Here is a 57,483-nt window from a genome sequence, read left to right on the forward strand (position 1 = left end):
GAGCACGAGTTCGGCAGCCTCGCGTTTGAATTCAGCAGAAAAGGAACGGCGTTGTTTGGTCATCTGACACCTCGATCTGGCGAGCATTCTCGCCTAAATGGGTGTCCGGTTTCATTAGACCACTACAGATAGACTGAATGTGGAGTGCAATCAAACCACCATGGCAACACCTATCCGCACCCGTTCACCATGATCTGTACGAACGCAATTTGCTGGTCAGTGGCCATGCAGACAGGTAGGGCAAGTCGATGCAATTGTCCACTTAGCGTACGATTTTTTCCGTTTTCTCTATTCGCCCCGAATTTACCGCACACGAGTGGACGACCGCTTAACCACGTGAACTGCGCGAAATGAATGCAAAATAGTTAGAAACATTAAGCTATTGAATTATATGGGTAAAAATAAAGCTAACTGTTAGCTAGGGTCCAGAATTGTTCGAGGCAATCAGCAGCGGCGGCCAGACGAAGCGTTTGCGTTTCTGCAATTTGTCCGAGCCCCAGGACACCAAGAGCATGCCGATGACCGCGGCCAGGTAGGGCAGCGCCGAGAGCCAACCGGCTTCGATCATGTCCATCTGCGCACCGGCCTTGAGGATCGACGGCAGCCACAACACGAAACCGTAGACCCCAATGCTCCAGCAGAAAAACTGCAACGCGAGGATGATCACCTTCGGCGAGCGGAAGGCTTCGGCGTAGTTCTTCACCGCTTTTATGCCGACCTGTTCGGCGGCGAGGGCGCTTTCCAGATCCTGCTTCTCCTGGTCAGTCAGCCACTTGGCCTGAGCCGGACGGTCATCGGCCAGACGCCACCAGATAAACGCCCACAGCACCGCCGGCAAACCTTCGATGATGAACATCCAGCGCCAGCTGAAATGCTGCACCAGGTAACCCGACACCACCGACATCCAGAGCATGGTCACCGGGTTGCCGAGGATCAGAAAAGTGTTGGCCCGCGAGCGTTCGGCACGGGTGAACCAGTGGCACAGGTACACCAGCATCGCCGGCATCACCGCGGCTTCGACCACGCCGTGCATGAAGCGAATGACGATCAGCCAATAGGCGTTGGACACGATGCCGGTCAACGTGGCGAGCCCGCCCCAGAGGATCAGGCTGACGAAAATCAGCTTCTTCACGCTGTGCTTCTGCGCATAGATCGCACCCGGCACCTGGAAGAAGAAGTAACCGAGGAAGAACAGTGCGCCGAGCATCGACGACAGGCCCGGCGTGATCATCAGGTCGGCGGCCATGCCGGAGGCGGCAGCGAACCCGTAATTGGCGCGGTCCAGATACGCCAGGCTGTAGGTGATGAAGACGATGGCATGATGTACCACCAGCGGCGGGCGGCGAGTGATGCGGTTTTCATGATGGTGCTCCTGAGCTTGTTGTTTTTGTCGCAGCAGGTAACGGGTTACAAATCTTCAGTAACTGTGCGGGCCTCATCGCGAGCAGGCTCACTCCCACATTGGATCTAGGTCAAACACAAATCCCCTGTGGGAGTGACGGTGCGACGATTCGACCTGCTCGCGATGGCGGACTCAAACTCGACGGACATTTCAAGCCGGGTTGGCAACCCCTCCATATCCCCCCGACTCTGCACCGCCCGGCTGCCAATCCAGTTGGCCCGCTGCACGGCATCGGCAAAGCTGTGGTTTTCCAGCAACGCGCTGATCATGCCGACGGCAAAGCCATCGCCGGCTCCAACCGTGTCGACCACCGTTGCCACCGGCACGCCCGCGACGAACCCCTCATCCTGATGCGTGCGGTAATACGCGCCATGTGGCCCGAGTTTTATGGCCACCGCTTCGGCACCCTGATCGAGATAAAACGCCGCGATATCCGCCGGGTCTTCATACCCGGTCAGCAACCGACCTTCACTCAACCCCGGCAGTACCCAATGGGCGAGGGCGGCGAGGCGATTGATCTCGCTGATCATCAATTGCTCATCGGCCCACAGACTCGGGCGCAGGTTCGGGTCAAAGGACACGCTGCGCCCTGCATTGCGCATGCGAATCATCAGTTCAAACGACATTTCCCGGGCAGACGCCGACAGCACCGGAGGAATACCGGTGGCGTGTAAATGCCGAGCGTTGAGCAATGGCGGGGAGATCGACTGCACCGACAAATGACTGGCCGCCGAACCGCGACGGAAATACTCGACCGCCGGATCGCTGCCATCCTCGGTGCGGGACTTGAGCTGAAACCCGGTCGGGTGCGCCGGGTCGATGGCGACATGACTGCAGTCCAGGCCTTCTTTTTCCAAAGTGTCTACGACAAACCGCCCCAGCGAATCGGCACCCACCCGGCTCAACCACGCCACGTTGAAACCCAGCCGCGACAGGCCGATCGCGACGTTGCTGTCGGCCCCGGCAATGCGCTTGTGAAATTGGCTGACGGACGCCAGGTCACCGTTCTGTTCGGCGACAAACATCGCCATGGTTTCGCCGAACGAGAGGATATCGAACTCAGGCATGAGCATGCTCCAGGCGGGATTGGCCGAGGCGGGCGAGGGTGGCCACGTGGTCGGTGGTCAACTGCACCAAGTCATCGCCTTGCAGCGGATACTCCACCGCCCGCATAACGCCTTGGGCCATGTGCCGCAGCAGTTGTTCCAACAGATGTACGTCACTGGCAGCCGGCGGGACGGTGACCAGTTTGCCGTCGGCCCGGCGTGCAACGGCTTTGCAATGCACGTAGCCAACATGCCGGCCGAGCAACCGCGCAGCGCTGGCGGCGGACTGGTCCTGCCATTGCCAGTTGCCGATATCGAAGGTCATTTTGATCGGCAGGTTGTGCTGCTCGACTTCGCCAGAAGCGTTGAAACGGCTCGATACGGCCGCCGTGCAAGGTCTGGTCGTTTTCCACCAGCAGCTGCACCGGGCTTTGCGCGAGGATTCGGTTCAAGGCCTGGAGATCGTTGTTGTCGGTGAAGTAACCCAGGGAGACTTTCAGCCATTTGGCGCCGAAGGTTTCGGCGCGCCGGAGGGTGGTGAGCAGTTCAGGATTGGGTTTCGATTGACCGGCGAGCCACAATTCCATTGGCGACGAATAGATGCTTTCCAGACCTTGGGATTGAGTAGCGTCGGCCAGTTGCAGCGGGTCTTCATCGGTGAGCAGCTCTTCGCGCCATTCAATGTGCGTGGCGCTGGCTGCAGCCAACACGGCGATAAAACTGCCTTGGCCGCGTTGGCGTACCAGGTCGGCGCCGTAGCTCGACAGGCTGATGGAGACGGGTGGTTTATTCATTGTTTTGCACCTCTGAAACCGGTTTCATTCTTGTTCAAAAAAAATGACTGCTTAAATTATGTGGGGCTTTTAAGGGCCTCTTCGCGGGCAAGCCTCGCTCCTACAGGGGTATGCGGTGCTCTTGTAGGAGCGAGGCTTGCCCGCGAAGGCGTCCTCAAACTGCAACACGCAACGCGGTCGACCCACGCACCACCAACCGCGCCGCAAAATCCATCGTCCGCACCGCCCCGTCATCCCCGCGCAACCGCTTGAGCAAACACTCAAACGCACTCGCGCCAATCTCCGCCGTCGGCTGGGCAAGCGCCGTGATCCCGCTGCCCACCAGCGGATACCAATCCAGATCATCCAGCGCGATCACCCCGACATCCTCAAACAGATTGCACTGCAACTCACGCAAGGAATGGGTAGCGGCCAGCGCCGCAATGCCATTGGCACAGAACAGCGCTTTCGGCCCCGAGCCAGATGTGTCGAGGAAGGTTTTCAGCTGCGCAGTCAAATCACTACCGTTTTCCACCACTGCGCCGGTCAGCGCCGGACGCTGCCCGATCTGCGCCTTGAAACTGCTGACCCGCTCAATCCGCGAACTAGTGCCGTCAAACGGTTCAGTCACCATCAGCACGTCGCGATAACCGCGTTCCTGCAAATGGGCGATGGCCATTTCCACGGCTGCCGGGTTGTCCAGACCGACCAGATCACTCTCAAGCTGCTCGACCTTGCGATCCACCAGCACCATCGGCATTTCCCGATGCAGTTCACGCAACTCATCGCGGTGGTGGCCAAGGGTGTTCACGATCAAGCCTTCGACGTTATACGAGCGCAGCAACGCCAGATGCTGGCGTTCCTGCTCGTCATCGCGATCGGTGTTGCACACCACCAGGCTGTAACCGTGCTGACGGCAGGCGGTTTCCACCCCGTGCATCACGGCTATCGAATAAGGGTTACGGATATCGGCCACCAACATGCCGATCAGGCGAGTGCGCCCGCGCTTCAGGCCACGAGCCATCTGGTTGGGGCGATAGCCCAGTTCGGCAATGGCTTGCTCGATACGCAAGGCAATGGCATCGGAGAGCAGGGCGCGGTCATCGCCGATGAAGCGCGAGACGCTGGCCTTGGAGACGCCGGCGTGTTCGGCCACATCTAGCATGGTGACGCGGCTGCGTTGGGCGGCGGAGAAGTCGTTCACAGAGGCTGCACCTTATTATTGATATCAGTTGTGAAACCGTTTTCAGAAGGCATCATTCCCATTGTTGCGTCAAGCCTGAGCACCAGGTAGTCCAGTGACGAATCCGACAAACGGTCGCCTTACCTGTCAGATCTGACAGTAGTCAGCCTTTCAAACTCAGCGCCTAATTCGTGCAACGGTTGCTTTCGATACCAGAGCGTGTTTAACCCTCGCGAAAAGGATTGACGGCATGGCTGCTGACACCACACCTCTTACATTCGAAACGCCGAGAGTTATTGGAGTACTTGATGCAGAGGTCGATCCGGACGGCAATATTCCGCTTCCATTGCTGCTGAGTGGTATTGAAGTGGTTATTCCCTTATGGCCAGAACCAGCGAAGGATCCGGGTGAGATCGATACGCTGACGGTCCGCTTTGAACAGCCAGGGCAAGTTCCGGTAATAATCATTAATACCTATACATCCGTGGATTTGAGGCCGGAGTTCATTATTCGAATTGGCCCGGAACATCTGAGAAATAATGGTGCAGGTGAGTTGTGGTATGAACTTGAGAATAGCGCCGGAAATACCTCGAAATCCTTTAAGCGTCGACTGACTATTGACCACACACCCGTTCCTGAGAATCTGAAAGAAGCCGGGTTTACACATGCCAACCTCTGGGGGTATCTGAATTGCGCAACGATTCCTCCATTATGGGACGGGGTGAAAGTCGATATTCCGGCGCTCCCGGAATTTCGCGCCGGTGATAGATGCGAAGTACTTTGGCGCGGTTTTTCAACACTGAATGGAAGTGGTTCGGAAATCAGCGGCGCACGAAAGGTTGTTATCCGAGCCTCGTTAAGTGATCAAGACATACGGGAAGGGTATTCCTTGGTCATCGAACCCTACGATATTCATATAAAACCGATGGTGGACAATGATTCTGCCACTGTCATTTATCGCGTGTTTCGCGGGGCAAAGCTTGTAGGGACGTCGAAAGTTGCGCTGGTAAAAATCGACAGAATTATAAGTGGCAATGATCTTCCATGCGGGCCATGAGCTCGGCATGGATACTAAGGGTGACATTCAACGCGTGCGAAGAGGCTGATGTTTCTTGGAGTCGTATCGCAATTAATTGTGAACGCAATGGAGATGAAAAAAATGAATGCGAAAGTTGAACAAGCGAAAATGTCCAGAATGACAGTGCTTCAAGAGCGAAGCACTCGGCGCAACAGTATTCTTTCTGATGCTCCGCTTCCTACATTGTTGGCGCAAACCTTACCTGGTGGTGATTTGCGTATACCCATCGACAAATTGCAATCGCCCTTGCAATACACCGTACCCCAACCCACCGCTGAATACGATGACGATCTACTATTGCCACAGGCTCGAAAAAAAGGAGCTCCCGACTGGGATAATTTTCTGCCTGACCCACATTACATCGAGTTGGGTCCAGTTGCTGGAAGGGACTGGGCTGTGCCTTTCGAAATTCCGCTGAGTTACATGATTGAGGACACCACTCCAGAAGCGCCGACTGAATATGAGTTTCGGTACCTGTTGTATGCGAACGGAACCAACGAGTCAATTTCGCCCCCAGTTACATACGCCATTGACCGCACCTATCCATACAAAATAAAAAATCCGCCTGCAGACCGCACGCCGGGAGCCCCTTCGTGGCCGGCGGATTTGGGACCGAACGACCCGATCGATGAGGCTTACTTGGAAGGAAAGACGGGGATTCTTGTCAAGCCTGCCGTCTCCCCGACCTATCACCTAACTGACATCTACCAATTTTATTGGGGAGATGCACCTGATCCTGACCGCGACACCCCGGTGTTTGAAGGTAAATTGACGGAAGGTGGAGCGCTGATTCCGGCTGACGTGTTTAAGGCGAATGAGGGCACGAAACGGCTTATCTATCGCGCGCGAGACCTGCCTGGCAACCGGGGAAAACGATCAAATCCCAGCCAGCGAACCGTAGTTATCCTGCCGGATCCGAGCGTTATATTGCCACCAGTGATTCCGCTGGCAAACGGTCCGAGTGGCGATGGCCTGATCGACCTGGCTGATATTCAATTTGATAGCCGCGGCGTTGAAGTCAAGGTGACCGTACCAACGCCCAATGCAGAGTCCGACACAATAGTCGTTTATTGGGGGGGGACGCCGATTACTACGGAACAACGAGTAGGAACGAATACCGAACTTTCGTTCTCTGCCAGCTATGATCTTGTAAAACAGGTGTATGGCAATACCGATGGAAGTGTGGCGACAGTAATCAGTTATAAAATGTTTCGTTCACTCCGTGAGATAGCCACCCAAAATGCGACCATCGACGTGGATGTTTCATTTGTTGGTCCTGATCCAATTCTTATTGGTTTGGAGGCTCCGGAGTTGGAGACGACAGCCGGCAGCATCGACGAAATTCTCGAAACGGATTACGGCGATAATGGAATCAAAATCAAGATTGCTCTTTTTGCTGATCCTCCAACGGAAGAAGGCTGGTTGATTGATGTCTTTTACGATGACATCAAGATTGGCAATACCATTGCGTTGACGGCTGGCCAGGAAAATACAACTCTTACAATTCCTTTGCCTTGGGCGAGAGTGCTTGCACAGCAAAGCGGAACCAAGGTATTGCGCTACACCTTGTTTACGCTAACCGGGGTTAATCCAACGCAATCCAGACCAAAAGACATCTTAGTAGAAGAGTTCCCGATCGAAATGGTTGCACCGGAAGTTCTATATCTGGGTGGGCTGCTTAGAAGGATCAGCTGCCCGACACTAAACTTTCCTGCCGTCGGAAATCCTGGGGACGGGTCGCCACGGCGCAACCTGACGGTGCGAGTACCGAAAAATACGTACACCGTTGATGGAGAAACAATTACCGTGAAATGGGTGCCATATAGCACTGCAAACCCACCAGCCCCCATTCCGGGCGCAGACACTACACAGGCTTACCCTATTACCGGAACGTATCCTGATGCGGGAGCATTGATTCAAATCGGCGTGTATGACACTCACTTTAAACCCGCCCATCTCGGCTAAGGTAGAATCACTTATTCCATTTCGCGAGGGGGAGCAGGGAATAATCCAACGCCTGATTCATTGCCTGCTGAGCACGTGGTGTTTCTGACAGATAACCAAGGCAAATATTGCGAGGAAACGCTTCCTGGAGATTGATTGTAATACCACGGCGAGCGCAGTGCGCTCGCCATCTTTTTATTCCTTCAAGTGGGTGTTAGCGCGTAATTCTGATGGGCTTTCACCGGTAAAAGTCAGAAAAGTCCTACAGAAAGCCGCGATATGTCTAGCTATTCTAGCGCTGCTCAAATAGCTGGCGTGCTCTAAATGTCAGCGCCAGATTGTTATTTAAGGCAGGTGCCCGGTGAGAAAAATTGTTTTATCGAACGTCAGTAAAACATGTGGACTGACAGCAACGAGTCTATCGCTGCTGACACTCTTTGGCTCATACGCGAGCGCCGCACCCATAGTTGGTGGGAATGTCACCATTACTGGCGGTGTACCAGAAAGCTGGGGCTTGAGCCAGCAGGCAACACTGACAGTCAATGGCGCCCGGACACTGGCCATCAGCTCCAACAATTCGACACTCAATGTAAACACAGGCAGTACCACACAGCAGATTTCGGCCAGTAATGGGTCGATCGTCAATCTGAATGGCGCCACCGTCGCAGGTGCTGGCGGTCTTGCTGCTGTCCTGCTGACCAATAGCGATGCGACCATCGATAACAGCACTGTTACGGGTAATCGTCTAGGACTGCAGGCGGTTCGCAACACAGCGACTCAGACCGGTTCGAACGTCGTCGTGACGGGCAAAAGCACTATCACGGGTGTCTTGGGGGGGGCCTTGGTTAGCGCTCATAGCAGTCTCGACATCAGCGATTCAATCATTCAAGGCACCGGTGCCACGAGTTACGGTCTTCGACTGAGCAGTGGACAAGCTGTTGCCAGTAACAGCACTTTTGCAGGCGGAGAAGACGGTGTACGTATTGATGTTGATGTGAATGACGCACAACCTGCCGTATTGACACTTGAAAGCAGCACTGTCCAAGGTCACTCCGGTTCGGCGATCGTTGTCGATTTCAACAACGCTTCAACGCTGCCTGCAACCATCTCGCTGACCAACTCCAGGTTGCTGGCCGGTAACGAGACGTTGCTGGACGTGAGAGGCGGCGCCAACGTCTCCATGACCGTCAATGGCAGTACTCTGGACGGGAATTTTGTTTCCGAGCAAGGCAGTACCACTCAACTGGTCCTGCAAAACAATTCGGTTTTGACCGGACGCCTGGACAATATCGCCAGCACCACGATTAACGACACTTCCCGATGGGTAATGGTGGAAAACAGTGACGTTGACACGCTTGTTCTCAACCGCGGCGGATCGGTGGTGTTTGGAGGCACGAACGCTTTCTATCAACTGAACGTGACCAACCTCTCCGGCAACGGTCGATTCGTGATGGGAACGGATTTCAGTACGGGCCGAACTGACTTGCTGAATGTCAGCGGAAGCGCCACTGGCAGTCATGAACTGCTGATCACCAGCAGTGGCCTGGATCCAGCGGCGGGTCAACCTATCCGTGTCGTGCAGACTGCCGGGGGCGATGCGAATTTTTCTTTGGTCAACGGCGCGGTTAATCTGGGGACCTTTTCTTACGGTCTGGCCAAAAGCGGCAATGACTGGATACTCGATCCAAGCACCCGGACAGTGAGTCCTGGCGCACGATCTGTACTTGCACTGTTCAATACCGCATCGACCGTTTGGCTAGGTGAACTGACCTCATTGCGTACTCGGATGGGGGAACTGCGTTTCGATCGCCGCCAGGCAGGCGCGTGGGGACGTACATATGCCAACAAATACAACGTCGCCGATGGCTCGGGTGTCGGTTATCAACAAACCCAGCAAGGTTTTACCTTGGGTGCGGATGTTCTGCTGCCCTTCGGAGACGGTCAATCGTTAGTCGGGGTGATGGGTGGGCGTAGTCAATCCAATCTCAACCTGAATGCCGGCACCTCAGGCAGTGTGGAAAGTTACTACCTGGGTACGTACGTCACTTGGCTGGATGCCCGGACAGGCTACTACTTTGATGGTGTGCTGAAGGCAAACCGTTTCCGTAATGACGCAAAGGTGGGGTTGAGCGATGGTGCCCGGGCCAAGGGAGACTATGACAACTCGGGGCTGGGTGGATCTTTCGAGTTCGGCAAACACATCACCTTTGCCAATGGCAACTTCCTCGAACCCTTCACTCAATGGTCTGCCGTGGTCATTGAAGGCAAGGACTATTCCCTGAGCAACGATTTGCGAGCTGAAGGAGATCGTTCACGTTCGTTTATCGGAAAGTTGGGGGCGACCGCCGGTCGAAATATAGAACTGGGGCAGGGACGTGTGGTACAGCCGTACCTACGCGCTGCATGGGCTCATGAGTTCGCAAAAAACAATGAGGTGCAGGTCAACAACAACGTTTTCAATAACGATCTGTCAGGTTCCCGCGCGGAGTTGGGGGCGGGTATCGCTGTAGCGATGACAAAAAATCTTAATATGCATGCGGACTTTGAATACAGTAGCGGTCAATACATCGAACAACCTTATGGGGTCAATTTAGGCCTTCGTTATTTGTGGTAAGTCACTCTGTAATGATTAATTAAAAAGGAAGCAATGCTTCCTTTTCAATTTGTCAGATCATCAGTTATGCCGCCAACGTTCGGTAGCCGATGGCTCCCTTGGCAGAAAAGTCCACATCAAGAGTCAGCTGTTTGAGGTCATCATCGTCTCGATTCACGACGACTGCCTTTTTCAAAGTCCCCGAAAATATACCCGAAACGTCATCGTATTCGAGCTCGGCTGTTCCTGAAATCTGAGTGTAAACAACAGCTTTTTCTGGATTGCTGTTGTCAACAAAGGTCAGGCGAACCTGATGCGACTCTGGATTCAGATCGTAGGATGTATTTTCCAGTCCCTTCGACAATGAAAGGGTGAGTTCTTTCGTCGTGTACTCCGGATCGGGCTTGCGATGACGAGCAAACAACATGTGAGCCTCGCCATGAGGCGGTGGGAACGTGTGCTCTGAGAGTTCCACAAGGCTGGCGTCGAATACTTCGGTGTCGTTTATTGTTCCTTTACAATTTCCAGCGCCCACGGCGTTTCTTAGCTTCTGCGTGATCATGTTCATCAATACGGTCTCCCTAGTCATGACAAGATATCCCGCTATTAATAAAACGTTCGGGATGGGGTATAAAACCGCCATTGGATGCTGCTGTAAACTGTCAAGCCTGACAGTTTACAGCGCCTTCAAAGTGTGATTTTTTTCTGAGTGTTGGTGGTGGTAGAAGTTCTTTATTATCCGATCCAGACACTAAGCCACGTCGAACCAGCCAGCAATAAACCCATGGAGCGATTGAAGTTTTGCAAGGCCTTGGTTGAATGCAGCCATTGATTGACACTTGATCCAAGCAGCGCCCAGGTAGTCATACAGGGCAGCGCTATCGCGAAGAAAACAAAACTCAAATTCAGGACCTGATGCAAACGATCGGAACCGTTGCCGGCAAACACACTGATGACCGCAATCGTCATCATCCAGGTTTTTGGATTTATCCATTGCAGGGTTGCTGCCGTTACAGCACCTGGACGTCGACGATTATCGTGTGAGTCCGGATCGCGGATTTCTGGCGTCGAATGGAAAATCTGCCAGGCGAGGTAACTCAACCAGGTAACCCCAAGCCATTGCAGTGCGGTTTGAAGCAGGGGGATCCGCGGCAGGGACTCACCCATGCCACAACCCACCAGTAGAACGATGAGTGCAGCACTGGCGCAGGCGGCAAAGATGATGGGCAGTGTGGCTTTGAAGCCATACCGGGCGCTGTTGTTCAACACCAGAATATTGGTCGGCCCCGGCGTGATCGAGGCAACAAAAGCAAACAGCAAGAAAGGTAACAGCGTGGGGACAGTGGACGGCATGGAAGCGGCTCCGTAAATGATTCAGGAGTCGATCCTCACAATATCTGCCTCAAGCGTCTGGAACATTTGAGCAGCGCTTGCGGTACAGCGCTGGCGTCAACCCATAAGCCCGGACGAACCAGCGCCCCAAGTGACTTTGATCGGCAAAACCCAACTCCATCGCCACTGCCGCCGGTTGCGCGCCGCTGGCGAGCATTCGCCGAGCCTTGGACAGGCGCAGTTGCACCAGATAGGCGTGGGGCGCTAGCCCATAGGCCGCCTTGAACGCACGGGTCAGGCGGAAGCGGTCGACGCCTGTTGCAGCGGCGAGCTGGTCAAGGCCGATGTCGTATTGAGCGTTGGCGTGCAGGTACTCCCGAGCCCTCTGGGCCACCAGCGGCAGACGCGGGTCTTCGCCATAGCGGGTGCGCCAGTGCAGGTGACTGGTCAAACGCTCCAGCAAACCGTCGAGCGCCGTCTCGCGCACGATCTTCAGTTCGCCGCCATGCAAGGTTTCAAATGCCAGACAGGTAGTCCGGGCCAGTCCAGGGTCGCTGGTCAGGGTGTTGGCGAAACTCAACTGACCGTTGAGCGGTGCGTTTTCAAACAGACCGCTCAATTCGCGCTCCAGCCACAACGGGTCGATGTAAAGCATCCGATAGGTGAAGCCGCCTTCAGTGGGGGCTTCACCGTCATGGATGTCCCCCGGCTCGAGCAAAAACACTTTTCCCGGCGTGCTCTGGTGCCTGGCACGCCGACAATTGAACTGCTGGACACCTTGCTCGGTCACGCCCACCAGGTAGCTGTCATGCCAGTGCGGATCGTAAGCGTGACCCTCGAAATGCGCGCGCAGGGGCTCGATGCCGGTGTCGCCGTCCTGGACCAAATCGAGCCAATTGTGAGTGGTCATGCTGCACCTGCGAGACGGATTGCCGATTTATTTAACGCCCGCGCCGGGAATAATGACTAGAACGTTTGTGCAACGGTCAGCCAAACAACCCTGCAGCGATGTTGATCGAGAACCCCAGAATCGCCGTATTGAACAGAAAACCGATCAGTGATTGCGCCAGCACAATCTTGCGCATGCTCCGTGTCGCCACGCCCACATCCGAAGTTTGCACCGCCACGCCGATGGTGAAAGAGAAATACAGAAAGTCCCAGTAATTGGGGGTTTCCAGACCTTCAGCAAAGCGCAACGCCAGGTCTTCACCGTCCCAGGTGTAGAACAGACGGGCGTAATGCACGCTGAAAATCACCCCAATCAGCAACCATGACCCGATCACCGTCAGCGCAGTGGAGCCGTAGCGCAGCAATTTGCTCGCGGTTTCCAGCTCCTTGCTCCCGGCGAGTTCGAAGGTGATGGTGCCGAGGCTGGCCAGTGCTGCAATGCACACCACCAGCAACACCAACCCGGCGTTTTCGTCTTCGACCTCGGCAATGCGTTTCACGTCGGGCGCCTTGGCGCGTGCGGCAAGCCAGAACATCAGGATCAGGTAAGTCCAGACCCCGACATTCCAGCCAATGAGGATTTTACTGATGACCGAATCGGCCGGAGCCAGAATGCCTGCCGCGACACCCAGGGTGGCGGCGGCGGACAGGCGAGGGTGGGTGCGGGCGAGGAAGGGCATGAGTGCTCGATGGGCCGGGGTTATGCAAACACCTTAGCCCAGCGTCATGCGTTGTGGCCATAACGTTCAGGCCGACGATAGACACTGTAGGAGCGAGGCTTGCCCGCGAAGAGGGAATGTCAGTCGACCTCCAGGCTGAATGTAACGGCCTCTTCGCGGGCAAGCCTCGCTCCTACAAGGGATGTGTGTTGTTTAGGTGACTTTATGGCGTTTGCGGACCAGCTTCATCACCACCACAAAAAACACCGGCACAAACACCACCGCCAGCGTCGCCGTGATCATTCCGCCAATCACCCCCGTACCGATCGCTTGCTGGCTGGCCGAACTGGCGCCCGTGGCAATCGCCAACGGCACCACGCCTAGAATGAACGCCAGCGACGTCATCACAATCGGCCGCAGTCGCAGGCGCGCGGCTTGCAGTGTGGCGTCGATCAAGTCATGGCCTTCGTCGTACAGGCTCTTGGCAAATTCGATGATCAGGATCGCGTTCTTCGCCGACAGGCCAATGATGGTGATCAGCCCGACCTTGAAGAACACGTCGTTGGGCATTCCGCGAAGCGTTACCGCCAGCACGGCGCCGAGCACACCCAGCGGCACCACCAGCAACACCGAGGTCGGAATCGACCAGCTTTCATACAACGCCGCCAGACACAGGAACACGATCAACAGCGACAACCCGAGCAGAATCGGCGCCTGGGTGCCGGACAAACGTTCCTGCAAAGACAGCCCGGTCCATTCCTGACCCAACCCGGCAGGCCCCAGCGCAACCAGCCGCTCGATCTCCGCCATGGCTTCCCCGGTGCTGTGACCGGGCGACGGCTCGCCGGAAATGCTGATCGCCGGATAGCCGTTGTAACGCGTCAACTGCGCCGGGCCCTGGGTCCATTTCGCCTGGACAAACGCCGATAACGGCACCATTTTTCCGGCATCGTTACGCACGTGGATCTTTAGCAGATCGGCCACCTGACTGCGCTGATCGCCTTCGGCCTGAACCACCACCCGCTGCATCCGCCCCTGATTGGGGAAGTCGTTGATGTAGGCCGAACCGACCGCCGTGGACAGCACGTTGCCAATGTCGGCAAAGGACACGCCCAGCGCGTTGGCCTGTTTGCGGTCGACTTCCAGTTGCACTTGCGGCGCTTCGGCCAGCGCGCTTTCGCGCACGTTCATCAGGATCGGGCTTTTCTCGGCTGCGGCGAGTAAATCGCTGCGCGCTTTCATTAGCGTGGCATGACCGAGGCCGCCACGGTCCTGCAAGCGGAACTCGAAACCGCTGGAGGTGCCGAGACCGTCAACCGGCGGCGGCAGCACCGAGAAGGCCACGGCTTCCTTGATCTGGCTCAGCGCGATGTTGGCACGGTCGGCAATCGAGCTCGCCGAGTCGTCGCTGCCCCGATCCGACCAGTCCTTCAGCGTGGTAAATGCCAGCGCGGCGTTCTGTCCGCTGCCGGAAAAACTGAAACCGAGGATCACCGTGCTGTCGCCAACGCCCGGTTCAGTGGCGTTGTGGGCTTCAATTTGCTCCACGACCTGCACCGTGCGGTTTTTGCTCGCCCCCGGTGGTAGCTGAATGTCGGTGATGGTGTAGCCCTGATCCTCAACCGGCAGGAACGAGGACGGCAGGCGACTGAAGCACAGGCCCAGACCGATCAGCAGCACGCCGTAGATCAGCAGATAACGACCGGTGCGTTTCAGCGCATAGGCGACCCAGCCTTGATAACGCGCGGTCAATCGTTCGAAACCACGGTTGAACCAGCCGAAGAAACCGCATTTTTCGTGATGCTCGCCCTTGGCAATCGGCTTGAGCAGCGTTGCGCACAACGCCGGGGTCAAGGTCAGCGCCAGGAACGCCGAGAACAGGATCGAAGTGGCCATCGACAGCGAGAACTGGCGGTAAATCACCCCGACCGAACCCTGCATGAACGCCATTGGAATAAATACCGCCACCAGCACCAGAGTGATGCCGATGATCGCCCCGGTAATCTGCTTCATAGCCTTGCGCGTCGCCTCTTTGGGCGACAGGCCCTCGGTGGCCATGATCCGTTCGACGTTTTCCACCACCACGATGGCGTCGTCCACCAGAATGCCGATGGCCAGCACCATGCCGAACATGGTCAGCACGTTGATCGAGAAGCCCAGCGCGAGCATGGTCGCAAACGTGCCCATCAGCGCCACCGGCACCACCAGCGTCGGGATCAGCGTGTAGCGGATGTTCTGCAGGAACAGGAACATCACCGCAAACACCAGCAGCATCGCTTCACCGAGGGTGTAAACCACTTTTGTGATCGATACTTTGACGAAAGGCGAGGTGTCGTACGGGATCTTGTATTCCACGCCCGCCGGGAAATAGCGCGCCAGTTCATCCATCTTCGCTCGCACCAGGGTCGCGGTGCTCAGCGCATTGGCCCCCGGCGCCAACTGCACGCTGACGGCGGTGGAAGGCTTGCCGTTCAGGCGCGTGCCGAACTGGTATTGCTCGCTGCCGATCTCGACCCGCGCCACGTCCTTGATGCGCACACTGGAACCGTCGGGATTGGCCTTGAGGACAATGTCAGCGAACTCTTCCGGCGTCGACAATTGGCCTTTCACCAGAATCGTCGCGGTGATTTCCTGCGTGGTGCGCGTCGGCAAGTCGCCGATGCTGCCGGCCGAGACTTGAGCGTTCTGCGCGACGATGGCGGCGTTGACGTCGGCCGGCGTCAGGTTGAAACCGATCAGCTTCTGCGGGTCGATCCAAATGCGCATCGCCCGTTCGGCGCCGTATAACTGGGCCTTGCCGACACCGTCCAGACGCTTGATCTCGTTCATCACGTTGCGCGCCAGGTAATCACTGAGCGCCACATCGTCGAGCTTGCCGTCGCTGGAAGTCAGGGTGATCAACAACAGGAAACCGGCGGAGACTTTCTCCACCTGCAAGCCTTGCTGATTGACCGCTTGCGGCAGGCGCGACTCCACCACTTTCAGACGGTTTTGCACGTCGACCTGGGCCATCTCCGGGTTGGTACCCGGCTGAAAAGTGGCTTTGATGGTGGCGCTGCCGAGGCTGCTTTGCGATTCGAAATACAGCAGGTGATCGGCGCCGTTGAGCTCTTCCTCGATCAGGCTGACCACGCTTTCATCGATGGTTTGAGCCGAGGCCCCGGGGTACACGGCATAGATTTCGATCTGCGGCGGAGCGACGTCTGGGTATTGCGCCACCGGCAACTGTGGAATGGCCAGCGCACCGGCCAGCAGAATGAACAGGGCAACCACCCAGGCGAATACCGGGCGATCGATAAAGAACTGCGGCATAAAAAGCGTCCTGCTTACTGACCAGAAACCTGGGCAAGTGGAAGAGGGGTGTTGTCGATCTGGACTTTTTCACCGGGCTTGGCATGTTGCAGGCCTTCAGTGACGATGCGGTCGCCAGGTTTGAGGCCTGTGGTGACGATCCAGCGATCATTCTGCACGGCGCCCAGTTCTACCGGTTGCTGGCCGATGCGCTGCTCGGCGTCGAGCACCAACACCTGGGCAACACCGGCGCTGTCACGCTGAATGGCCCGTTGCGGCACGCTGATGCCTTGCTGATTGACCGCTTGCTCCAGGCGTACACGAACGAAGCTGCCCGGCAGCAAGTCGAGGTCCGGGTTGGGGAATTCGCTGCGCACGATGATCTGGCCGGTGCCCGGGTCGACAGTGATGTCGGTGAACAGCAACTTGCCCGGCAGCGGGTAGAGGCTGCCGTCATCCTGAATCAGCGTGGCTTTGGCCTGACCCTGACCCACTTCCTTTAACTGGCCCGAACGGAAGGCGCGGCGCAGGTCGTTGAGTTCGCGGGTCGATTGGGTCAGGTCGGCGTGAATCGGATTCAGCTGCTGAATCAGTGCCAGCGGCGTGGTTTCGTTCTGCCCGACCAGCGCCCCTTCGGTGACCAGCGCACGGCCGATGCGTCCGGAAATCGGCGCAGTGACGGTGGCGTAACCGAGGTTGAGTTTCGCCCGATCCACGGCGGCTTTGCTGGCAGCGACATCGGCGGCGGTTTGCCGGGCGCTGGCCCGGGCGTTGTCGTAATCCTGGCCGCTGATGGCGTTGCCTTCGATCAACTGGGCATAACGCTGTTCTTGCAGCTTTGCCTGAAACGCATTGGCTTCAGCCTTGCGCAGCGCGGCTTCGGCGCTGTCCAGGTCTGCCTTGAACGGTGCCGGGTCGATACGGAACAGCACATCGCCTTTTTTCACGTCGCTGCCTTCACGAAAGGCGCGTTGCAACACGACGCCGGCAACCCGGGCGCGGACTTCGGCAATCCGTGGCGCAGCAATACGCCCGCTTAACTCGCTGGTGATCGACAGGGGCCGGGCTTCGACGGTTTCGACGCGGACCGTGGCCAGAGGCGCCTGTTCTTCGGCGCTCGAGGACTTGTCACAAGCGCTCAGCGTCAACGCCAGAGCCACCAGGCTGAGCTTGGCAAGCAGGTTCTTTGACATGTAAATACCCCAATAATGACTGCCCGCATCCTACGGGGAGGCGAGGAGAGTAGCGGTGAAGCTTTGTTGGTGCTGTGTGAAATTGTGTAAGGGTTTTACTCATAGGCGTACAGGGGCGTATATCCTTGGCGACCGCTTCGCGGGCAAGCCTCGCTCCTACAGGTCATGCGCCAGTTTCGAAATAACGCATTTACTGTAGGAGCGAGGCTTGCCCGCGAAGAGGCCCTAAAGGTCGCCACTGCACTTTCTGGAAACACCCCATGCCCAACATCCTCCTGGTCGAAGACGACACCGCGCTCTCCGAACTGATTGCCAGCTACCTGGAACGCAATGGCTATTGCGTCAGTGTGATCAGCCGTGGCGACCACGTGCGCGAGCGGGCCCGGGTCAATCCGCCGGACCTGGTGATCCTCGATCTGATGCTGCCGGGGCTCGATGGCCTGCAAGTCTGCCGCTTGCTACGGGCGGATTCGGCCACGCTGCCGATCCTGATGCTGACCGCCCGGGACGACAGCCACGACCAGGTGCTGGGCCTGGAAATGGGCGCCGACGATTACGTCACCAAACCCTGCGAGCCCCGTGTGCTGCTGGCCCGCGTGCGCACGCTATTGCGCCGCAGCAGCCTCAGCGAACCGCAGACCGCCAACGACCGCATCCTCATGGGCAACCTGTGCATCGACCTGTCGGAGCGCACCGTGACCTGGCGCGAACAACTCGTCGAGCTGTCCAGCGGTGAATACAACCTGCTGGTGGTGCTGGCCCGGCATGCCGGCGAAGTGCTGAGCCGCGACCAGATCCTGCAACGCCTGCGCGGCATCGAATTCAACGGCACCGACCGCTCGGTGGACGTGGCGATTTCCAAGTTGCGGCGCAAGTTCGACGACCACGCGGGCGAGGCGCGCAAGATCAAAACCGTGTGGGGCAAGGGCTACTTGTTCAGCCGTTCCGAGTGGGAATGCTGAGAGATGTTCAGGATACTGTTTCGCCTGTACCTGGTGACCATTGTCTCGTTCAGCGCGGCGATTTACCTGGTGCCGGACCTGGTGATCAAGGTTTTTCATGAGCGGTTTGTCACCTACAACCTCGATTATTCGCGCGGGCTGCAAACCCTGATCGTCAAACAGTTCCGCGCCGTGCCCGAAGCGCAATGGCCGGCGCTGGCGAGCGAGATGGACAAGGAATTCTCCCCGCTGCACATCGTCCTGACCGGCAACGACGACCCTGATTTCACCCTCGATGAACAAGAACGTTTGCAGCGCGACGAGAAGGTCGTGCGCATCGGCGACTGGGGCTGGCGCACCCTGGCAGTGGCTCCGTTGAACAAGACGACGGTCGTGCAAATGGTCGTGCCGCCGGACCCGATGGACGTCAGCCTGTTGTACTGGAGCATCAACGTGCTGATCGGGGCGACCATGCTCGCCTGCCTGTTGCTGTGGCTACGCCCGCACTGGCGTGACCTGGAACGCCTCAAAGGCGCCGCCGAGCGTTTCGGCAAAGGCCACCTCGGCGAGCGCACACAGATTTCCCCGCATTCCAACATCGGCAGCCTGGCCAACGTCTTCGACACCATGGCCGGCGACATCGAAAACCTGCTCAACCAGCAGCGCGACCTGCTCAACGCCGTCTCCCACGAACTGCGCACACCGCTCACGCGCCTGGATTTCGGCCTGGCCCTGGCGCTGTCCGACGACTTACCGGCCGCCAGTCGCGAGCGGCTTTTAGGGCTGGTCGCGCACATCCGTGAACTGGATGAGTTGGTGCTGGAACTGCTGTCCTACAGCCGATTGCAGAACCCGGTGCGCTCGCCGGAACAGGTCGAAGTGTCGCTGGATGAGTTCATCGACAGCATTCTGGGCAGCGTCGATGAAGAGCTCGATTCTCCCGAAATCGTGATCGACGTGCTGCTGCATGGCCAACTTGAACGCTTTGTGCTGGACCCGCGACTGACGGCTCGCGCGATTCAGAACCTGTTGCGCAATGCCATGCGCTATTGCGAAAAGCGCATTCAGATTGGCGTTCAGGTGTGCGCGAAGGGGTGTGAGATCTGGGTCGATGACGACGGTATCGGCATTCCCGATGACGAGCGGGAGCGGATCTTTGAACCGTTTTATCGGTTGGACCGCAGCCGTGACCGGGCCACAGGAGGGTTTGGTCTGGGGCTGGCGATCAGTCGTCGAGCGCTGGAAGCGCAGGGCGGGACACTGACCGTGGAGCCTTCACCGTTGGGTGGCGCGCGCTTCCGGTTGTGGCTGCCCACCTCAACCTGACGCACTCTGTGTAGCAGCTGCCGAGCCTGCGAGGCTGCGTCCGGCTGCGAAGCAGTCGCAAAATCAGGCAACCGGTTCTATCAGGAAAACCGCGTGTACCGGATTGGCGAGTGCTCCGCACTCGAACGCAGCCTCGCAGGCTCGACAGCTGCTAAAACGTTAGTGGCAGCCTTACGCGCTAAGCCGGCTTCGCAATAACTTCGCCATGACCTCCAGTTCCGCCGCCGGGTTATGCCCGATCAGCATCCACGCATGTTCCATGTCTGCCCAATACACCACATTCATCTCGTGCCGAATCTCATGGGCGAAATGCCGGCTGCCACTGTTGGAACGTGTAGCGCACAAGGCAATCGGACCATGTGCCGGGTCCAGATATGTAATCTGCGCGATAGGTACGCCATCGTATTCAAGGATTTGAGCGCGCTTCAATTCGGCCCGTGGCAGGGCCAGTTGCGCAGGCGTCATGCTCAGGCCCAGTCGCGCGTCGATGGTGCGCAATTGCGCCCGCTGCGAAGTGTCATCGACGGGCAGGTGCTCCAGGGTTTGCGGCACGTACAGCGACATGTAGTCGGCGACCAGGCCCCGCCAGTTGCTCTTTTCCTGACTCGATTGCCAGCCCATAAACAATCGATCCGCCACCACGCCGCTCACCACCAGGCTTGCTGCAGCGGCGAGGAACCAGCGTCGATTCATGGCCGGGCGTTCAGGTGAAGGCAAGGTGTCGAGCATCGATTGCAAGCGGTCGACGGGCGCTTGTTGAGTCAGTTCGTCGTAGGCTTCCTTGAACGGCAGGCTGCTGCGGGCAAGCCATTGCAGGCGCAGGTTAAGTGTCGAGTCTTCGGCAATGGCCGTGTCGATGCGGGTGCGCTGGTCGACATCAAGTTGATCGTCGAGGTACGCCACCAGTTGCTCGTCCGAAGGTGTCGCGTGTTCGTTCATCGACGTTCTCCCGTAAAAGGGTTCGGTACTGTGTGCAATGGCGGGTATTCGGCCAGCTTCACCCGGGCGGCGGCGAGGCGGCTCATGACGGTGCCGATGGGCACTTGCAGCACCTCGGCGACCTCGCGATACGACAGGCCTTCGACGTAAGCCAGGTAAACCGTTTCGCGCTGCGCCTCGGGCAGGGCGTCGACGCGGCGGATGACCTGGGCGGCGAGTACATGGGTCTGCGCCACGGACTCTCCGTCAAACGACAACTGGCTCTCGGCATCGATCAGACCCTGACCCTGGCGCACCCGCCGGGCGCGCACTTCGTTGAGCCAGATCGAATGCAGAATGCTCAACAGCCAGCGGTCCATGCGGGTGCCGGGGACAAACTGCCCGGCACGCTCAAGCGCGCGAACGCAGGTGGCTTGCACCAGGTCTTCGGCCACATGCCGTTGCCGGGACAGCAGCAGGCCGTAACGCCATAAACGCGCCAAATGCTGGCCCAGCTCTGCCCGTATTGCCTCATCGCTGGCGATGGCGACCTCCGTCTGTTCGGGGTGTCAGGTTTTCGATGAATCGTTGATGGCTTCGGCCAGGTCCTGGTATTCCTCGCACGTGCTGCCACAGATCGATTTGATCTGCTGCAACTGCTCTTGCGCCAGGTCCAGTCGACCTTTGACCACGTAAGCTTCGCCGAGGTATTCACGCACTTGCGCATACTGCGGATGGAGTTTGACCGATTGCAGGTAATAACCGATGCCTTCGTCGGTGCGCCCCAGTTTACGCGTGGCGTAGCCGCGATAGTTCAGGGCCATGGCAGTATTCGGATTCTTGAGTGTGTCGAGCAGCGCCAAAGCTTCTTCGTAACGACCGTCCTTGGCCAGGCGATAAGCGTAGTCGGTGCGGTCGGCGTCCGGGACCAGGCTGCTGGTTTGCATGACGCACTTCTGCGACTGGGTGTCGAACACCTGCCCTTTGGGGCAGTCAGGCTTGGCCGGGGCATCATCGTCGCCATCGGCCAGGACCAGCGAACTGGACAGGGCAACGGCGAGCAGCAACGGGGCAGTGAAAACAGCAAAACGGAGAGTCATGAACGATGCTCCACGGGTTAATTCGTTCCAGTTTAAACCACGCCCCGGCAGCATCCGGCGCAAGCTGTTGTCGCGTGGGCCGTAATTACCGCATGCAGGCCGCCGAAGACCGAACCCTTGCTTTATCGAACGTCAGCAACGTTGGAACAGATTGCTCACGGACAATACTCATGGGGCGCTGAAAGGAGAACACCGCAGCGTGAACAATTATTCATTTCCTTCGGACGATAATTGCAGGGAAAGCTCAAATCGAAACGCATGCTCGACAGCATTCGACCAGTTGCGGGCGTTGATTGCCGGGGAGCCTGAATTGCGCGGGAAGGAGGTGGTGACGGTGCCTTATGAAACGGTGGCGTTTGTGGCGGTGAAGGGCCGTTGAATCGCCGGTGCGACAGGGGACTTTTGAACGCCACAGATCCAATGTAGGAGTGAGCCTGCTCGCGATGAGGCCGGCCCAGACAGTCGAGAATCCAACGCCAGTCCCGCTTTTGGCCGAACCGCTGCCTTACTCCCCCAGGCAATGCCTTGTTATAGTCCGGACCTCATTTTTTTGCCCGGTAAAAGGATCACAGCCATGTCTCAGTACACCGCGTTCACCGTCGAACTGGCTAATAAAATCGCCCATGTGCAGATCAACCGACCGGAAAAGATCAATTCGATGAACGCCGCGTTCTGGAGCGAGATCATCGAGATTTTCCAGTGGATCGACGACACCGATGAAGCGCGGGTGGTAGTCCTCAGCGGCGCCGGCAAGCACTTTTCCTCCGGCATCGACCTGATGATGCTGGCCGGGGTGGCCAATGAACTGGGCAAGGACGTCGGCCGCAATGCCCGCCTGCTGCGCCGCAAGATCCTCGCCCTGCAAGCCTCGTTCAACGCCGTCGATAATTGCCGCAAGCCCGTGCTGGCAGCGATTCAGGGTTATTGCCTGGGCGGCGCTATCGACCTGATTGCCGCGTGCGACATGCGTTACGCCGCCGAGGACGCACAATTCTCGATCAAGGAAATCGACATCGGCATGGCCGCCGACGTTGGCACGTTGCAACGCTTGCCGCGGATCATCGGTGACGGCATGCTGCGTGAACTGGCTTACACTGGCCGCACCTTCGGCGCCGAGGAAGCGCGCAGCATCGGCTTGGTCAATCGCGTTTACAGCGACAATGCCAGCCTGCTGGAAGGTGTGATGGGCATTGCCCGCGAAATCGCCAGCAAGTCGCCGATTGCGGTCACCGGCACCAAAGAGATGATCAGCTACATGCGCGACCACCGCATCGACGACGGCCTTGAATACGTCGCCACATGGAACGCCGCCATGCTGCAATCCACCGATTTGCGCGTAGCCATGGCCGCCCATATGAGCAAACAGAAACCCGAATTTCTGGATTGATTAAAAATGATTTCACGCTGGACCACCGCAGTACTGGATACCGATCAACCCGGCGGCTGGGCCGTGGCTCGCAGCCCCGAAGGCTTTCTGTTCGATGACAATGGCGCGCTGTTCCCTCGCGAATGGCTCAAGTGTCAGGACCTGTCGATCCTTGCCGAACATGGCATCGGTCACCTGGATGGCGAACCGGTCTACCTGCTGGAACTGCGCAGCCACAGCGAAGTACCGGGCTGCCACTGGAAAGGCTTGCGGGCATTCATGCTCGAAGGCGATCACACGGTCTACAAGGTTCTCGGCTACGCCGCGCAAATCGGGACGTGGTATCGCGAGCACCGTTTTTGCGGCAATTGCGGTCAGGCAACCCATCAGGTGCCGCGTGAGCGGGCGATGTACTGCGAGTCGTGTGATTTGCGTTATTACCCGCGCATCTCGCCGAGCATGATTGTGCTGATCACCCGTGGTGACGAGATTCTGCTGGGGCGTTCCCCACGCTTTGTACCAGGGGTGTACAGCACGTTGGCGGGGTTTGCCGAGCCGGGTGAGTCAGCCGAGGACTGCCTGATTCGCGAGGTGCGCGAGGAGGTGCAGATCGAGGTCAAAAACATCCAGTACCTGGGCAGTCAGTGCTGGCCGTTCCCGCATTCGATGATGCTCGGTTTTCACGCCGAGTACGCCGGGGGAGAGATTGTCTGCCAGGAAGACGAGATCGAAGACGCCCAGTGGTTCAGCGTTCAAGCGTTGCCGCCATTGCCGGCGTCACGCTCGATTGCCCGTTACCTCATCGACGTCTACGTGGCGCGGCGCTTAGGCCACGCTGAACCAGTGCTGCCAGGCTAACCGCACGGTCAAGCCCAGCACCACGGTGATGAACACCGGGCGAATGAACTTCGCGCCGCCGCTGATGGCGGTGCGAGCCCCAAAAAACGCGCCGACCATCACCGACAGGCCCATGCTCAGGCCGATGATCCAGTCCACTTGCCCGGAAAACACAAACACCGACAGCGCTGCAATGTTGCTGACGAAGTTCATGCTGCGCGCCACGCCGCTGGCCTTCACCAGGTCAATGGGATACATCAGCATACTGCTGACAGTCCAGAACGCGCCGGTGCCCGGGCCGGCCACACCGTCGTAGAAACCGAGGCTGAAGCCTTGGGTCGATTGCCACTTTTTCTTGATCGGTGCGTCGCTGTCCAGTGGCGCTTTCGGCGTGCCACCGAACAACAGGTACAGGCCGCAGGCAAAGACGATCACTGGCAGCATCTTGTTCAGCCATTCGGCTGGCAGGTAATGCGCGACGACAGCACCGGTCAGCGCACCGACCAAGGTGCCGACAATGGCGTGCACCCACTGGCGGGGATGGAACAGCTTGCGCCGGTAGAAGGTGAAACTGGCGGTGGCGGAGCCGAAGGTCGAACTCAGTTTGTTGGTGCCCAGCACCAGGTGCGGCGGCAGGCCGGCGGTTAACAGCGCCGGAGTGGTCAGCAGACCGCCGCCACCGGCAATGGCGTCGATGAAACCGGCAATGAAGGCGACGAAGGCCAGAATGGCGAGGGTGGTGAGGTCAACGCTGAGTTCGAAAGGCATGGAATCGGCTTATTCGGCGGGGTGCGGGTAAGGGCCGACATCTTACGCATATCCGCCCTTTGCGGCGATCCGACTTGCCCGCGAAGGCGTCATCCCTGACGACGAATCACTTGCCCTGCGGCCCATTCCCTATCTGCCACACAAACGGCGGCTCAGTCCCGTTGATCGTCCAGTCCCCGACAATCCGCGCTTTGTAGATCAGCGGATTGTGCGATGACACCGTCCGCGCATTGCGCCAATGCCGGTCCAGCGATTTACCCTCGCGTACATCCGAGGCCCCCAGCGCATTGAACAACTGCGTGGTCGCTCGCAGGATCAGCTCTGAAACCACGACCTGCGCCTTGGCCGATTCGATCTCCGCCGCGACATTCGCCGCCCGCTCAAGCACTTCATCACCCGAGAACCGCGCCAGATACGCACGTTGCACCGGTTGCGCAGCCGTCAAAGCACTCGCCTCGGCGGCGTACACCCACGCGGCGATGTCACCGACCACTTGCTGAACCTGCGCATCCTGGCTGACGTGCTGAGCATTGCCATGGCTGTAAATACGTTTGCGCTCGCGGACCTGATGAGCCACGTCGCGCAACGCCGCACGGCCGATCCCGGCCAGGGTCGCCAGCAACACCAACTGATAGAACGCGGTCTGGTATTTGAACCGGGTGGCGAAGTCGATGATGTTCTCGGCGTCGACTTCAGCGTTGATGAATCGCGAGGTGCCACTGCCGGTGGTGCGTTGGCCGAAACCGTCCCAGTCGTCGCTTTGCACGATCCCGGGCTGGCGGGTGCGGACCGCGGCAATCACATCGCCGCCGGGGTCGCTGCGCTGGGCATACACGTCGATCCAGTCGGAAAACAGGCTGCCAGTGCTGTAGAATTTCTCACCATTGAGCCGCCACTGATCGCCGTGGGGCGAGACTTTGGTGATGACGTCGCCGATCGTCACACTGCCGATTTCAGTCCAGGCATTGCCGACGATGTCACCGTCGACAAAGCGCTTGAACCACAGGTTCCGACCCGGCCCCGACGGTGAGTTCAAGCGGTCCTCGACAAAGGCGAAATGCCCGCGCAAAGCCTGGGGCACGTTGGAATCGGCTTCGGCCAGCTCGATCAGCAACTCGAACAACTGCGGCAGCGACGCGCCGCCACCGCCATATTCCACCGGAACCCGCACGGCGCCGAACCCGGCTTCCTTGAGCCATTGAATCGGCTCGAATGGCAGGCTACGGGTCTGCTCGCGCTCGACGGCACCGGCGGCGATGCGCTGGAATATCGGGCGGAATCTCGAGGCCAGGGCCTCATAGTCAGTGCCAATGGACAGAGGATTGATTACCTGGTGTTCGGTCATGGGATGGTTCCTTGGAACGGCAGTGGATGCCAAGGGGGATTGCACGGTCCATGCCGAACTCAAAGGCCTTTTATTACGGGCTTGTGCGGGTTTTGCCCCGACTGCAACTGTTGCCGAACCAGCAGTGCATCAGCAAATTGCCCCAGACACACCCGGATCCCCTGTAGGAGCGAGCCTGCTCGCGAAAGCGGTTTATCAGGCAATATCAACGTTGAATGTGAAGGCCATTTTTTCGCGAGCAGGCTCGCTCCTACAGGGATTTCACTTGGCTTGAGGCAGGCGTGTCACCAGCCGCGATTCAGCACTGGCACGGTTGCTGCTCTGACCCAAGGACTTCCCAACGTCCCGAGGACATGCCAATGAGTCAGCAAGCCGTCAAATTTGCCTACTGGGTGCCAAACGTCAGCGGCGGGCTGGTGGTCAGCAAAATCGAACAACGCACCCACTGGGGCATCGACTACAACCGCAAACTGGCGCAACTGGCCGAAGAGGCCGGGTTCGAATACGCCCTGACCCAGATTCGATTCACCGCCGGTTACGGTGCCGAGTTCCAGCACGAATCGGTCGCCTTCAGCCATGCGTTGCTGGCTGCTACGACCAAACTCAAAGTGATCGCGGCGATCCTGCCGGGGCCTTGGCAACCGGCGCTGGCGGCAAAGCAACTGGCGACCATCGATCAGCTGACTAATGGTCGGGTGGCGGTGAATATTGTCAGCGGCTGGTTCAAGGGCGAATTCCAGGCGATTGGTGAACACTGGCTGGAGCACGACGAACGCTATCGTCGTTCAGAGGAGTTCATCCGCTCGCTCAAAGGGATCTGGAGTCAGGACAACTTCACCTTTCGCGGCGACTTCTACCGCTTCGACAACTACAGCCTCAAGCCCAAGCCACTGGGCCAGCCGGAAATCTTCCAGGGTGGCAGTTCGCGCGCAGCCCGGGACATGGCGGCGCGGGTGTCGGACTGGTACTTCACCAATGGCAACACGCCTGAAGGCATCAAGGCTCAGGTCGACGACATTCGCGTTAAGGCGGCGGCCAACAATCACTCGGTGAAAGTCGGAGTGAATGCGTTTGTCATCGCACGGGATACGGAAGAAGAAGCGCGGGCAGTGTTGGCGCAAATCATCGATCAGGCCGATCCGGAAGCGGTGAATGCCTTTGGTGATGCGGCGAAGCAAGCGGGCAGGGCATCGCCAGAGGGCGAGGGCAACTGGGCCAAGTCGACGTTTGAGGATTTGGTGCAGTACAACGATGGTTTCAAGACGAACTTGATCGGCACGCCGCAACAGATTGCCGAGCGCATCGTGGCGTTGAAAGCGGTGGGCGTGGACCTGGTGCTGGCGGGGTTCCTGCACTTCCAGGAAGAGGTGGAGTATTTCGGCAAGCGGGTGCTGCCGTTAGTGCGCGAGCTTGAAGCAAAAGCAGCGGCTAAGCAGCAACCCGCAGTCGCCTGAACACCCAACCCCTGTAGGAGCGAGCGGTGCGGCGATCCGACTTGCCCGCGAAGGCTGATTCACAGTCAACAAATAAGTTGCCTGATACATCGCCTTCGCGGGCAAGTCGGATCGCCGCACCGCTCGCTCCTATAGGGGACTGTGTTTACAGACCCAAGTCGGACAAACTCGGATGATCATCCGGGCGACGACCCAGCGGCCAGTGGAACTTGCGGTCGCTTTCCTTGATCGGCATGTCGTTGATGCAGGCAAACCGGTTAGCCATCAAACCGTTCTCGGCGAACTCCCAGTTTTCGTTGCCGTAGGAACGGAACCAGTTGCCCGAATCGTCGTGCCATTCATAGGCGTAACGCACGGCGATGCGGTTGTCGGTGAAGGCCCAGAGTTCCTTGATCAGGCGGTAATCCAGTTCCTTGGCCCATTTGCGGGTCAGGAAACCTTTGGCCTCTTCGCGGTTGTAGGCGAACTCGGCGCGGTTACGCCACTGGGTGTCCAGGGTGTAGGCCAGCGACACGCGTTCCGGGTCGCGGGAGTTCCAGCCGTCTTCGGCCAGGCGAACTTTTTCGATGGCCGATTTACGGGTGAAGGGCGGCAATGGCGGACGAACGTCAGTGTTGGACATTTAAAGTCTCCCTCTCAAATTAAAGTTCAAGCAAGTTGTCGGGCTTGGTTAAAGTGTTACAGGTCCAATAACTTTCGCGCCATGCATTGCGCATTATCGGCGGCACTGTGATCACCCATGACAAGCGCCACGGTAATGGCTCCGTCGATCAGGATCAGCAGCTGTTTAGCCAGTTTCTCCGGGTCGGTAGCGCCATGTTCGGTGCAGAGCTCGCACACGTAGTCGAGCAGCTTTTGCTTATGGTCTTTGGCGACCAGGCGAACCGGGTCCTGCGGGTCGCCGGTTTCACCGCTGGTGTTAATGAACGCGCAACCCCGAAAGCCTTCGGAGGCGAACCAGGCCTTGAGCACGGTAAACAGGTTGAGCAGGCGGTCGGCCGGGGTTTCAGCCTGATCGACCGCGCTTTTGTACCAGTGCATCCAGCGCACATCGCGGCGTTGCAGGGCAGCGACGGTCAGCTCCTCCTTGTTGGCGAAGTAGCGGTAGATACTTTTTCTGGAGACGCCGGCGGTTTTCACCAGAAGGTCCATTCCGGTGGCAGCGATGCCACTTTTGTAGATCAACTTTTCGGTGACATCCAGAATGATGTCTCGTGTGTCGTTGCTAGTGATTTCGTTCATGTGGCGAACAGTAGAACGATCGTTCTCCTTGGTCAACAGGTTTTTAGAAAGATCGTTCCCACGCTCCGCGTGGGAATGAATCCCGTGACGCTCCGCGTCACTTTTCAAAGCGGACGCAGAGCGTCCATGGCGGCATTCCCACGCAGAGCATGGGAACGATCGGTGCCGTGGGAAGACCCAAGCTGATCCATGGTGTAAGCTCTCGGGCTATTCGGAATTGACCCTTTGCGAGCCCTATGCCGTCGCTTTTCAAACGCTCTCTGCTGCCTAAACTGCGCAGTTTTCCGCTGACCGCCGATGCCGTCACCATTCTTTCCGGCGCTGCCGAGTTCCGTCGTTGCCTGCTGGAAAAAATCGCCAGTGCCACCCAGCGCATCTATATCGTCGCGCTGTACCTGCAACAGGACGAGGCCGGTCAGGAAATCCTTGATGCGTTGCACGCCGCCAAACTGGCACGTCCGGATCTGGACGTGGTCGTGGTGGTGGACTGGCTGCGCGCCCAGCGCGGCCTGATCGGCGCCGGTAAACAACCGGGCAACTCGGCCTGGTATCAGGAAACGACGCGCACCCACGCAAGTGAAGTGCCGGTGTACGGCGTGCCGGTGCAGACACGTGAGCTGTTTGGCGTGCTGCATTTGAAAGGCTTTGTAATCGACGACTGCGTGATCTACAGCGGCGCGAGCCTGAACAACGTTTACCTGCACAAGTTCGACAAATACCGCTACGACCGTTATCACCTGCTGCAGAACCACGCGCTGGCCGATTCCATGCAGCACCTGATTCAGCATGGCCTGGTCGCTTCCAAAGCGGTGCATCGCCTCGACGTGCCGAACCTGCCGACCACCCGCAGCCTGCGCAACGATATTGGTGACTTGCGCAGCCGCCTCAAGCACGCGGCGTACGACACCACGGCCGGCAGCACGGTGAAGGGTGGTTTGTCGGTGAGCCCGTTGCTGGGTGTGGGCAAGAACAACCCGTTAAGCCGGGTGATCTGCGAATTGATCGCCAGCGCCCAGCATCAGTTGACCATCTGCACGCCGTACTTCAACCTGCCGCTGGCGGTGACCCGGGAAATCAACCGGGCTCTGGGCCGTGGTGTGAAGATCGATATCGTGGTCGGCGACAAGACCGCCAATGACTTCTTCATCCCGCCGAGCGAGCCGTTCAAGGTGATCGCGGCGCTGCCGTATCTCTACGAGATCAGCCTGCGGCGCTTCGCCAAACGCCATCAGCACAGCATCGACAGCGGCAAGCTGAACCTGCATTTGTGGAAGGACGGCGACAACACCTACCACCTCAAAGGCATGTGGATCGACCAGCGCTACACCTTGCTGACCGGTAATAACCTCAATCCACGGGCGTTCCGTCTCGATCTGGAAAACGCACTGTTGATCGACGACCCGAAAGGCGAACTGTTGGAACCGCGCAGTAAAGAACTGGGCGAGATTTTCCAGAACACCACGCGTATCCAGCGCTATCAGGACCTGGAAACCCTGCTGGAATACCCGGCGGCGGTGGCCAAGTTCCTCAAGCGCGTCAGTCGGGTACGCATCGAGCGATTGCTCTATCGCATTCTGTAAGGCTCAGTGCTGCCGGGGCTGTGGCCACACCGCTACCAGCAGCAACAGCGCAGCGGCCACCAGATAGGGCAGGCGCGGTTCGATGTCGTAGATCAGCGTCGCCGCCAACGGTCCGATGACCACGCCAAAGCCTTGCGCGGCACCAATCGAGCCAGCGGTGGCGCCTTGTTCCGAGGCGTCCACCGCGTTGGCGGCCAAGGCGGCGAACGACGGAAAGATCAGCCCCATCCCGCCCGCCGACACGAAAAAGCACAGCCACAAACCCCACGCGGTATCCGCCAGGATGCTGCCGGCAAAACCCACGGCCGCCACCAGTGCGCCCGCGCGGATCAGCCGCAGCGGCGGCCATTCGAGCCGGCGCACCACCAATTGCGAACAGATCAGTGCGAAACCGACCATGGTCAGCGCGATGCCAGCGGTTTGCGCGGCGTCGGCGGGACTCATGCCGAGCCGGTCGAGGGCGAAGAAGCCAACAGTAATCTGTGCAATCGACACACACAGCATTGCCACGAACGCCACCGCCATCGGCCGACGCAGCCGTGGATCGTTCAGATGAACCTTGCGCGGCGCTTGCCGCAGGTGCAGTTCCTGACCGTTGAGCTTGTAGCGCAGCACCACAAACGCCAGTAACGGCAAGATCGCCATGGCATAGAACGGCAAGCTCAGGCTGAAGCGCGACAACAACGCCGCGATCGCCGGGCCGATCACCAGGCCGCAGGCATTGGCCGCGCCCAGGGCGGCCATAGCTCTGGCGCGGTGTTGCGGCTCGATGTTGTCGGCGATGAGCGCGTTGCCTCCGACCGGAATCGCCGCATAGAACACGCCGATCAGGCCGCGCCCGATCATCAAACCGATAAACCCCAGCAGCGCTGACGGCAGAAACCGCAACGACGCGTCGATGAACAGGCACAAGGCCCAGTAGGCGAGGGTGAAACCGGCCGTGGCGATCAACAGAATCCGTCGCCGACCATAGCGGTCGCTGGCCTGACCCCAAGGGCGGGCGAGCAACATCCAGATCACCCCGGACACCGTCACCGCGGCCCCGGCCTGCCAAGTGGCCAGGCCCAACACTCGGGCGATCGGCCCGATCAGGGAAACGAACGCCATCATCGACATGGAACAGGCCATGTTGGCGACCATGAGTGGGCGCAGGTCGAAGGCAGGGGTGGTCATGGTGAGTCTTCCGTGAGCTTTTGTTATTGGCGAAGGATGTTAGCGCGAGTCGGGTGAGCCAGGAGGAATATTGGTAACTGTGATAATGCCTTCGCGGGCAAGCCTCGCTCCTACAGGTCGGAGAGATCCGTAGGAGCGAGGCTTGCCCGCGAAGAGGCCCGCACAGACGCTAAAAAAACGTCAATTCAAACCCAGCTTCCCACGCAACGTAGAAAGGTCTTCAGCCAACGTATTCACCGGCCCAACCAACGCTTTCCGGTCGTTCTCTTTCACCTTGTCATACGTCTCAAAACCACCCTCCCTGGTTTTGTACTTGGCCAGAATCTTGTTCACGCTGGCGAAGTTCTTGTCGACCTTGGCGATAAACGCCGCGTCCTGCTTCTCGATCTGCGGACGGAACAGGTCGACGATTTTCTTCGCGCCGTCGATGTTGCCCTGGAAGTCATACAGGTCGGTGTGGCTGTAGCGATCTTCTTCACCGGAAATCTTGGTGGCCGCCACTTCTTCAAGCCGTTTCCAGTCCTTCCCGAGCCACGGCGAAAAACACCATGGCGATGAGTGCGGTCACCTGATGCCTGGAGCCGGTCAGCGCGTGATCGAGGGAGACGTGCAGCGAGTGCTTGATCGAACGCGCCACTTTGCGCATCCAGAACACCATGGAGCTGAGAATGCCGACGGCCACCAGGCCGACCACGCCTTCAAACAGCTCCTGCTGTTTCTGCGGAAACTCGGCGCTGACCAACTCCAGACCACCGCCCACCAGCAGGGCCAGTGTCACGGCGAGGAAAACGCCGATCCACACGGCTGGCATCCACTGGCCACGGCCGGTCTGCTTGAGGTAGCTGGCGATGATGCCAACGATCAACGCGGCTTCAATGCCTTCGCGCAGCATGATCAGAAAAGGAACAAGCATTCAGCACCGTCTCGGGATTAGATAGGGTGCTGATTTGTAATATAATGACACTCATTCCCAAATGGCATTCATTGACACTTACCTGAACCTAACCTGAACCTAACCTGAACAACCCTGAATATCCCCCGATCCCTGTAGGAGTGAGCCTGTGGCGAGGGGATTTATCCCCGTTCGGCTGCGAAGCAGTCGTAAAATCATCGTCTGCGGTGTGCCTGACACACCGCGGTTTTCGATTCTGGGGCCGCTTCGCAGCCCAACGGGGATAAATCCCCTCGCCACAGGCTCACTCCTACAGGGATCTGCATCAAGCTGGCGGCTGCGCTAAGATGCCGACACTCAAACAAGAACAAGGCTCACCTCGGTCAATGTCGGAAAAAGACACCATCGCCATTCAACTGGTGCGCGAAGCACTGTTGCAAAGCTGCGCCCCCGGAGCCACCACCGACGAGGTGTTGAACAAGGTCGGCATCGATCCGGCGTTGCTGCAAACCAGCGATGCCCGGGTCCCGGCCACTGCCTATGCGCGTTTATGGCGCTTGCTCGCCCGGCGCGGGGATGATGAATTTTTTGGCATGGACCCGCGCAAGCTCAAATCCGGCAGTCTTGAGTTTCTCTGTCGCAGCTCGATGATCCAGCCGAGCCTGGCTGCCGGCCTGACGTCAGGCCTGAGTTTTCTGTCGTTGATGCTTGAGCGCATGCCGGCGCAGCTGGTTCGTCAGCAAAGCCTCGCGGAGATCGTGTTGCTGGAGGACGATCAGGACCCGCGCCGTGCGTTCACCTATTTCACCTACTGGATGATCGTCCACGGCGTTGCCTGTTGGCTGGCAGGGCGACGGATTCCGATTCTGGCCATTGAGTTGCGTTGTTCAGAGCCGGATTTTTGCGATGACTATCAAGTGATGTTCTCCGAGAACCTGCGTTTCGACCGGCCCCGCACGCGGATGATTTTCTCGGCGGATTGCCTGGACCTGCCGATCAAGCGCAGCCCTGAAGAGCTCAAGCGGTTCCTCGCCCATGCGCCGGCGAATATTCTGGTCAAGTACCGCGACCCGGAGAGCCTGGCGAGCCGGATCAAGCATGATTTGCGCCAGTTGCCCGCCGAACAGTGGCCGGAGACCGAGCCCTTGGCGCAACAGCTGTGCATGTCGGCCTCGACCTTGCGCCGGCGTTTGGCGGAAGAAGGGCAGACTTATCAGGGGCTCAAGGATAGCGTGCGCAAGGAGTTGGCGATTGTGTGGTTGGCCGAGGCGCACATCAGCTTTGCCGAAATCGCCACGCGGCTGGGGTTTGCTGATGCGAGTTCGTTCTACAAGGCGTTTCGCAAGTGGTCGGGGTCCAATCCTGGGCATTACCGGAGTTTGATCCTCAACGAAGCCCACTGATCCGGGGGTTGTGTCGACTTGGCGGGCCTCTTCGCGGGCAAGCCTCGCTCCTACAGGAGGGTGTGTGGTTTTTAGTGAACAACACAAAACCTGTAGGAGCGAGGCTTGCCCGCGAAGGCGTCAGTCCAGACGACACACTTCTAAAACCTTGGCCAAACCAGTCAGACAACTTGATAGCTTTGACCATTGCCCCGATCCCCGCGCGGAGCGAGTATTTCTGTGGTTTTTACGGTTCCCCCAACCTAATAAAAATACAGAGGGATTCTGGCAATGCGCGATTACTTGTCTGCCACGTCACAGTTCAATTATCAGCACACCGTCGACGCCGCACTCGCGGGTGATTTGACCGCCCTCAACGCCTGCGTCGAGTGTTGCGACCGGCACGCCTTGCCGGGGCGCATTGCGCTGTTCTGGGAAGGCCGCGATGGCGCCAGCGCGACGTACACCTTCAGCGAGCTGCAAGACAAAGCCGCGCGGTTTGCCAATTTCCTCCTGGCCCAAGGCGTGAAGAAAGGCGACAAGGTGGCCGGCCTGCTGCCACGTAACATCGAATTGCTGATCACCGTATTCGCCACCTGGCGCATCGGCGCTGTGTATCAGCCGCTGTTCACCGCCTTCGGCCCGAAAGCCATTGAGCACCGCCTCAGCTGCTCCGGCGCGAAAGTGGTGGTGACCGACGCGGTCAATCGCTCAAAACTCACTGAAGTCGCCGACTGCCCGACCCTCGTCACCGTCGCCGGTCCAAAGGGCCAAGGCATCGTCCGTGGCGATTACAGCTTCTGGGCCGAACTGGCCAATTATTCTGCTGACTGCGAACCGGTGTTGCTGACCGGCGAAGACCCGTTCCTGCTGATGTTCACCTCGGGCACCACCGGCCCGTCGAAAGCCTTGTCCGTTCCGCTGAAAGCCATCGTCGCGTTCCAGAGCTACACCCGTGACGCCGTGGACCTGCGTCCCGAAGATGCGTTCTGGAACGTGGCCGATCCGGGCTGGGCCTACGGCATCTATTTTGGTGTCACCGGGCCGATGTCGATGGGACACCCGATCACCTTTTACGACGGGCCGTTCACCCTCGAAAGCACTTGCCGGGTGATCAACAAATACGGGATCACCAACCTCACCGGTTCACCGACGGCCTATCGCCTGTTGATCGCCGGGGGTGACGAATTCGCCAAGTCGATCAAGGGCAAACTGCGGATTGTCAGCAGTGCCGGCGAGCCGCTGAACCCGGAAGTGATCCGCTGGTTCGCCGACAACCTCGGCGTGGTCATTCACGACCATTACGGCCAGACCGAACTGGGCATGGTCTTGTGCAATCACCACGGCATTGAACACCCGATCCACATGGGCGCCGCCGGTTTTGCTTCGCCGGGCCACCGCATCGTGGTGCTCGACGACGAATACAAAGAACTCGGCGTCGGCCAGCCAGGGATCCTGGCCATCGACCGCACCCAGTCGCCAATGTGCTGGTTCGCCGGTTATGAAGGCGCGCCAACCAAAGCCTTCGTCGGCAACTATTACCTGAGCGGCGACACCGTCGAGTGGAACCCGGACGGCAGCATCAGTTTCGTCGGCCGCAGCGATGACGTGATTACCACTTCCGGCTATCGAGTGGGCCCGTTCGACGTGGAAAGCGCGCTGATCGAACACCCGGCGGTGGTCGAGGCGGCGGTGGTCGGCAAGCCCGATCCGGAGCGCACCGAGCTGGTCAAGGCCTTCGTCGTGCTCAGCGCGCAATACCGCGCCGCGCCGGAACTCGCCGAAGAGCTGCGCCAACACGTGCGCAAGCGTCTGGCGGCGCATTCGTACCCGCGTGAAATCGAATTTGTCAGCGAGTTGCCGAAAACCCCAAGCGGTAAATTGCAGCGCTTTATCTTGCGCAACCAGGAAATCGCCAAGGCTCAAGAGGCCGCCGCGAAGAACGTTCAAGCTTGAATCAAGGACACAATGATGCAGATCGAAAACAAGGTTTTTCTCGTCACCGGCGGTGCGTCGGGCCTCGGTGCAGCCACCGCTGAAATGCTGGTCGCGGCCGGCGCCAAAGTGATGCTCGTGGACATGAACGCCGAAGCCGTTGCGGCCCAGGCTGAACGTCTCGGCGCGCAAAGCGTGGTGGCAGACATCAGCGACGAAGCCGCCGCCGAAGCCGCGGTGCAGACGACGGTGAAAGCCTTCGGCGGCCTCAATGGGCTGGTCAACTGCGCCGGCATCGTGCGTGGCGAGAAGATCCTCGGCAAGAACGGCCCGCACGCGCTGGCCAGTTTCAGCCAGGTGATCAACGTCAACCTGATCGGCAGCTTCAATATGCTGCGTCTGGCGTCGGCGTCCATCGCCGAAACCGAAGCAGATGCCGACGGCGAGCGCGGCGTGATCATCAACACCGCTTCGGCAGCGGCGTACGATGGTCAGATCGGCCAGGCGGCCTACGCCGCGTCGAAAGGCGCGATCGTCAGCCTGACCTTGCCCGCCGCCCGTGAACTGGCGCGTTTCGGTATCCGCGTGATGACCATCGCCCCAGGCATTTTCGAAACCCCGATGATGGCCGGCATGACCCCGGAAGTCCGCGCGTCCCTGGCGGCCGGCGTGCCATTTCCGCCGCGCCTGGGCAAACCGGACGAGTATGCCGCGCTGGTCAGGCATATCATTGAAAACAGCATGCTCAATGGCGAGGTGATCCGTCTCGACGGTGCCTTGCGCATGGCCGCCAAGTAAGGAGATTTGTCATGAATATTGCCAACGATCCCATCGTAATCGTCAGCGCCGTCCGCACCCCGATGGGCGCTTTCCAGGGCGAACTGAAAAGCCTGACGGCACCGCAACTGGGTGCTGCCGCGATCCGAGCCGCGGTCGAACGCGCCGGTATCGCCCCTGAATCGGTCGAAGAAGTGTTGTTTGGCTGCGTACTGCCCGCAGGCCTCGGCCAGGCCCCGGCGCGGCAAGCCGCGTTGGGTGCGGGGCTGGATAAATCGACCCGCTGCACCACCCTGAACAAGATGTGCGGCTCGGGCATGGAAGCGGCGATTCTGGCCCACGACATGCTCGTCGCCGGCAGCGCCGACGTGGTGGTGGCGGGCGGCATGGAAAGCATGTCCAACGCGCCGTACCTGCTGGATCGCGCCCGCAGCGGTTACCGCATGGGTCATGGCCGCGTGCTCGATTCCATGTTCCTCGATGGCCTGGAAGACGCCTACGATAAAGGCCGCCTGATGGGCACCTTCGCCGAGGATTGCGCCGAAACCAACGGTTTCAGCCGCGAAGCCCAGGACGCGTTCGCCATCGCTTCGACCACCCGCGCGCAGCAGGCGATCAAGGACGGCAGCTTCAAGGACGAAATCGTTCCGTTGACCGTGACTGTCGGCAAAGAGCAGGTGCTGATCAGCAACGACGAACAGCCACCGAAAGCCAAACTGGACAAGATTGCCTCGCTGAAACCGGCGTTCCGTGAAGGCGGCACCGTGACAGCGGCCAACTCCAGTTCGATTTCCGATGGTGCGGCGGCGTTGGTGTTGATGCGTCGTTCCGAAGCCGACAAGCGCGGCCTCAAACCGCTGGCGGTGGTCCATGGCCACGCGGCATTCGCCGACACGCCGGGCCTGTTCCCGGTGGCACCGATCGGCGCGATCAAGCGGCTGATGAAGAAAACCGGCTGGTCGCTGGACGAAGTCGATCTGGTCGAAGTCAACGAAGCCTTCGCCGTGGTCGGCATGGCTGCCATGACTCACCTGGAAATTCCCCATGAGAAACTCAACGTGCACGGCGGCGCTTGCGCCTTGGGCCACCCGATTGGCGCGTCTGGCGCGCGGATTCTCGTGACCTTGCTCTCGGCCCTGCGCCAGAAAGGCCTGAAACGCGGCGTTGCGGCGATCTGCATCGGCGGCGGTGAAGCCACGGCCATGGCCGTGGAATGCCTCTACTAAGGCTGACGCATATCCCAATGTGGGAGCGGGCTTGCTCGCGAATGCGGTGTGTCATTCAACATCAAGGTTGACTGACAGGGCCCCTTCGCGAGCAAGCCCGCTCCCACAGGTCCTCGCATGCAGGCTCAAATTTTAAGGATTTGGCATGATTCCCAATGACGAACAACTTCAGATCAGCGACGCGGCCCGGCAGTTTGCCCAGGAACGGCTGAAACCGTTCGCCGCCGAGTGGGACCGCGAGCATCGTTTTCCCAAGGAAGCCATCGGCGAGATGGCCGAACTGGGTTTCTTCGGCATGCTGGTGCCAGAAGAGTGGGGCGGTTGCGACACTGGCTACCTGGCCTACGCCATGGCCCTGGAAGAGATCGCGGCCGGTGATGGCGCCTGCTCGACCATCATGAGCGTGCACAACTCAGTGGGTTGCGTACCGATCCTCAAGTACGGCAACGACGATCAGAAAGAACGCTTCCTCAAGCCATTGGCCAGTGGCGCGATGCTTGGGGCCTTTGCCCTGACCGAACCGCAGGCCGGCTCCGACGCCAGCGGCCTGAAAACCCGCGCCAAGTTGAACGGTGATCACTACGTGCTCAACGGCTGCAAGCAGTTCATCACCTCCGGGCAGAACGCCGGGGTGGTGATAGTGTTTGCCGTCACCGACCCGAGTGCCGGCAAGCGTGGTATCACGGCGCTGATCGTGCCGACTGATTCGCCGGGCTACAAAGTCGCACGGGTCGAGGACAAACTCGGTCAGCACGCCTCCGACACCTGTCAGATCCTGTTCGAAGACGTGAAAGTCCCGGTGGCCAATCGGTTGGGTGAGGAGGGCGAAGGTTACCGGATCGCCCTGGCTAACCTTGAAGGCGGCCGTGTCGGCATCGCCTCGCAATCGGTGGGCATGGCCCGCGCTGCGTTTGAAACGGCCCGCGACTACGCCCGTGAGCGTGAGAGCTTCGGCAAGCCGATCATCGAACACCAGGCGGTAGCGTTCCGCCTGGCAGACATGGCAACCCAAATCGCCGTTGCCCGGCAAATGGTGCATTACGCAGCGGCATTAAGGGACATTGGCAAACCGGCCTTGGTCGAAGCGTCGATGGCCAAACTGTTCGCCTCGGAAATGGCCGAGAAGGTCTGCTCCTCAGCGTTGCAAACCCTCGGCGGTTACGGTTACCTGAACGACTTCCCGCTGGAGCGGATCTACCGCGACGTGCGGGTTTGCCAGATCTACGAAGGCACCAGCGATATTCAGCGCATGGTCATTTCGCGCAACCTCTGAAAGAAACCTGTAGCAGCTGTCGAGTGAAACGAGGCTGCGATCTTTTGTTGTTGTTTTAACGAGCAAGATCGACAGCTCGCAGCCTCGTTTCACTCGACAGCTGCTACAGAGATCGAGCTTTTTGCAAAACAGGAGTTAGTTATGAGTTACGAAACGATTTTGCTGGAAACCCACGGTCGTGTAGGCCTGATCACCCTCAACCGTCCGCAAGCGCTGAACGCGTTGAATGCGCAAATCGTCAGCGAACTGAACCACGCCCTCGATGGCCTGGAAGCCGACTCGAACATCGGCTGCATCGTGCTGACCGGCTCGAAAAAAGCCTTTGCCGCCGGTGCCGACATCAAGGAAATGGCCGAGCTGACCTACCCGCAGATCTACCTCGACGACCTGTTCAGCGACAGCGATCGCGTGGCCAACCGCCGCAAGCCGATCATCGCCGCGGTCAACGGTTTCGCCCTGGGTGGTGGCTGTGAACTGGCGCTGATGTGCGACTTCATCCTGGCCGGTGACAACGCCCGGTTCGGTCAGCCGGAAATTAACCTCGGCGTATTGCCGGGTATGGGCGGTACCCAGCGCCTGACCCGTGCCGTGGGCAAGGCCAAGGCCATGGAAATGTGCCTGAGCGGGCGCTTGATCGATGCGGTAGAAGCAGAGCGCTGCGGGATTGTCGCGCGGATCGTACCGGCGGATGAGTTGCTGGAAGAAGCGCTGAAAGTAGCGGCGTTGATCGCCAAGAAGTCGCTGCCGATTGCGATGATGGTCAAGGAAAGCGTCAACCGCGCGTTTGAAGTGAGCCTGTCCGAAGGCGTGCGCTTTGAGCGTCGGGTGTTCCATGCGGCATTTGCGACGCAGGATCAGAAGGAAGGGATGGCGGCGTTTATTGCCAAGCGTGAGGCCGAGTTCCAGGGTAAGTAATTCAGCGTTCTCGCCGACGCCTTCGCGGGCAAGCCTCGCTCCTACGGGGATATGCATTCCCCTGTAGGAGCGAGCGGGCGGCGATCCGACTTGCCCGCGAAGCTTTTAGGGCTTACACCAGATAATTTTTCAACTCGCGGGCAATCACCATCCGCTGTATCTCGCTAGACCCTTCATAAATCTGCGTAATCCGCGCATCCCGGTAATAGCGCTCCACCGGGTAATCCTCCAGATACCCATACCCGCCATGAATCTGCATCGCTGACGAGCAGACCTTCTCGGCCATTTCCGACGCAAACAGCTTTGCCTGCGAGGCCTCTGACAGGCACGGCTTGCCGGCGCTGCGTAACCGCGCGGCGTGCAGGATCAGCAAACGCGCCGCGTTCAGCCGGGTGTGCATGTCGGCCAGCAGGTTGGCGATGCTCTGGTGCTCGATGATCGGCTTGTCGAACTGCACCCGATCCCGGGAGTAAGCCAACGCCGCTTCGAACGCGGCACGAGCAATCCCCAACGCCTGCGCGGCGATGCCGATGCGTCCGCCTTCGAGGTTGGACAGGGCGATGGCCAAACCTTTGCCGCGATCACCCAGCAGGTTGGCTTCGGGAATCGTGCAGTTGCTCAGGGTTACCGCGCAGGTATCGGACGCCCGAATACCCATTTTGTGTTCGGTGCGATCAACGATGAAACCCGCAGTGTTCGTCGGCACCAGAAATGCCGAGATTCCGCGCTTGCCCAGATCCGGATCGGTCACCGCGAACACGATGGCCAGCTTCGCCCGTTTGCCGTTACTGACGAATTGCTTGGCGCCGTTGATGACCCACTGGCCGTCGCGCAGTTCAGCGCGGGTGCGCAGGTTGTGGGCTTCGGAACCGGCCTGGGGTTCGGTCAGGCAGAAGCAGCCGATGGCCTGACCGCTGGCCAGATCCGGCAGCCAGGTCTGTTTCTGTTCTTCAGTGCCGTAGTTGAGCACCGGACCGCAGCCCACGGAGTTGTGAATGCTCATCAGTGCGCCCGTGGCGCCGTCACCGGCCGAAATCTCTTCCACTGCCAAAGCGTAGGCGACGTAGTCGACATAGGTACCGCCCCATTCTTCAGGCACCACCATGCCCAACAGGCCGAGTTCGCCCATCTTCGCCACCAGACCGTCATCGATCCAGCCGGCCTTTTCCCAGGCTTGTGCGTGGGGCGCGATTTCGCCGCGGGCAAAGTCCCGGGCCATGTCGCGGATCATGACTTGTTCTTCGCTCAATTCGATATCGTGCATGGCTCAGTTCCCGCTCTGGTCAAAACCGCTGAAGAAACTCGCGACGTGCTCGGCGTCCAGCGCCTGCAAGGTCGGCGGGTTCCAGCGCGGTTTCTTGTCTTTATCGATCAGTAAGGCGCGTACGCCTTCGATCAGGTCGCCGCGCTCGAACCACTGACGGTCCAGGTGCAGCTCAAGGGCGAAGCAGTCTTCCAGGCTCAAGTGCCGACCACGACGGAGCATTTCCAGGGTCACGCCCATGGCCAGCGGTGAACGGCTTTCCAGCAGGTCGGCGGTGGTCGTGGCCCACACGTGACTGTCGGCGACCGTTACTTCACGCAGTTGCTCCACAATACTCGGCACATCAGGCAGGGCGAAGAAGTGATCGATGGCCGGGCGCAAGGCGCTCAGCGGTGCATCGGGAAGTTGTTGCACCGCGAATTTCGCCAGCAGGCCCTGAAGGTCCTTGAGCGGCGTTTCGCGCCATTCGAGCTGATCAAGTTGCTCGTCGAGGGTGCCCAGCTTGGCGCTTTCCAGGTACCAGTCGGCCAGACCGCAATAGAGCGCATCGGCCGCGCGGATCTGCACGCCGCTGACACCGAGATAAATCCCCAGTTCACCGGGGACCCGTGGCAGGAAGTGGCTGCCACCGACGTCCGGAAAATAACCGATGGCCACTTCCGGCATCGCCAGGCGGCTTTTCTCGGTGACCACTCGCAAGTCAGCGCCTTGCACCAGGCCCATGCCGCCGCCCAGGACAAAGCCGTCCATCAAGGCCAGCACTGGTTTGCGGTAGTGGTGAATGGCAAGGTCGAGGGCGTATTCCTCGACGAAGAAATCTTCGTGCAACGTGTCGCCGCTTTTGAAACTGTCATACAGCGAGCGAATATCGCCGCCGGCACAGAACGCTTTCTCGCCAGCACCGCGCAAGACTACGGCGTGAATCTGCGAATCCTGCGCCCAGGCGTCGAGCTGACGCTGCAGGTGGCGGACCATGTGGAGGGTAATGGCATTGAGGCCGGCGGGGCGATTGAGGGTCAGGTGACCGATGTGGTTGCGAACCTCGGCCAGCACTTCGTTTTGCGTGGCATCCATGGACGAAGTCCCCTTCGATGAAACCTGAGCAGTCATCACTAACTCCCTGCTTTTATTGTTCTTTATAGAGAAGCTCGCGCGCGAGCGATCCCGGATCGTACCAGTGCAAATTTGTGATGTACAACCGGGATATGTGCAGGTGCTTCCTGCATATTTGCATGGCTTAATGTGGGAGCAGGCTTGCTCGCGAAGACGGAGTGTCATCCAGCATCAATGTTGACTGACAGTGCCTCTTCGAGGGCAAGCCCGCTCCCACAGGGATTTGTGCCGCGAGGAACTTTGGCTAAGGACTTCACCAATACTGTGACGTTTGGCGTGCAACTCACTGATATGGATCAGTTATTCAAGGTCTTCCGGGGTGGCATCGAAGAACGCTTCTGTTTCAGCCCAGGGGTTTATTAAACGGAGATGTTTAATAGATATCTCCAGACACTCTCTCAGGCTACACATCCTTGCGCCGTTACCTACGACTGCGCCAGAATCCGCCGGCTTGTGCGCCTTGCGCCAGGGTTTTATCGTTTCCCCGTTGCTGAAGAACAGCGATGGGGGTTTGGTAGCCCCGGGTTTCATGTGAGGTGCTAAGCATCACCATTTACGGCGTTTTTTCGTCTCTTTTTTATGGTGGTCATGCACAGGGCGTCTTCGGGCGCGCCGGTTTCCTCACATCCCGGTCTACCAACCTGTGCATGGCCACCACCCATTCGTTTGGTAGCGAAAGGGTGAAGGCTCCCCATATACGATGCGAGGAGTTTCACCAATGTTCAAACCAACACCCAACCCACCCGAAACGGACGACGTTTCCCCCTACGAATCCACCGATTCCAAAAACTCAACGAGGCCGCCGAGCGTGCGCTCGACTTCCACTTTCCGTCCCACGCCGACATCAAAGCCACCCCGCGAACACGCAGTACCCTGTTTTCCGTAGACACAGAAGCCACGACCGAAACCCTGGCGGTTTACCTGGTCGAGACGCTGGCCTCGGTCGATGTGATGGTGCACCAGTTGGTGGATCATCTGGAGGGTGAATCGCGTTACGCGCTTTTGGGTATTTCGAACAGCATCATGATGGCGGAGATCACGGCGAATCGGGTGCTGGATAACGTCGGCCCGCAGGGTTAGCGTAAATTCAGAGAAGAACACTTACCTGTGCGGGTGCACTTACCTGTGGCGAGGGAGCTTGCTCCCGCTCGGCTGCGCAGCAGTCGTAAATCCGGATTACGCGGTGTGCCTGTAAGCTCGCTAGTTGACTCGGGCCAGGGCATCCGCGTCGATCCCAGGAACGCTATGTGCGACGCGACAACACCTCACCAATACTGCGACGTTTGGCATGCAACTCACTGATATGGATCAGTTGTTCTAGGTCTTGCGGGGTGACATCGAAGAACGCTTCCATGTCGGCCAAGGCCAGTTTCAAGTCCTGAGCGGTGATGGCCTGGCTTTCGATCGGCGGATGATCGGCCGGCACCACGGCCACCGGTTCGCTGGCACGTTTGGGGTAGCGAATGCGCGTCAGGTTGTTGTACGCCAGGGCGCTGAGCAGCATGGTCATTGCAGCGAGCATCACCGGGCCGAGGGCTTTCCAGTCCAGCGCGATGGTCGCCGGATCTGCCAATACCAACAGCAGCGCCAGTGCTCCGGCTGGCGGATGCAGGCAACGCAACCAGCACATCAGAACCAGCGCCATGCCCGCCGCCAGGCATGCACTGCCGAGGGTTCGTCCGAGTACGTGGGCTACCAGCAGCGAAACGACGCCAGCGCTCAAGTATCCGCCCAGAATCGACCACGGCTGGGCGAGCGAGCCGGAGGAGACCGCGAACAGCAACACGGCCGATGCGCCCAACGGCCCGATCAAATGCTGGGCCACTTCCATGCCGAACACCTGTGCGCAAATCCAGACGCTGAGCATCGTGCCCAGGGACATGCCGATGGCGGCGCGGCTCCATTCGGATGGACGGGTGTTGATGGCGGCAGGTAACCAGCGAGCGAACATGAGGCAGACGATCCGTTGGCAAAAAGCTATGCAAAAAAAAGGCTTAGCTGGGAAACCCAGAAAGCCTTTGAAGGTGTTCCAACTATTGGGGGAGGAACGGGGCACAGTGTGCCGTTCATTCCCGATGCTGACAAATTCATATAAATGCAGTTTGAGTGCATTATTTTTGCTGTAAGGCGATTCGGCGACCACTCATGAAACACAGGAACCCGCCCAATGGCCGTCAGCGCGCTCAAGGCATAAAACATCGTGGGTGCGGGCGTGTGCATCAGCAGAAATCCGCAAATCACCGAGCTTAGCGCACCGCCGAGGGCCGCGAGGTTTTGTGCGCCGTAATAACTGCCGCGCAGTTCTTCAGGGGCCAGGGTGTCGACGAAGAGGAATTCGGCGGGGTAAATGATCATTTCACCGAGGGTGAAAATGAACATCGCCACGCACCAGCTCACCAGGCTGTCGGCCAAACTGAAGCCGATCAACCCGACGATAAACAGGCTGGTGCCGCCCGCAATCCAGTAACGCAGTTGTTCGCGCTTGAGGAAACGGCCGATCTGGTACTGCAGCAGGATCACGCTGATGGCGTTGCACGCGAGCAGGGCGGCCATCGTTTCCAGCGCGCTTGGAGTCATGGGTCACCAGCAGGTATTGCGACAGGTACAGGGTGAACGGCCGTGGACCACGGTGCTGAGCAGGCAACCGCAGGTGAACATGATCAGCGTGCGGTCGTTCTTCAGGGTGATCAGCGTCTTGAGAAAACTCTGGGGCTGGCCGATCGCGGGTGTCGGGGCCGAGTCCTTGGGGACCCCGATCATCAGGAAAATACTGAAGAACGCGATGCCGGCGGCCATCAGGAACGGCGCGATCGGGTACACGCCGGCAATCACCACGCCGAGCATCGGGCCGGTGGCGTAGCCGATGTTGGTCAGGGTGTAGCGCAGCGAAAAGGCTTTGGTGCGCTGCCCCATGGGCAGGTTTTCGCTGAGGATCGCTTTCGATCCGTTCAGGAACAGCGCCGAGGCGGTTTCGGTGATCACCAGGGTGGCGGTGGTCAGGTAGAGGTTTTCGGCGAAGGTCAGCAGCACGAAACCGATGGCGCTGGAGAGCATGGCGAGGATTAGCAGCCGACGCTTCTCGAGGCGGTCGATGATGTAACCGCCGTAGAGCGCGAGCAGGGTGGCGATGAACACCGCGATGCCCAGCAGCAAGCCGACGTCCTGTTGGTTGAGGCCGAGCTTGTTGCTCAGGAACAACGTGAGCAGCGGGCTGGTGATGGCGCGGCTGACGACGATGGTCAGCGAAACGATCATCAACCGGCGGATTACGAGCGAGTAAGTGGCCACGGTGGTGCAAATGTCCTTATTTAATGATCTCAGAGCTGATCGTAGAGCCAGATAGTCGCTGCATCCGCTCATTCATACGAGGTAATCCCGGTAATGCCACTCATACACGGCCGCCGGATGGTCCTCGGTCACAGGCAGCGCCAATTCACCCCACCATTGAGCGACCTCGGCGCCTGTGCAATCCACACGTCATCGTGCTGTTGAACCCCCTCAAGCAACTCACGCAACACGCCAATCCGCCCAGGCGTAGCAATGATCTCCGGGTGCAGTCGCAGCACATAACACAGCCCAAAGCGGTGAAATCCGGCGAAGTCCATTTGCAGGTTGCCCAAGGTGTGGCTGTAAGAAGCGATCCGCGATTGCGTCGGCGGTACGGCCGGGCTGAGGTTGAAGGCGAAGTAGGGTTCGTCTTCCAGTTCGTAGTGCAACGGCAACTCGATGACGTCGGGTGCCGTCGGATGAGCGAATGGCAAATCATCGCCGCGCCAGGATGAGGACCAGCGAATATCGTGATCCTTCAATGCCTCGATGAAACCCGGCGCACCGTTACCGGCCGGGATGCGAAACCCCGTCGGGCGCTGGCCCGTCAGCGCGGTTAATGCCTCGCAGCCTTTGGCAATCTCGGCGCTTTGCTCAGTGAGGCTCAGGGTGTCGTAGTTCTGATGGCGATAGCCTGCGCAGGCAATCTCATGCCCGCCAGCCTGGATGGTCCGAATGTGCTCGGGGTTTTCCTCGGCGACGATGCCGGGAATAAACCAGCTGCTGGAAACCCCCAGTTCTGCGAACAAACCGCGTCGCCCCAAGTAAGGTTTCAACTTCAGGCGTCGCAACTGGATGAAGTGGAACGAGGCGTTGTAGAGGGGCGGTTAGTGGCAGGGATTGTCCCGGTTTATCAGAAGCGCGAAGCGTTTGATTATTACTCGTTGTACGAAGAACGCTCGCAGGTTTACTGCGCGTTCGGTCATCCGCTGTTCTCGGTGCCAGACGCATAAATTGGCGGCGACGTGTTCAAGGATTACGAGTGAATCAACCACCGCCATGCGATTCATCGCGACAAGCTCAACTTTGCCGTGTACGGCGGCTTGTCCGCCTCGGCAACCCCAGTCGAAGCTGTGGCGCTGCTGATTGAGACCGGACGCTTTCTCGGTTTCCTTCCGCAGCATTACGCCGCCGCCATGGTCGTGGAAGGACTGCGCGCCCTTCGCCCCGCATCGATTCACTTCGACACGCCGTTCCATCTGATCCTGCGCCATAACACCGTGCGCAGTCCGTTGGTGAAGGCGTTTGCGCACAAGCGTTAAAGGTCGATTTGAGGGGGGCGGATGAGGGGCTACTGGGAGTAAAGACTTCATTTCCCGTCAAGCTTTCGAAGCTTTTTTGGCATAATTTTCAAGCCGAAGCCTGACACAACAACAAAGCACATAATTACCACTACTCTTGCCGCAAAAACGTCCATTTCGAAAAAATAAACTATTAATAGTGAGATCCATGCTGTATGAAAGCCGGAGCAGGCAAGAATGAATAAATACATTGTCGCTGCAGCAATTACTTTTTCGAGAGTCAACATTTAATCTTCCACTTCACGGGGCATGCAAATGAGTGAAGAAAAATACATATAAATGCAATCCAGCCAATAAACGGATATTCCGAAATTATGTCTGGTCGATAACCTAGAAGTGGGAAGTCGTTAGCTTGAACGATATCTATATAAGGCACTACGAATAGGCCGTTGAATGCAAGACCTGCATACAGTTTTGTATGATTTAAGTCTTCGCCAGACAAGCGTTTTTTTAGAGAATAGGCTGCGCTAACGGAGCAGACTGCTATTAATGGAAAAAGCCAAACAATCATTTTTCCAGCTCTTCATATACTTGCCTTCCTGTCTGAAGGGTGGTCTGCCCTTCCAGTATCAGTGCTTGAGGCGCCATGGTTTTGTATGCGCGTATGTAGTCCGTTTTGATATATCTAAACAATCGCCAAGCATCCGGTTTTAGTACAATTCGAGTAAGTCCATACACTGACATCCCAATATCCAACGACCCATACGCAATATTGCCTTCTCTTTCAGTCTGTCCAACACCCATAGCTATCGCTTGATAAACCTTGCGGGTCGGCCCCTCCGTATCAGTGCGGTCCTCCAATAGGTTACGGCCATTTTCATAAACATTATTCGCACCATGGAGCATCATCGGTCCACCAAGAAAAAGGCACAAAGTACCCGCTGAGCCGTAGCAAATCCCAGCACCTGTCAATATCTGCATCCCTCCGCAACCGCGCCCGCGCCTTTTTTGGCAACTTCCCACGACTGGCTCAGCAAACTACTCTGTTCGTTCTTGATCTCCTTGAGACCCTGCTCAGCACTTTTCCGCCCCTGCGCTACATCATTAACAATACCTCTCGCGTAATAAGAAACGTCGCGATTGAACTGTAAGCGCAACGTGCCATCTTTCAGGTGTCGAGAAGCCAGCGTACAGGCCTGGTTGGTCAAATTGCCCGCCGCCTTACTAACGGCCCAGTAATCGCAACTACTGTCTTCGCAGCGATCCTTCAACGGTGTCATTCGTTATTTCCCCAGGATCCGTATCCGCTGGTTCCTGCCAGATGGTGCCTCCACGTGATTTCGCGATAGCGAATAGCAACGTGCTCTTGAGGCTCGACATCGTTCTGTAGAACTACGTGGGGCATGTCAAGTGTCAGGTCGGCAATAATGCCGCCTTCAATTTCAATACTGAAGAATTTCTCCTGAAGACCATACGAAGAAATTCGGTAGAAACTTATCGCACAGCTAATTTCCTCTCTACTGGATAGCGCTTGCGCGAGTAAAGGAGATGACTTGTCGACATTTTTTGTGATGACAAGCGGGCGGTGTGTAGGCTTATTAATGTTTCCTATGTTGGACATGTTGTGACTGTAAGACAGCACCATGATTTCATCGGTATGCGCTGTTTGACATTTATTGCCGATTGAGTCTTGAGTTGAACAACCCGCCGATATCAGTCCTTGAGTCTTTCCTGTGATGGTCATATAGCCGTGATTAGCCATCTAGGTGTCGCTCCTTTTGTCGATGTGGCACCTTATTGAAAACGCCTTCGGGTATATGTAGGGCGTTTCCGGGTATCCGGTAGGACGAGAGCGAATCTGCGGGCGTAACGTGCTACAGAGTAAAATGCAGCAACACGTAATCGTTTTTGTCGAAGCGCCCGCTCAACACGGGCGGCAACGCACCCAAAGGCGTGCCCTGCCGGGTGCGGTAGTCACTTTTATCCATCATCAGCCACTGCGGCCCCTGAAGACTTTCCAGTTCGTGGATTGACTCGGTAAACACCGGTTGCAGATCCTGATCGATGTTGACCATGAACTTGATCGCCTTAGCGTCCTTGCCCATGCCATGCAGAACCAGAGGCGCCGGGTCTTTCTGCACCCGTGCTAACGCTGCACGGCTGAAAGACTGAGCGTCGTAGAGCTGACGTTCAACCGGTTCGAACACCAGAATGTCAAACGACCAAAGCGCCAGAACCGCGCCAAAGGCCAATGTTTGCGCGCGCCAGCGGGATCGGAAAAGCACGGTAAGGCCGATCACTTGCAGCGTGCCGAGCATGATCAACGCCGGAGTGAAGTTTGTCAGTTGCCCAGGAAAACGTCACCGCCAAGGGCAACAAGCAGTTGATCAAATACGCCCCGGCCTGGGCCTTTGAAAAACTGCAGGCTTGGCTGGAACTGCGCCGTTCGCACCTCAAGGAAGGCGAGGTGGACGACCCGTTCCTGTTCAACCGTATCCGTCGTGGTAGCCACATCACCCGCGAGCGCATCACCAAACACGCGATCTATCACATCGCCCGGCAGCGCGGTGCGCAGGTCGGGGTGAAAATCATGCCGCATGATTTTCGGCGTTCGTTCATTACCCGGGTGATCGAAGAGCACGACCTGTCGATCGCGCAGAAGCTCGCTCACCACAGCAACATCCAGACGACGGACAACTACAATGTACGCGACGACAACGAACGGCGCCGGGCAGTGGACCGTTTCGATCTTTGACGTTCACGGTTCGCTCAGCACATGGGCATGGCCTATGGTCGAAACGTGAACCGCGCTGCCGGCGGGGGGCGCGTACATGCCCGAACTGCGCACCATCAATGATCGGCCGTGCGGATCGCCTGCGGCGGTAGGCTGCAACTCCACCGTCAAGGTGCAGGTGTTGCCGCTGAAATCCCGTTCGGTCACCACGGCGCGACACCCGGCGACTTCGGTCGGACTGGGCTGGATGCTGACCAGTTGCAACTGCTCGGGGCGCAGCATGATCTGCGCCGATTTGTTGTTCCGGTGGTTGTTGACCGGTATGCGACCCAGATCGCAATGGGCCCAACCCGCTTCGATCCGGGCGGGCATGACCACGGCATCCCCGAGAAACAGCGCGGTTTGTTCGTCGTCGGGATAACGATAAAGATCCAGCGGATGCCCCGACTGCACCAGCCGACCGTCGCGCATCACCGCCAGCTGATCGGCAAACGACAACGCCTCACTCTGGTCATGGGTGACCAGAATGGTGGTGACACCGGCATCGGTCAGCAGGCGGGCGACCATTTTGCGCATAGCGCCCCGAAGGCCGGCATCGAGCGCCGAAAACGGCTCGTCCAGCAACATCAGTCGCGGCTGCTGCGCCAGGGCTCGCGCCAGTGCCACACGCTGTTGCTGGCCGCCAGACAATTCATGGGGCCAACGTTTGGCCATGCTCGAATCCAGGGCGACGCTGTCCATCAACTCGGCGACTCGCTGGTGTTTGGCCTCGCCCTTGGTCGAAAGCCCGAAACCAATATTGGCGGCCACGGTCATGTGCGGAAACAAAGCACCGTCCTGGGGCACATAGCCAATCAAACGCTGATGCGCCGGGATTTCGTGGGTGTCGTCAACCAGCGTCTGGCCATTGAGCGACAGCTTGCCGGTGTCCGGAAACTCGAAACCGGCGATCATCCGCAGCAACGTGGTTTTGCCGGAACCGGACGGGCCGACGATCACCGTTCGGCTGCCGGTGGGCACCGACAGGCTGATGTTCTCCAGGGCTTTGTGAGCGCCGTAGGATTTGTAGATTGAATCGAGTTCTAGAGCGTTCATCGGCCAGCCGTTCGTTTGGATTGGTGATAAAGAAGTCCGGTCAACGGAAGCGACAGCAAAATCATCAGCAAGGCATAGGGCGCCGCAGCGGCATAGTCGATTTCGCTGGTCATGGCCCAGAAACCGGTGGCCAGGGTGCGCGTACCGTTGGGGGCGAGCAGCAGGGTCGCGGTCAGCTCATTGGTGATCGCCAGAAACACCAGCGCGGCGCCGGCGGCAGCTCCGGGCGCGGCGAGGCGCAGGGTGATCAGCCACAAGGCCCGGGCAGGCGAACGGCCGAGACTGCGCGCCATGTTTTCCAGTTCTATCGGCGCCTGCGCAATACCTGCACGCAAGCTCACCAACGCGCGGGGCAGAAACATCAGCAGATACGCCAGCAGCACCATGACCGTGGTCTGGTAAATCGGCCGTGCGAAATGGATGGTGACGGTCACCAAGGCCAGCGCCACGACAATCCCGGGCAACGAGCTGGTGATGTAGTTGCAGCTCTCCAGCAATCGTTGCAGCCGGCCCGGTGAGCGAATCGACAGCCAGGCAATCGGGACGGCGGCGCAGGTGGTGAGGACTGCGCCGCAGATCCCCAGCAGCAGTGTGTGTTCCAGCGCCGGCATGAGCTCGGCCAGGTCCCAGACTTGCGTGCCGCCTGCGATCAACCATTTGCCCAAAGTGAATAGCGGTACACCCAGTGCCAGGGCGCAGGTGGTGATTTGCAGCATCAATCCAAGCACGCAGGCTTGAGCGCCCAGACGCACCACCCGCTGCTTACGGGCGCTGCCGGAGCCGACCCGGGCGTAACGCGCTGTACCGCGAGCGGCGGATTCGGCGGTCAGCATGACCAGACAACACAGCGCGAGCACGCTGGCCAGCATGTGGGCGGCGGGGCCGTTGAAGGTGGATTTGAACTGATCGAAGATCGCCGTGGTGAAGGTGTCGAAGCGGATCATCGCGTACAGGCCATATTCGGCCAGCAAGTGCAGGCCTACCAGCAAGGCACCCCCGCAGATGGCCAGGCGCAGTTGCGGCAGCACCACACGCCAGAAGATCGCCCAGGGCTTGAACCCCAACGACTCGGCGACGTCTTCGATCGCCGGATCGAGCCGGCGCAGGGTGGCGGCAATGGGCAGGTACAGGAACGGGAAGTAGGCGATCACCGAGACCAGCACCCCGGCAAACAGCCCATGAATCGGTGGAATCAGGCTGACCCAGGCATAGCTGTGAACGAACGCTGGTACTGCCAGCGGCGCGGTGGCCAGCAACGACCACCCACGTCGACCCGGCAGGTTGGTGCGTTCCGTCAGCCAGGCCAGGGCCAGGCCAAGGGCAACGCACAGGGGAATCGTGATCACCACCAGCAACACCGTGTTGATCAGCAACTCGCCGACCCGTGGGCGCAATACCAGCGGCACCAGCGTTGCCCAGCCGGTTTGTATCGACACGCCGATGACGAAGGCAATCGGCATCAGCGCCAGCAACGAAACCAGCACCGACAAACCGATCACCCACGCGCCGCCGCGACCGGCGAAGGCGCCACGGGCGCGGCGTCGCAGGTTGTCGGGTATCGCGGCAGGGATACCCGTTGGCAGGGTTTCAGGCATCACTTAAAGCAGTCCCGCCTGAGTCATCAGCTCCACGGCTTTTTTGCTGTCGAGTTGTGAGGCATCGACCGCAGGGGCGTCGAGCTGCTGCAAAGGCACCAGTTTTGGATTGGATTGGGCGTTTTTGCCCACGGCGTATTCGAACGATTTGCCGGTCTTGAGAATGTCCTGGCCGTCCTTGTCGGTGATCCATTTCAGCAACGCCTGGGCCTGTTCCTTGTGTTGGCTGGACGCCAGAACGCCGCCGCCCGAGATGCTGACAAACGCACCGGGATCCTTGTGTTTGAAGTAGTGCAGGGCGGTGTTCTTGCTGTTTTCGCCGGTCTTGGCCTGGTCGCCGAAGCTGTAATAGTGATAGATCACGCCGCTGTCGACCTGTCCGGCATTCACCGCTTTGAGCACCGAGCTGTTGCCGCGATAGGCGGTGAAGTTGGTTTTCATCCCTTTGAGCCACTCCAGCGTTGCGGCTTCACCCTTGAGTTCCAGCACGGCCGCGACAATCGCCTGGAAATCGGCACCGGCCGGCGACGCGCCCCAGCGACCTTTCCAGGCAGGAGTTGCGAGATCCATCAGCGATTTTGGCAAGTCGGCTTCAGGCAGTTTGCTCGGGTTATAGACAAACACCGTGGAGCGCGCAGCGATCCCAACCCATTGGCCGTGGGCCGGACGATAAGCGGCATCGACTTGTTCCAGAGTGGCCGGCGCGACCGGTGCAAACAGCCCCGCGTTGTCCACCAGCACCATGGCCGGGGAGTTTTCGGTCAGGAACACATCGGCCGGGGAGGCGGCGCCTTCCTGCACAATCTGGTTACCCATCTCGGTATCGTCACCATTGCGCACGGTAACCTTGATCCCGGTTTCCTTGGTGAAGCCCTCGACCCAAGCCTTGGTCAGGCTTTCGTGTTGCGCGTTGTAGACCACGATGCCGTCGGTGTCGGCTGCAAATACGTGTCCGGCGCTGAGCAGTGCGGTGGACAGCAAGGCCATTTTGAGGAATGAAGGGGTAGGGGTGACCATTCTGTCGGCAGCTCCAGTTCTTTTTAGAAGGCATGCACGTCAATTCGCTGGCAAATCAAGCGAACCGTTTGCATGGTACAAGTCGCAGGGAATGTAGAGCGTGAAATGAGAAATTAACGTCAAAGAAACCGTTAATACATGTCATTTTCATTCAGATTAGCAGCACCTCGGCCCCTTGCCCGATGGATCTGAATCTAACGATGTCGTCATTGACTGGATGGGCAGCCTTTCGCAGCACCCGCGGCGGCCTGACTGATCGCAGCGGCCAAACGCTTCACGTTGTTCTGATGAGCGGCCACCAATTCATCAACCCTGGGCCCTGAAGGTGTCTGCAGCGTGTTGCGGCAGGTCACCAGCGTGGTATCGCTTTCGCCAAAATTGCGCAGGCGCCATTTGACGTCGATCAAAGCGTATTGCCCCGGAATCGAGTCGAAGCGCTGCACATCCAGGCGCACGGACAGTTTGCGCACAGGATTGCTGTTGACCAGTTGATCCACCATGGCGCTGCGCAACTCATCCACCAGACTGGCCGCCCACCATTCGGTTTCCAGAATCGCCAGGCCGCTGTTGCCTTGGCGGATAACGATCTGCGGCCGATCGACTTGGGGCGGAACGCTGATGCCTTCAATCTGAATCTCCGCGGCACCGCTCCTCGAATTGGCGCTCAGTTGCGCCGGCATCAGGGTGTGAAACTGGATCGGATCACTGCGGCAAGCGGTGAGCAGCAACAGCGCGGTGGCCAAGGTGATCTTCAGCGAAAAAGCCATGGGTGTTGCTCCTGTGGTCAATTGCGCGGTGGCGCCTGCAGGTCCATCGGTGCGGCGTTGTTGGGTCGGCCGCGAATCAGCGATTCCGGATGCCGCCCGAGGTAATCCGAGAGCTCACGCAAGGAGCGCGACATGCGCCCGAGCTCGTCCAGGGTCTGGGTCAACTGCTCACGTTGCGGTGAGTCTTCGGCCAGGGTCGAACTGGCCGATTGCAGTGTCTTGCTGACGTCGGCCAGGGTGGTTTGCACGCCCGGCAGGGTCTTGGCGTTGAACTGGGCGAGACCTTTGCGCAGTTCGACGAGGTTGCTGTCCAGATTGCCGGCAATCCGCTCGATGGGCAGTTGGTTGATCTTGTTGACCATGCCTTCGAGTTTTTCCTGCAACTGTTCGAGGCTGCCGGGAACGGTCGGAATACTGACCGGACGGGCGCTCGGATCGAACGCGACTTTCTCGGCCTTGGGGTAGAAATCCAGCGCGATGTACAGTTGGCCTGTCAACAGATTGCCGCTGCGGGCCTGGGCGCGCAGACCGTTCTCGATGAACGTGCCCATCAACCGCACGCCAGCGGCTTCATCATTGGGATCATGATTCAGCGCCTTGAGCATTTTGGTGTGCGCCTGACCCAATTTCTGCGGATAGATCACAATGCCGACGTTAACCGGAAAGCTGCGTTTCTTCGCGTCGAAATCCAGATTGATCGCCACCACTTTGCCGATTTCCATGCCGAGGAATTCCACCGGTGCATCAACCCTGAGCCCGCGCAAGGCCTGGTCGAAACGCAGGCTCAGGTATTGCCCCTTGCCACTGGGCGGGGCGAGGGCCGTTTGCTGGTCGGCGAACAGTTCGTAGGCATATTCCTCAGCCGCCGGTTTATCGTCGGGGCTGTATTCCGGCGCGCGGAAGGCGATGCCGCCGACCAATAGCGATGACAACGACTCGGTCTTCACCGCAAATCCATTGGCGCCGACACTGACATCGATGCCGCTGGCGTTCCAGAACCGGGTGTTTTCGGTGACGTAGGCGTCATTGGGGGAGTGAATGAACAGGTCGATGTTCACGCCTTTGCCGTCAGGGTCGAGGGCGTAGGCGACCACCTGGCCGACCGGGATTTTTCGATAGTAAACCGGTGAGCCGATGTCCAGTGACCCGAGGTTCTGGGTATGCAAGGTAAAGCGCTTGCCCGGCTCGCCATAGGTAATCGGTGGCGGGTTTTCCAGCCCTTTGAAGTTCTTCGCGCGGTTGTTGGCCTGGCCAATATCGGCGCCGATGTAGTCGCCGGAAAGCAGGGTGTCGATGCCCGACACGCCGCCAGCACCGATACGCGGACGCACCACCCAGAATTGCGAGTCTTCGCGGGTGAAGCTTTCAGCCTGTTTGGCCAGTTTGATCGTGGCGTTGACACTCTTCTGGTCGCCGCTCAGCTCCACGTCCGAGACCTGCCCGATCACTACGTTGCGGTATTTGACCTCGGTCTTGTTGGCGGTAAGGCCGTTGCCGGTCTTGAACGTGACGGTGATGGTCGGGCCTTCCTGCAGCATGCTGTGGACCACCAGAGAGAGGCCCACCAGCACAGCAATGATCGGCACGATCCAGACCAGCGAAACGCTGAAACGACGAGTCTTGATTGGGGCCTGTCCGGGGGCTTGCGTCCCTTCAGTGACTTGCGACTTCATCCATGGCCTCCTCGTTGTGTGGTTTATCCGACGGCTCTTTATCCCAGATCATTCGCGGATCGAAGCTCATCGCCGACAGCATGGTGAACACCACCACCAGACCAAAAAACAGAATGCCCGGGCGCGGTTCGATATCGGCCAGGGCTTGAAATTTCACCAGCGAAGCCACCAGCGCCACCACGATCACGTCGAGCATGGACCAGTAACCGATGACCTCGACAAAACGGTAAAGCTTCGATCGCTCCCTGCGCGCCCAAAGGCTGTCGCGATGCACCGTGACTAGCAGCAACGTCAGGGCGACGAACTTGATGCCCGGCACCGCGATGCTGGCGATAAAAATGATCAGGGCGATATCCCAGGCGCCGTGCTGCCAGAACTCCAGCACGCCACTCATGATCGTGCTATCGGCGCCGTTGCCGACCATTTTGGTATTCATCACCGGCAACAGATTGGCCGGGATGTAAAACACCAGGGCCGTGACCATGTAGGCCCAGGTGCGTGTCAGCGAGTTACTTTTGCGCCGATGCAACGGCGCGCCGCAGCGCTCGCATTCGTGGGGTTCCATCGTCATGTCACAGGCCAGTCCGCAGCTGTGGCACAGGCACAGGTTGAGTTCGCTGGCGACCGGAGGCGTTGTCATAAGGTGTCCCACAGGTCGCGGACATCGCGCCCGGCGATGCGGATCATCATCAGGCTGAGCACGGCCAGGGCGAACAGGCCAATGCCGGGCAGTACATCCAGCAGCCCGGCGAGTTTGATGACCGCGACCATCGCCCCCAGCAAACAGACTTCCAGCATGCTCCAGGGCCTGAGGGTTTCCAGCCAGCGCATGCAAAATTTGAAAGCGGGCGAGCGTCGGGAGGCGAGGGCGAAGCTCAGCACCCAAATCAGCAGCAATAGTTGGAAAATCGGCGCGATGATCATCGCGATCGCCGCCACCATGGCGATGAACGTGATCGGCCCCAGGGTCAAGGCCATTACCGAATCCCAGAGTGTTGCGCTGTTTTTCAGGCCTTTGAGGCTGATGCTCATGACCGGGTAGAAATTGGCGAAGATCCATAACACCAACGCGGTCCAGGTCAACGCCAGGCGTTGCTCCACCGTCAGGCCGTTATAGCGCTGGAGCACGCCGCCGCAGCGTGTGCACAGGGTTTTTTGATGTTTGGCGAGCGTGACTTTTTCATACACGCAGTCGCAGTGCTCGCAGATGATCAGTTGGTCAGTCGTAGCCATAGGCCGCACTCGCCAGGACGCAGGAAAGTCAGAGCACCTCCTCAATATAGAAGTGCCTCGCGATTGAGCAAATCGAAAGACCAAATGCCTGATAGACCGTGTCATCGTGATCGTTCCCACGCTCTGCGTGGGAATGCAGCCCGGGACGCTCTGCGTCCCATCGAGAGCCGAACGCGGAGCGTCCGAAGAGGCATTCCCACGCAGAGCGTGGGAACGATCAACTCAGCCAAGCATTTCACGCAAGCGATACCAGAACATCCCAAGCGCCAGCAGCGGAGAACGCAGCATCGGCCCACCCGGAAAGGTCATGTGCGGCACGGCGCTGAACACATCGAACCCTCGACTGTGCCCGGTATGGATCGCTTCGCCCAACAGCTTTGCGCACCAATGCGTCACGTTCAGCCCATGCCCCGAGTAACCCTGGGCGTAGAACACGTTCGGGTGCTGACTCAAGCGCCCGACTTGCGGGAAACGGTTGGCGGAGATGCCAATCCTGCCGCCCCATTGATAGTCGATGCGCACGTCACGCAGT

At 58.8% G+C, this 57,483-nt stretch carries 44 protein-coding genes and 13 pseudogenes (1 of these 57 only partly in view); 19 read left to right on the forward strand and 38 right to left on the reverse strand.

What is annotated here, in order from left to right; all coding sequences use genetic code 11:
• Window positions 1-436: 436 nt before the first annotated feature.
• The 4 genes and pseudogenes from EYC95_RS21405 to EYC95_RS21420 form a co-directional block, all read right to left on the reverse strand.
• A pseudogene (locus EYC95_RS21405) lies at window positions 437-1,362 on the reverse strand (MFS transporter); the annotation flags it as partial.
• A 105-nt stretch (window positions 1,363-1,467) separates the two neighbouring features.
• A complete protein-coding gene (locus tag EYC95_RS21410; protein ID WP_131062113.1) occupies window positions 1,468-2,469 on the reverse strand; it encodes a sugar kinase in 1,002 nt (333 codons plus the stop codon).
• Window positions 2,462-3,242: pseudogene (locus EYC95_RS21415) on the reverse strand (sugar phosphate isomerase/epimerase family protein). The gene EYC95_RS21410 and the pseudogene EYC95_RS21415 overlap by 8 nt, the downstream one beginning before the upstream one ends.
• A 154-nt stretch (window positions 3,243-3,396) precedes the next feature.
• A complete protein-coding gene (locus tag EYC95_RS21420) occupies window positions 3,397-4,425 on the reverse strand; it encodes a LacI family DNA-binding transcriptional regulator (RefSeq protein ID WP_131062114.1) in 1,029 nt (342 codons plus the stop codon).
• 229 nt (window positions 4,426-4,654) lie between these two features.
• On the opposite strand from EYC95_RS21420, the gene EYC95_RS21425 reads away from it, so the two are divergent.
• The 3 genes from EYC95_RS21425 to EYC95_RS21435 all read left to right on the forward strand — a co-directional run bounded on the left by EYC95_RS21425 (window position 4,655) and on the right by EYC95_RS21435 (window position 10,040).
• Complete coding sequence (locus tag EYC95_RS21425) at window positions 4,655-5,461, forward strand: hypothetical protein (RefSeq protein WP_131062115.1); 807 nt, start codon at window positions 4,655-4,657, stop codon at window positions 5,459-5,461.
• Window positions 5,462-5,509: 48 nt separating this feature from the next.
• On the forward strand, window positions 5,510-7,447 hold the full coding sequence (locus tag EYC95_RS21430) for a hypothetical protein (RefSeq protein ID WP_131062116.1): 1,938 nt from the start codon (window positions 5,510-5,512) through the stop codon (window positions 7,445-7,447).
• A 340-nt stretch (window positions 7,448-7,787) separates the two neighbouring features.
• Window positions 7,788-10,040, forward strand: a complete 2,253-nt coding sequence (locus EYC95_RS21435) for an autotransporter outer membrane beta-barrel domain-containing protein (protein WP_131062117.1) — start codon at window positions 7,788-7,790, stop codon at window positions 10,038-10,040.
• Window positions 10,041-10,104: 64 nt separating this feature from the next.
• Here EYC95_RS21435 and EYC95_RS21440 read toward each other — a convergent pair whose 3' ends face one another.
• The 6 genes from EYC95_RS21440 to EYC95_RS21465 form a co-directional block, all read right to left on the reverse strand.
• On the reverse strand, window positions 10,105-10,587 hold the full coding sequence (locus EYC95_RS21440; protein WP_131062118.1) for an RHS repeat protein: 483 nt from the start codon (window positions 10,585-10,587) through the stop codon (window positions 10,105-10,107).
• A 167-nt stretch (window positions 10,588-10,754) separates the two neighbouring features.
• Window positions 10,755-11,372 carry a LysE family translocator gene (locus tag EYC95_RS21445; protein ID WP_131062119.1) on the reverse strand — a complete coding sequence of 206 codons (618 nt, stop codon included), beginning with the start codon at window positions 11,370-11,372 and terminating at the stop codon, window positions 10,755-10,757.
• Between the two features lie 49 nt (window positions 11,373-11,421).
• The gene (locus tag EYC95_RS21450) at window positions 11,422-12,261 is read right to left on the reverse strand and encodes an AraC family transcriptional regulator (protein ID WP_131062120.1); all 840 of its coding nucleotides are present in this window, start codon (window positions 12,259-12,261) and stop codon (window positions 11,422-11,424) included.
• 76 nt (window positions 12,262-12,337) lie between these two features.
• Window positions 12,338-12,979, reverse strand: a complete 642-nt coding sequence (locus EYC95_RS21455) for a DUF1345 domain-containing protein (RefSeq protein WP_131062121.1) — start codon at window positions 12,977-12,979, stop codon at window positions 12,338-12,340.
• A gap of 192 nt (window positions 12,980-13,171) precedes the next feature.
• Window positions 13,172-16,270 carry an efflux RND transporter permease subunit gene (locus EYC95_RS21460; RefSeq protein WP_131062122.1) on the reverse strand — a complete coding sequence of 1,033 codons (3,099 nt, stop codon included), beginning with the start codon at window positions 16,268-16,270 and terminating at the stop codon, window positions 13,172-13,174.
• A 14-nt stretch (window positions 16,271-16,284) separates the two neighbouring features.
• The gene (locus EYC95_RS21465; protein ID WP_131062123.1) at window positions 16,285-17,442 is read right to left on the reverse strand and encodes an efflux RND transporter periplasmic adaptor subunit; all 1,158 of its coding nucleotides are present in this window, start codon (window positions 17,440-17,442) and stop codon (window positions 16,285-16,287) included.
• 260 nt (window positions 17,443-17,702) lie between these two features.
• On the opposite strand from EYC95_RS21465, the gene EYC95_RS21470 reads away from it, so the two are divergent.
• Together EYC95_RS21470 and EYC95_RS21475 are read left to right on the forward strand one after the other, a co-directional pair.
• Window positions 17,703-18,404: a response regulator transcription factor gene (locus EYC95_RS21470; RefSeq protein ID WP_109631796.1), complete on the forward strand. Its 702-nt coding sequence runs from the start codon at window positions 17,703-17,705 to the stop codon at window positions 18,402-18,404.
• 3 nt (window positions 18,405-18,407) lie between these two features.
• Window positions 18,408-19,709 carry an ATP-binding protein gene (locus tag EYC95_RS21475; RefSeq protein ID WP_131062124.1) on the forward strand — a complete coding sequence of 434 codons (1,302 nt, stop codon included), beginning with the start codon at window positions 18,408-18,410 and terminating at the stop codon, window positions 19,707-19,709.
• A 171-nt stretch (window positions 19,710-19,880) separates the two neighbouring features.
• Here EYC95_RS21475 and EYC95_RS21480 read toward each other — a convergent pair whose 3' ends face one another.
• The 3 genes from EYC95_RS21480 to EYC95_RS21490 all read right to left on the reverse strand — a co-directional run bounded on the left by EYC95_RS21480 (window position 19,881) and on the right by EYC95_RS21490 (window position 21,727).
• A complete protein-coding gene (locus EYC95_RS21480; protein ID WP_131062125.1) occupies window positions 19,881-20,648 on the reverse strand; it encodes an anti-sigma factor in 768 nt (255 codons plus the stop codon).
• The gene (locus EYC95_RS21485; RefSeq protein WP_256656986.1) at window positions 20,645-21,130 is read right to left on the reverse strand and encodes an RNA polymerase sigma factor; all 486 of its coding nucleotides are present in this window, start codon (window positions 21,128-21,130) and stop codon (window positions 20,645-20,647) included. Before EYC95_RS21485 ends, EYC95_RS21480 begins: the two co-directional genes overlap by 4 nt.
• A 66-nt stretch (window positions 21,131-21,196) precedes the next feature.
• Window positions 21,197-21,727, reverse strand: coding sequence for a tetratricopeptide repeat protein (locus EYC95_RS21490; protein ID WP_131062127.1), 531 nt, complete (start codon window positions 21,725-21,727; stop codon window positions 21,197-21,199).
• Window positions 21,728-22,004: 277 nt separating this feature from the next.
• Here EYC95_RS21490 and EYC95_RS21495 point away from each other — a divergent pair.
• From EYC95_RS21495 to nudC, 3 genes and pseudogenes are all read left to right on the forward strand, one after another.
• Window positions 22,005-22,106 (forward strand): annotated as a pseudogene (locus tag EYC95_RS21495) (SAM-dependent methyltransferase); the annotation flags it as partial.
• Between the two features lie 195 nt (window positions 22,107-22,301).
• Window positions 22,302-23,114 carry a crotonase/enoyl-CoA hydratase family protein gene (locus EYC95_RS21500; RefSeq protein ID WP_131062128.1) on the forward strand — a complete coding sequence of 271 codons (813 nt, stop codon included), beginning with the start codon at window positions 22,302-22,304 and terminating at the stop codon, window positions 23,112-23,114.
• A 6-nt stretch (window positions 23,115-23,120) separates the two neighbouring features.
• A complete protein-coding gene (gene nudC / locus EYC95_RS21505) occupies window positions 23,121-23,951 on the forward strand; it encodes an NAD(+) diphosphatase (protein ID WP_131062129.1) in 831 nt (276 codons plus the stop codon).
• Here nudC and EYC95_RS21510 read toward each other — a convergent pair.
• Both EYC95_RS21510 and EYC95_RS21515 read right to left on the reverse strand, forming a co-directional pair.
• Window positions 23,919-24,698: a TSUP family transporter gene (locus EYC95_RS21510; protein ID WP_109631768.1), complete on the reverse strand. Its 780-nt coding sequence runs from the start codon at window positions 24,696-24,698 to the stop codon at window positions 23,919-23,921. The two genes, nudC and EYC95_RS21510, sit on opposite strands and share 33 nt — an antisense overlap.
• 106 nt (window positions 24,699-24,804) lie before the next feature.
• On the reverse strand, window positions 24,805-26,043 hold the full coding sequence (locus EYC95_RS21515) for an acyl-CoA dehydrogenase family protein (protein WP_131062130.1): 1,239 nt from the start codon (window positions 26,041-26,043) through the stop codon (window positions 24,805-24,807).
• A gap of 359 nt (window positions 26,044-26,402) precedes the next feature.
• Between EYC95_RS21515 and sfnG the strand changes: the two genes are divergently transcribed.
• Window positions 26,403-27,497, forward strand: coding sequence for a dimethylsulfone monooxygenase SfnG (gene sfnG / locus EYC95_RS21525; RefSeq protein ID WP_131062131.1), 1,095 nt, complete (start codon window positions 26,403-26,405; stop codon window positions 27,495-27,497).
• Window positions 27,498-27,642: 145 nt separating this feature from the next.
• Here the strand turns inward: sfnG and EYC95_RS21530 are convergent, their stop codons facing one another.
• Complete coding sequence (locus EYC95_RS21530) at window positions 27,643-28,119, reverse strand: nuclear transport factor 2 family protein (protein ID WP_131062132.1); 477 nt, start codon at window positions 28,117-28,119, stop codon at window positions 27,643-27,645.
• Between the two features lie 56 nt (window positions 28,120-28,175).
• Window positions 28,176-28,739 (reverse strand): TetR/AcrR family transcriptional regulator, encoded by a 564-nt coding sequence (locus EYC95_RS21535; RefSeq protein ID WP_131062133.1) that lies wholly within the window; start codon window positions 28,737-28,739, stop codon window positions 28,176-28,178.
• Window positions 28,740-28,975: 236 nt separating this feature from the next.
• Here EYC95_RS21535 and pssA point away from each other — a divergent pair, with 236 nt between their 5' ends.
• On the forward strand, window positions 28,976-30,319 hold the full coding sequence (pssA, locus tag EYC95_RS21540; RefSeq protein ID WP_131062134.1) for a CDP-diacylglycerol--serine O-phosphatidyltransferase: 1,344 nt from the start codon (window positions 28,976-28,978) through the stop codon (window positions 30,317-30,319).
• Window positions 30,320-30,322: 3 nt separating this feature from the next.
• Here the strand turns inward: pssA and EYC95_RS21545 are convergent, their stop codons facing one another.
• From EYC95_RS21545 to EYC95_RS21555, 3 genes and pseudogenes are all read right to left on the reverse strand, one after another.
• Window positions 30,323-31,492 carry an MFS transporter gene (locus EYC95_RS21545; RefSeq protein WP_131062135.1) on the reverse strand — a complete coding sequence of 390 codons (1,170 nt, stop codon included), beginning with the start codon at window positions 31,490-31,492 and terminating at the stop codon, window positions 30,323-30,325.
• Between the two features lie 180 nt (window positions 31,493-31,672).
• Window positions 31,673-32,002: pseudogene (locus tag EYC95_RS21550) on the reverse strand (imelysin family protein); the annotation flags it as partial.
• 1 nt (window position 32,003) lies between these two features.
• A pseudogene (locus EYC95_RS21555) lies at window positions 32,004-32,405 on the reverse strand (FTR1 family protein); the annotation flags it as partial.
• Window positions 32,406-32,770: 365 nt separating this feature from the next.
• Here EYC95_RS21555 and EYC95_RS21560 point away from each other — a divergent pair.
• The 6 genes from EYC95_RS21560 (at window position 32,771) to EYC95_RS21590 (ending at window position 39,892) form a co-directional block, all read left to right on the forward strand.
• Complete coding sequence (locus EYC95_RS21560) at window positions 32,771-33,787, forward strand: AraC family transcriptional regulator (protein ID WP_131062136.1); 1,017 nt, start codon at window positions 32,771-32,773, stop codon at window positions 33,785-33,787.
• Window positions 33,788-34,057: 270 nt separating this feature from the next.
• Window positions 34,058-35,722, forward strand: a complete 1,665-nt coding sequence (locus EYC95_RS21565) for an AMP-binding protein (RefSeq protein ID WP_131062137.1) — start codon at window positions 34,058-34,060, stop codon at window positions 35,720-35,722.
• 15 nt (window positions 35,723-35,737) lie between these two features.
• A complete protein-coding gene (locus EYC95_RS21570; protein WP_131062138.1) occupies window positions 35,738-36,499 on the forward strand; it encodes an SDR family NAD(P)-dependent oxidoreductase in 762 nt (253 codons plus the stop codon).
• 11 nt (window positions 36,500-36,510) lie between these two features.
• Window positions 36,511-37,704, forward strand: coding sequence for an acetyl-CoA C-acyltransferase (locus EYC95_RS21575; protein WP_131062139.1), 1,194 nt, complete (start codon window positions 36,511-36,513; stop codon window positions 37,702-37,704).
• 145 nt (window positions 37,705-37,849) lie between these two features.
• Entirely contained in the window at window positions 37,850-38,977 is a 1,128-nt protein-coding gene (locus EYC95_RS21585) for an acyl-CoA dehydrogenase (protein ID WP_131062140.1), read from the forward strand.
• A gap of 141 nt (window positions 38,978-39,118) precedes the next feature.
• Window positions 39,119-39,892: an enoyl-CoA hydratase gene (locus EYC95_RS21590; RefSeq protein WP_131062141.1), complete on the forward strand. Its 774-nt coding sequence runs from the start codon at window positions 39,119-39,121 to the stop codon at window positions 39,890-39,892.
• 112 nt (window positions 39,893-40,004) lie between these two features.
• On the opposite strand, the gene EYC95_RS21595 is transcribed toward EYC95_RS21590, so the two are convergent.
• From EYC95_RS21595 to EYC95_RS30885, 3 genes and pseudogenes are all read right to left on the reverse strand, one after another.
• Window positions 40,005-41,156 (reverse strand): acyl-CoA dehydrogenase family protein, encoded by a 1,152-nt coding sequence (locus EYC95_RS21595; RefSeq protein WP_131062142.1) that lies wholly within the window; start codon window positions 41,154-41,156, stop codon window positions 40,005-40,007.
• 3 nt (window positions 41,157-41,159) lie between these two features.
• Window positions 41,160-42,266 carry an enoyl-CoA hydratase/isomerase family protein gene (locus tag EYC95_RS21600; RefSeq protein WP_131062143.1) on the reverse strand — a complete coding sequence of 369 codons (1,107 nt, stop codon included), beginning with the start codon at window positions 42,264-42,266 and terminating at the stop codon, window positions 41,160-41,162.
• Between the two features lie 246 nt (window positions 42,267-42,512).
• Window positions 42,513-42,617, reverse strand: a pseudogene (locus EYC95_RS30885) (HPP family protein); the annotation flags it as partial.
• 370 nt (window positions 42,618-42,987) lie between these two features.
• On the opposite strand from EYC95_RS30885, the pseudogene EYC95_RS30710 reads away from it, so the two are divergent.
• Window positions 42,988-43,349: pseudogene (locus EYC95_RS30710) on the forward strand (DUF6124 family protein).
• 163 nt (window positions 43,350-43,512) lie between these two features.
• Here EYC95_RS30710 and EYC95_RS21620 read toward each other — a convergent pair.
• The 3 genes and pseudogenes from EYC95_RS21620 to EYC95_RS21630 all read right to left on the reverse strand — a co-directional run.
• Window positions 43,513-44,220, reverse strand: a complete 708-nt coding sequence (locus EYC95_RS21620; protein WP_131062144.1) for an HPP family protein — start codon at window positions 44,218-44,220, stop codon at window positions 43,513-43,515.
• A gap of 26 nt (window positions 44,221-44,246) precedes the next feature.
• Window positions 44,247-45,629: pseudogene (locus EYC95_RS21625) on the reverse strand (MFS transporter).
• Window positions 45,630-46,345, reverse strand: a pseudogene (locus EYC95_RS21630) (polysaccharide deacetylase family protein); the annotation flags it as partial. It lies immediately after the preceding pseudogene.
• 6 nt (window positions 46,346-46,351) lie between these two features.
• On the opposite strand from EYC95_RS21630, the pseudogene EYC95_RS21635 reads away from it, so the two are divergent.
• Window positions 46,352-46,872, forward strand: a pseudogene (locus EYC95_RS21635) (LysR substrate-binding domain-containing protein); the annotation flags it as partial.
• Between the two features lie 33 nt (window positions 46,873-46,905).
• Here the strand turns inward: EYC95_RS21635 and EYC95_RS30210 are convergent.
• The 4 genes and pseudogenes from EYC95_RS30210 to EYC95_RS21650 all read right to left on the reverse strand — a co-directional run.
• Window positions 46,906-47,124 carry a hypothetical protein gene (locus EYC95_RS30210; protein WP_165557489.1) on the reverse strand — a complete coding sequence of 73 codons (219 nt, stop codon included), beginning with the start codon at window positions 47,122-47,124 and terminating at the stop codon, window positions 46,906-46,908.
• Window positions 47,125-47,404: 280 nt separating this feature from the next.
• A pseudogene (locus EYC95_RS21640) lies at window positions 47,405-48,117 on the reverse strand (DUF4225 domain-containing protein).
• Window positions 48,114-48,599, reverse strand: a complete 486-nt coding sequence (locus EYC95_RS21645) for an Hcp family type VI secretion system effector (RefSeq protein WP_131062145.1) — start codon at window positions 48,597-48,599, stop codon at window positions 48,114-48,116. The pseudogene EYC95_RS21640 and the gene EYC95_RS21645 overlap by 4 nt, the downstream one beginning before the upstream one ends.
• Before the next feature lie 112 nt (window positions 48,600-48,711).
• Window positions 48,712-49,173: pseudogene (locus tag EYC95_RS21650) on the reverse strand (glycosyltransferase); the annotation flags it as partial.
• 23 nt (window positions 49,174-49,196) lie between these two features.
• On the opposite strand from EYC95_RS21650, the pseudogene EYC95_RS21655 reads away from it, so the two are divergent.
• A pseudogene (locus EYC95_RS21655) lies at window positions 49,197-49,592 on the forward strand (tyrosine-type recombinase/integrase); the annotation flags it as partial.
• 3 nt (window positions 49,593-49,595) lie between these two features.
• Here the strand turns inward: EYC95_RS21655 and EYC95_RS21660 are convergent.
• The 8 genes from EYC95_RS21660 to EYC95_RS21695 form a co-directional block, all read right to left on the reverse strand.
• Window positions 49,596-50,666 carry an ABC transporter ATP-binding protein gene (locus EYC95_RS21660; RefSeq protein ID WP_131062146.1) on the reverse strand — a complete coding sequence of 357 codons (1,071 nt, stop codon included), beginning with the start codon at window positions 50,664-50,666 and terminating at the stop codon, window positions 49,596-49,598.
• A complete protein-coding gene (locus EYC95_RS21665; RefSeq protein WP_131062147.1) occupies window positions 50,663-52,261 on the reverse strand; it encodes an iron ABC transporter permease in 1,599 nt (532 codons plus the stop codon). Before EYC95_RS21665 ends, EYC95_RS21660 begins: the two co-directional genes overlap by 4 nt.
• Window positions 52,262-52,264: 3 nt before the next feature.
• Complete coding sequence (locus EYC95_RS21670; protein ID WP_131062148.1) at window positions 52,265-53,278, reverse strand: iron ABC transporter substrate-binding protein; 1,014 nt, start codon at window positions 53,276-53,278, stop codon at window positions 52,265-52,267.
• Between the two features lie 206 nt (window positions 53,279-53,484).
• A complete protein-coding gene (locus EYC95_RS21675) occupies window positions 53,485-54,045 on the reverse strand; it encodes a membrane integrity-associated transporter subunit PqiC (RefSeq protein ID WP_131062149.1) in 561 nt (186 codons plus the stop codon).
• Window positions 54,046-54,062: 17 nt separating this feature from the next.
• Window positions 54,063-55,718, reverse strand: a complete 1,656-nt coding sequence (locus EYC95_RS21680) for an intermembrane transport protein PqiB (RefSeq protein ID WP_131062150.1) — start codon at window positions 55,716-55,718, stop codon at window positions 54,063-54,065.
• Window positions 55,699-56,358: a paraquat-inducible protein A gene (locus tag EYC95_RS21685; protein ID WP_131062151.1), complete on the reverse strand. Its 660-nt coding sequence runs from the start codon at window positions 56,356-56,358 to the stop codon at window positions 55,699-55,701. Before EYC95_RS21685 ends, EYC95_RS21680 begins: the two co-directional genes overlap by 20 nt.
• Window positions 56,355-56,951 carry a paraquat-inducible protein A gene (locus EYC95_RS21690; RefSeq protein WP_131062152.1) on the reverse strand — a complete coding sequence of 199 codons (597 nt, stop codon included), beginning with the start codon at window positions 56,949-56,951 and terminating at the stop codon, window positions 56,355-56,357. The genes EYC95_RS21685 and EYC95_RS21690 overlap by 4 nt, the downstream gene beginning before the upstream one ends.
• Before the next feature lie 222 nt (window positions 56,952-57,173).
• Window positions 57,174-57,483, reverse strand: partial view of an FAD-binding oxidoreductase gene (locus EYC95_RS21695; RefSeq protein WP_131062153.1) — the 3' end only. Its footprint extends 983 nt past the window's final position; the window shows 310 of its 1,293 coding nt (coding positions 984-1,293); the start codon falls outside the window, past its right edge; it ends in the stop codon at window positions 57,174-57,176.

It is taken from the genome of Pseudomonas sp. BGI-2 (assembly GCF_004310295.1).
GTDB lineage: Bacteria > Pseudomonadota > Gammaproteobacteria > Pseudomonadales > Pseudomonadaceae > Aquipseudomonas.

Bases quoted from the DNA above. Each gene is read 5' to 3' on its own strand.
- EYC95_RS21410 (WP_131062113.1), bottom strand. From the start codon at position 2,469: ATGCCTGAGTTCGATATCCTCTCGTTCGGCGAAACCATGGCGATGTTT.
- EYC95_RS21425 (WP_131062115.1), top strand. From the start codon at position 4,655: ATGGCTGCTGACACCACACCTCTTACATTCGAAACGCCGAGAGTTATT.
- EYC95_RS21430 (WP_131062116.1), top strand. From the start codon at position 5,510: ATGTTTCTTGGAGTCGTATCGCAATTAATTGTGAACGCAATGGAGATG.
- EYC95_RS21440 (WP_131062118.1), bottom strand. From the start codon at position 10,587: ATGAACATGATCACGCAGAAGCTAAGAAACGCCGTGGGCGCTGGAAAT.
- EYC95_RS21445 (WP_131062119.1), bottom strand. From the start codon at position 11,372: ATGCCGTCCACTGTCCCCACGCTGTTACCTTTCTTGCTGTTTGCTTTT.
- EYC95_RS21450 (WP_131062120.1), bottom strand. From the start codon at position 12,261: ATGACCACTCACAATTGGCTCGATTTGGTCCAGGACGGCGACACCGGC.
- EYC95_RS21455 (WP_131062121.1), bottom strand. From the start codon at position 12,979: ATGCCCTTCCTCGCCCGCACCCACCCTCGCCTGTCCGCCGCCGCCACC.
- EYC95_RS21460 (WP_131062122.1), bottom strand. From the start codon at position 16,270: ATGCCGCAGTTCTTTATCGATCGCCCGGTATTCGCCTGGGTGGTTGCC.
- EYC95_RS21465 (WP_131062123.1), bottom strand. From the start codon at position 17,442: ATGTCAAAGAACCTGCTTGCCAAGCTCAGCCTGGTGGCTCTGGCGTTG.
- EYC95_RS21470 (WP_109631796.1), top strand. From the start codon at position 17,703: ATGCCCAACATCCTCCTGGTCGAAGACGACACCGCGCTCTCCGAACTG.
- EYC95_RS21475 (WP_131062124.1), top strand. From the start codon at position 18,408: ATGTTCAGGATACTGTTTCGCCTGTACCTGGTGACCATTGTCTCGTTC.
- EYC95_RS21480 (WP_131062125.1), bottom strand. From the start codon at position 20,648: ATGAACGAACACGCGACACCTTCGGACGAGCAACTGGTGGCGTACCTC.
- EYC95_RS21490 (WP_131062127.1), bottom strand. From the start codon at position 21,727: ATGACTCTCCGTTTTGCTGTTTTCACTGCCCCGTTGCTGCTCGCCGTT.
- EYC95_RS21500 (WP_131062128.1), top strand. From the start codon at position 22,302: ATGTCTCAGTACACCGCGTTCACCGTCGAACTGGCTAATAAAATCGCC.
- nudC (WP_131062129.1), top strand. From the start codon at position 23,121: ATGATTTCACGCTGGACCACCGCAGTACTGGATACCGATCAACCCGGC.
- EYC95_RS21510 (WP_109631768.1), bottom strand. From the start codon at position 24,698: ATGCCTTTCGAACTCAGCGTTGACCTCACCACCCTCGCCATTCTGGCC.
- EYC95_RS21515 (WP_131062130.1), bottom strand. From the start codon at position 26,043: ATGACCGAACACCAGGTAATCAATCCTCTGTCCATTGGCACTGACTAT.
- sfnG (WP_131062131.1), top strand. From the start codon at position 26,403: ATGAGTCAGCAAGCCGTCAAATTTGCCTACTGGGTGCCAAACGTCAGC.
- EYC95_RS21530 (WP_131062132.1), bottom strand. From the start codon at position 28,119: ATGTCCAACACTGACGTTCGTCCGCCATTGCCGCCCTTCACCCGTAAA.
- EYC95_RS21535 (WP_131062133.1), bottom strand. From the start codon at position 28,739: ATGAACGAAATCACTAGCAACGACACACGAGACATCATTCTGGATGTC.
- pssA (WP_131062134.1), top strand. From the start codon at position 28,976: ATGCCGTCGCTTTTCAAACGCTCTCTGCTGCCTAAACTGCGCAGTTTT.
- EYC95_RS21545 (WP_131062135.1), bottom strand. From the start codon at position 31,492: ATGACCACCCCTGCCTTCGACCTGCGCCCACTCATGGTCGCCAACATG.
- EYC95_RS21560 (WP_131062136.1), top strand. From the start codon at position 32,771: ATGTCGGAAAAAGACACCATCGCCATTCAACTGGTGCGCGAAGCACTG.
- EYC95_RS21565 (WP_131062137.1), top strand. From the start codon at position 34,058: ATGCGCGATTACTTGTCTGCCACGTCACAGTTCAATTATCAGCACACC.
- EYC95_RS21570 (WP_131062138.1), top strand. From the start codon at position 35,738: ATGCAGATCGAAAACAAGGTTTTTCTCGTCACCGGCGGTGCGTCGGGC.
- EYC95_RS21575 (WP_131062139.1), top strand. From the start codon at position 36,511: ATGAATATTGCCAACGATCCCATCGTAATCGTCAGCGCCGTCCGCACC.
- EYC95_RS21585 (WP_131062140.1), top strand. From the start codon at position 37,850: ATGATTCCCAATGACGAACAACTTCAGATCAGCGACGCGGCCCGGCAG.
- EYC95_RS21590 (WP_131062141.1), top strand. From the start codon at position 39,119: ATGAGTTACGAAACGATTTTGCTGGAAACCCACGGTCGTGTAGGCCTG.
- EYC95_RS21595 (WP_131062142.1), bottom strand. From the start codon at position 41,156: ATGCACGATATCGAATTGAGCGAAGAACAAGTCATGATCCGCGACATG.
- EYC95_RS21600 (WP_131062143.1), bottom strand. From the start codon at position 42,266: ATGACTGCTCAGGTTTCATCGAAGGGGACTTCGTCCATGGATGCCACG.
- EYC95_RS21620 (WP_131062144.1), bottom strand. From the start codon at position 44,220: ATGTTCGCTCGCTGGTTACCTGCCGCCATCAACACCCGTCCATCCGAA.
- EYC95_RS30210 (WP_165557489.1), bottom strand. From the start codon at position 47,124: ATGTTGACTCTCGAAAAAGTAATTGCTGCAGCGACAATGTATTTATTC.
- EYC95_RS21645 (WP_131062145.1), bottom strand. From the start codon at position 48,599: ATGGCTAATCACGGCTATATGACCATCACAGGAAAGACTCAAGGACTG.
- EYC95_RS21660 (WP_131062146.1), bottom strand. From the start codon at position 50,666: ATGAACGCTCTAGAACTCGATTCAATCTACAAATCCTACGGCGCTCAC.
- EYC95_RS21665 (WP_131062147.1), bottom strand. From the start codon at position 52,261: ATGCCTGAAACCCTGCCAACGGGTATCCCTGCCGCGATACCCGACAAC.
- EYC95_RS21670 (WP_131062148.1), bottom strand. From the start codon at position 53,278: ATGGTCACCCCTACCCCTTCATTCCTCAAAATGGCCTTGCTGTCCACC.
- EYC95_RS21675 (WP_131062149.1), bottom strand. From the start codon at position 54,045: ATGGCTTTTTCGCTGAAGATCACCTTGGCCACCGCGCTGTTGCTGCTC.
- EYC95_RS21680 (WP_131062150.1), bottom strand. From the start codon at position 55,718: ATGAAGTCGCAAGTCACTGAAGGGACGCAAGCCCCCGGACAGGCCCCA.
- EYC95_RS21685 (WP_131062151.1), bottom strand. From the start codon at position 56,358: ATGACAACGCCTCCGGTCGCCAGCGAACTCAACCTGTGCCTGTGCCAC.
- EYC95_RS21690 (WP_131062152.1), bottom strand. From the start codon at position 56,951: ATGGCTACGACTGACCAACTGATCATCTGCGAGCACTGCGACTGCGTG.